This window comes from Sphaerotilus sp. (assembly GCF_013299175.1).
Classification (GTDB): Bacteria; Pseudomonadota; Gammaproteobacteria; order Burkholderiales; family Burkholderiaceae_C; genus Sphaerotilus.
Genome location: NZ_JAAFKF010000015.1, coordinates 1 through 46,865, shown reverse-complemented (window position 1 = coordinate 46,865; position 46,865 = coordinate 1). Strand labels below are relative to the sequence as shown.

Sequence of the window (46,865 nt, the reverse complement as noted above, 5' to 3'; positions counted from 1 at the left end):
GGCGTGGTCGAGCGTATCGAACCAGGTCGCGGCCGAGGTGCCGCGGGGCAGCGGCAGGTTGAGGTTGCAGCCGAAGCCGGCACCCTCCCCGCACTCGTCCGCGTGGCCGAGGAAGAAGGGGTATTCGTTGACATCCTCCCCGCCCTAAAGGACGGGGATTCCTCCTGCGAGACGCGCATGTCCGCGCGCGGCGATGTTCCTGGCGGCGTTCACGTCGCGGTGGTGTTCCGCGCCGCAATCGCAGCATGTCCATCGCCTCATTCGCAGACCTGTCCTGCCTTTCGGACTGCTGGCGGGTATGCCCCCGCAGCGCGAACAGGTCTGGGTTGTGTAGGCTTCGTTCACCTCTTCAAAGACGATGCCGGCCCCATGGCTCTTGTATTCCAGCATCGTTTTCAGCATTGCCCATCCGGCGTCCAGCGTGGACTTCGCCATCTTGGTCTTCACCATCGCTTTCGCCTGCACGTTCCCGACGAAGATCGCCGCGTTGCGCTCGACCAGCCCGGTGCTGAACTTGTGCATCGCGTCCTTGCGCGTGTTGGCGATCTTCGCGTGGATCGCGCGCACCCGGTTCTTCTTGCGCGCCCGCTGGGCGATCCCTAGCGCGCCCTCGTGCTTGCGGTACAGGCCGGACGCCAGCTCTTCGCCGTCCGAGCACGTCGCTGCAGTCTTCAGGCCGAGGTCGATACCGATCAGCCCAGTGCCAGCCGACTTCGGCACGTCCACCTTGACGCACACGTTCAGGTACCACCGGCCGCGCGCGTCCTGCGAGAACGAGCCAGCGCGCAGATCGAACCGGCTCAGCCCGTAGCTGTCCCACAGGCCGAACTTGTGCCCGAGAAAAGCGATCTGCCCGGCCTTGTACTTCGCGCCGCCCGCCTTGAACGGCACCCAGCCCAGCGAATGCTTCGCCGCCTTCGCGTTCGACACCCGCCAGTTCAGCCTCGACTTCTTGAACTGCTTGCGCCGGGTGGCGTATTCCTCGCACACCAGTTGCACCGTGGCGCTACCGATCCGCACGCCCTCGCACTTCGAGTACCCCGCCGTGAGCTTCTGCAGGTCGAACCCGCTCAGCCACTTTCCGCGCTCGCGGATCGCCCGCGAACTGGTCTCGTTACAGTAGTTCCACACCTGATTGACCTCGCGCGCCATCAAGGACAGCACGCCCGCGTGCTTGTCCTTGATCCGCAGCTTGAGGGTCTTCACGGCTTCCATCTGACAACTGTATTTCCATACATGTCGGTTGACAAGCCGGAACGGCTTGAACGCTCGACCCCGGGCTGAACCCCGGGGCTTGTCGCTTCGTCCGGGTCATCGGATCGCCGTGGAGCGAGACGGTCAGCACGTCGTCACGTCCGTAAAAAATCGTCTGCGTGCCGTTGCCGTGGTGGTAATCGACATCGAGCACCGCCACCCGCGCCGCGCCACCGTCACGCAGCGTCTGGGCGGCCAGCGCGGCGTTGTTGAGGAAGCAGTAGCCGCCGAAGAAATCCGGCCCGGCGTGGTGCCCCGGCGGGCGGGTCAGCGCCACGGCACAACGGTCCCCCATCAACACCGCCCGCGCCGCCGTCACCGCGCACGCCGCGCCGGCCCGCGCTGCCGCCCAGGTGCCGGCCACCATGGGACTGCCGGCGTCGAAGGTGTACAGCCCGAGTTGCGCCGCGAAGTTGCGCGGCACCACGTCGCGCCGCAGACCGTGTCCCGCCCACACCGAGGGCAGGATGTCGAGCGCGGCATTGGCCGGGTCGAGCGCCACCCAGGCACTCCAGGCGCCCGCGAGGAAATCCAGGTAACGCGGCGCGTGAACGCCCACCAGCGCCGCATCGGACACCGGCTCGGGCAGGCACAGCGCGCCCACCGCCCGCGCCTGCACCGCGGCGAGCACATGGTCCAGCCGGTCGGGCGTCTCGTGGCAGGGCACCAACCGTCCACGGTACATCTCGTGGTGCGCCGTGTGCAGGCGGTGGTCGGGGTTGTGGACGATGTGCATGGGCGCGCCTGCTGCGGCGATCCGCTCAGTAGGGGGTGGACACCGAGAAGCGCATGGTCCAGTTGTCCAGATACGCCTTGACCAGCGCCGCGTCGTCGCGGACCAGCAGACCGTTTTCGGTGTTGCGGGTCTCGGCGGCTTTGGTGAAGTTGTACGACCCCATGAACACCGCCCGGCCGTCGAAGATCATGACCTTGTTGTGCGCGATGGCCGGTCTGGTGTCGATGACCACGGGCACGCCGCCGTTCTTCAGGTAGGTGGCGCTGGTGTATTTCTCGCTGACCTGGCTTTTGTCGACGATGACCTGCACATCGACCCCGCGTTCCTTGGCCTGCTTGACGGCCTGGGCGATGGGGACGCTGGTGAAGGAATACGCCTGCACATGCAGCGAGCGGCGCGTGGCCTGGATCGCCTCGATGAGCAGCTTCTCGCAGGAGTCGCCGTCCGGGGTGAAGCACAGGCGGTAGGACGCCTGCGGGGAGAAGGTCTGGTAGGCCGAAGCCGCGGCATCGGTGCGCGCCACGGCGGACGTGAGCGGCATGGCGATGGCGACGGCCACAGCCGGGAGGACACGCACAAGGTGAACAAGACGGAGCATGGGGCGGGTATCGGATTTCATTTCGGGTGGGGATCATCCCATGCCCGCCCGGTCCACCGCCCTGGTGCCGCCTTATTCGCCCAGATACGCGGCGCGCACCTTCGGATCGCTGAGCAATTGCTGCCCCCGCCCGGTCATCGTGATCAGCCCGGACTCCATCACGTAGCCCCGATCCGCCACCGCCAGCGCGCGGCTGGCGTTCTGCTCGACCAGCAGCATGGTGACGCCCTGCTGGTGGATGTCGGCGACAACCTCGAAGATCTTGTCCACCATGATCGGCGACAGCCCCATCGACGGCTCGTCCAGCAGCAGCACCTTGGGTCGGGCCATCAGCGCGCGGCCCATTGCCAGCATCTGCTGCTCGCCGCCGGACATCGTGCCGGCGAGCTGGTCGCGGCGCTCCTTCAGGCGCGGGAAGATGGTGAAGACCTTGTCGATGTCGGCGTCGATCTCCTGGTCGTTGCGCGTGTAGGCGCCCATCTGCAGGTTCTCGGTGATCGTCATCCGGGTGAAGGTGCCGCGGCCTTCCGGGATCATCACCAGCCCTTGCTTGGCGAGATCCCAGGCGCCCTGCCCCTTGAGGCTCTTGCCGAGGTACTTCACGTCGCCATCAGCGATCGGCTGGATGCCCGTGACCGCCTTCAGCGAGGTGGTCTTGCCAGCGCCGTTGGCCCCGATCAGGCTGACGAGTTCGCCTTCGCGGACTTCGAGCGTCACGCCCTTGACCGCCTGGATGCCGCCGTAGGCGACCTTCAGGTTCTCGATGCTCAGCAGGACTTGGCCGCTGCCGCCGGCCTTGTGGTTCGTTGCGGTTGCCATGGGGTGGGGATGTCCTGCTGCGTTCAATGGGCCTTGTGACCGCTGCCCAGGTAGGCCTCGATCACCTTCTCGTTCTTCTGCACCTCGGCCGGCGTGCCCTCGGCGATCTGCTTGCCGTAGTCGAGCACGGTGAGCCGGTCGCACAGGCCCATCACCAGCTTCACGTCGTGCTCGATGATCAGGATGGTGCGGCCGTCCTTGCGGATCTGGTCGATCAGCTCGCGCAGCACGACTTTCTCGGTGGCGTTCATCCCGGCCGCCGGCTCATCGAGCGCGATCAGCTTCGGGTCGGTGGCCAGCGCACGGGCGATCTCCAGGCGGCGCTGGTCGCCGTAGGACAGCGTGCGGGCCTTGTACTCGGCGAACTTGCCGATGCCGACGTAGTCGAGCAGTTCCTGCGCACGCTGGGCGATCGCCTTTTCCTCTGCCTTGAACGCCGAGGTGCGGAAGATGGCGCCGATCAGCCCGGAGTGCGAGCGGACATGGCGCCCGACCATGACGTTCTCCAGCGCGGTCATCTCGGGGAAGAGCCGGATGTTCTGGAACGTGCGGGCGATGCCGGCTGCCGCGACTTCATGCACCGCGGTCGGCGTGTAGGGGGCACCGCCGAGGTTGAACGTGCCGCCGTCGGGGGTGTAGAGACCGGTGATGACGTTGAAGAAGGTCGTCTTGCCGGCGCCGTTCGGGCCGATCAGGCCATAGACCTGGCCCTTGTGGATGGTGATGCCCACGTCCGAGAGGGCTTGCAGGCCGCCGAAGCGTTTGGAGACGCCCTTGACTTCGAGGACGATGTCCGCGGTGTTCTTGCTGTTCTTGCTCATGGGGAGATGGCTCCTGTTCGCTTCAGCTTCACTTGGCCGCCGGAGCGGCCTTGCCGTGCTCGGGGGCGGGCCACAGGCCGCGCTGGCGCACCAGCATGATCGTGATCATCGCCAGCGCGATCAGCAACTGGCGCAGGATGGCCGCGTCGAGACGGCCGCCGGTCATGGCCTGCACGTCACCCGCGACGTAGCGCAGCACTTCCGGCAGCGCCGACAGCAGCAGCGCGCCCAGGATGACGCCGGGGATGTGCCCGATGCCGCCCAGCACCACCATCGCCACGATCATCACCGACTCGGCCAGCGTGAACGACTCGGGCGAGATGAACCCTTGGAAGGCGGCGAACATGGCGCCCGAGATGCCACCGAAGGTGGCGCCCATGCCGAACGCCAGCAGCTTGAGGTTGCGGGTGTTCAGCCCCATCGCCTTGGCGGCGATCTCGTCCTCGCGGATGGCCATCCAGGCGCGACCGATGCGTGAGACTTCGAGGCGGCGGCAGACGATCACCGTCAGCACCACCAGCACCAGGAACAGGTAGTAGTACAGCACCACCGGCGGGAAGGTGTGCCCGAACAGGTCCACCGGCTGGCCGAAGCTGAAGCCGAAGAAGTTCATCGGGTCGATCTGGCTGATGCCGCGCGGTCCGTTGGTGATGTTGAGCGGGTGCTCCAGGTTGTTCATGAACACCCGGATGATCTCGCCGAAGCCCAGCGTCACGATGGCCAGGTAGTCCCCGCGCAGCTTGAGCGTCGGCGCCCCCAGCACCATGCCGAAGAACGCCGCCACGGCTGCCGCGACGGGCACCACGGCCCAGATCGGCATGTGCAGCCCGTTCGGGAACATGGCCCGGATCCACTCGAAGTTCTCCGAGAGGTGGGGCGAAGCCAGCAGCGCGTAGAGGTAGGCGCCCACGGCGTAGAAGGCGACGTAGCCCAGGTCGAGCAGGCCGGCGAAGCCGACGACGATGTTCAGGCCAAGCGACAGCATCACGTACAGCAGCGCGAGCGCCATGATGCGCACCCAGCCCTGTCCGAACTGCGCGGCGAACAGCGGCAGCGCCAGCAGCGCAACCGCCGCCAGCCCGAAGACGACCCATTGCCGGGTCTTGTCCATGGAAGAAGTCATGTGTGTGGTCTCCTCAGGCGCGGTCGGCCACGCGTTCGCCCATCAGGCCGGACGGTCGCATGGTGAGCACCAGGATCAGGACGAGGAAGGCGAAGATCTCGACGTACTGGCTGCCGAAGATGCCGCCGGTGAGGTCGCCGAGGTAGCCCGCGCCGATGGCTTCGATCAGGCCGAGCAGCACGCCGCCGACCATCGCGCCGGTCAGGTTGCCGATGCCGCCGAAGACCGCCGCCGTGAACGCTTTCAGGCCGGGCATGAAGCCCATGCTGTGCTGCAGCGTGCCGTAATTGGCGGCCCACATGATGCCGGCGATGGCGGCCAGCGCCGCGCCGATCACGAACGTGGTGCTGATGATGTGGTCCGGACGCACGCCCATCAGGCCGGCGACGCGGGGGTTCTCGGCCGTGGCGCGCATGGCCCGACCCAGCTTGGTCTTGTTCACCAGCCACAGCAGCCCGGTGAGCACCACCGCCGTGATGACGAGGATCAGGATCTGCGTCAGCGTGATGACGGGGCCGTCTTCCCACAGGTTGTAGACCTCCACCGGCAGGAGCTGCGGATACGGCTTGGGGTTCGGCTTCCAGATGATCATGGCCAGCGTCTGCAGCAGCAGGCTCATGCCCATGGCGGTGATCAGCGGGGCCAGGCGCGGTGCGTTGCGCAGCGGGCGGTAGGCGATCTTCTCGACCGCGTAGTTGAGCAGCGAACAGACGATGATCGCCGCGATCGCCGAAATGAACATGATCAGCCAGCCCGGCAAGGTCGAGCCTGCTTCCTGGAACGCGATCGCCACGCTCCAACTGACCATGGCGCCGACCATGAGCACCTCGCCGTGGGCGAAGTTGATCAGGCTGATGATGCCGTAGACCATCGTGTAGCCGAGTGCGACGAGGGCATACATGCTCCCGAGCACCAGGCCGTTGATGATCTGCTGTACGAAGGTATCCATTCCAAGCTCTCCTGTGGCCGCTGCGGCGCCATGCTGCAAGACCCGTACCAGAATGGGATGTGACATCTTGCCGCCGCATTGCGCACGCCGATTCTAGGTGGGCGCCCAGCACCGACGGATGCGCGTTTGCGCTAGGAACAGCGTGGAACAGCCGGGAATGCGCGGCGATTCAGCGGTTTTTCCGGGCTTCGTCGTCGAGTTGGCGCAACTGGGCCAGCTTCTCGCCGATGCGGATTTCCAGCCCACGGGCCACTGGGGCATAGAAGCGCGGAGCCGGGTCGCGGTCGTGCGGAAAATCCGGGAAATACTGCTCGCCGGACGGATATCCGTCCGCCTCGTCGTGGGCGTAGCGGTAATCCCGACCGTAGTCGAGATCCTTCATCAGCTTGGTGGGGGCATTGCGCAGGTGCAGCGGGACCGGGCGCGAGCCGTCCTGCTGCACGAAGGCGCGCGCGGCCTTCCATGCCGTGTAGACCGCGTTCGACTTGGGCGCCACGGCAAGGTAGACGACGGCCTGCGCCAGCGCCAGCTCTCCCTCCGGCGAGCCGAGTCGCTCGTAGGTTTCGCTGGCATCGAGCGCCAGCCGCAGCGCCCGCGGGTCGGCCAGTCCGATGTCCTCGCTGGCCATGCGGACCAGCCGCCGGGCGATGTAGCGCGGATCGACGCCGCCATCGACCATGCGCGCGAACCAGTACAGGGCAGCATCCGGGCTGCTGCCACGCACCGACTTGTGCAGCGCGGAAATCGTGTCGTGGAACTGGTCGCCGCCCTTGTCGTAGCGCCGCAGTTGCGCCCCGAGGCTCTGCTCCAGCACGGCTTCGTCGATCACGGTGGCCGCGCCGACCATCCGCACCACGTTCTCGTAGGTGTTGAGCAGGCGCCGGGCATCCCCATCCGCGTAGGCGATCAGGCGCTGGGCGGCCTCGGGCGTCGGCTCGGCGGCCTGGAGTTCCGCGCGGGCAGTGGCCAGCAATGTGCGCAGGTCGTCCTCGGACAGCGGCTGCAGCACATGCACCGTCGCCCGCGACAGCAGCGCCGAGTTGACCTCGAAGGACGGGTTCTCGGTGGTCGCGCCGATGAAGGTGAACAGGCCCGACTCGACGTGCGGGAGGAAGGCGTCCTGCTGCGCCTTGTTGAAGCGGTGGACTTCATCGACGAACACGATGCAGCGCCGCCCCTGCGCCTGCGTCACCCGCGCTTGCTCGACGGCGTCGCGGATGTCCTTCACGCCGCCCAGCACGGCCGAGATCTGCACGAAGCGGCTGTCGAAGGCGTCGGCCATCAAGCGGGCCAGCGTCGTCTTGCCCACGCCCGGCGGTCCCCACAGGATCATCGAATGCGGCCGGCCTGACTCGAACGCCACCCGCACCGGCTTGCCCGGCCCGAGCAGGTCGCGCTGGCCGATCACGTCATCCAGGTGGCGTGGACGCAGGCGTTCGGCGAGCGGGGCATCCGCGCTTGGCGCAGCCACCGGGACAGCATCCGGCAGCGTGCCAGACGCTTCGCCAAACAGGTCTGGGCTCGTCGGGGTCACTGCTGCAGCACGTCGGCACCCGCAGGCGCAGTGAACTTGAAGCGCGTCGGTGCCAGCATCACGTTCGGCTCGAAGCGGCTGAAGTCGAGCCGCGAACGCTGGCCCAGCGCGTCCACCAGTTCGATCGCCGCGAGATCCTTGCCGCGGAAACCCACGCGCAACTGGCGGATCTGGCCTTCCTTGGCCTTGGGCTGGGCCTGCACCCATTGCAAGCCGCCCGCGTCCGCATCGGCCTGCAGCGTGAAATCCCGGTCGAGGTTGCCACCGGCCAGCAGCGCCGCCGGGGTCGCCCCCAGCACCTGGTCGAAGGCGCGCACCGTCACCTGGTTGAGGTCCACGTCGTAGAGCCAGACCTTCTGCCCATCGGCGACGATCTGCTGCTCGTAGGGCTTGGTGTAGTCGAAGCGGAAACGGTTGGGTCGCTGGAACTCGAACTCGCCGCTGGTGGTCTTCTTCTTCGCGCCGTCCGGCGCCGTGACCACCTGCGTGAACGGCGAGCGACCGGACTGCACCGTCTGCACGAAGCTGCGCAGCGCGTCCACCGCGTCGGCGCGGGCCAGCACGGGACTGAGCACCGCCAGCGCCAGCACTGCACCCCGCAGCACAGCCTTCGGGGACGTCGGGAAGTGGTTCAGCAGCATCATTCGTTGTTGCGGGCCGGGACGAGGAGGTCGCGGTTGCCGTTGGTGGACATGCTCGATACGAGTCCGGATTGCTCCATTTGTTCCAGCAAACGGGCCGCGCGGTTGTAGCCGATGCGCAAATGGCGCTGCACCAGCGAGATCGACGCCTTGCGGTTCTGCAGCACGACGGCCACGGCCTGGTCGTACATCGGGTCGGCTTCGGCGTCTCCACCACCGCCTTCGGCGTTGGTGTCGTTGCCGCCGTCGCCATCGAGCACGCCGCCTTCGAGGATGCCTTCGATGTAGTTCGGCTCGCCCTGCGACTTCAGGTATTCGACGACGCGATGCACCTCGTCATCGCTGACAAACGCACCATGCACGCGGATCGGCACGCCCGAACCCGGCGACAGGTACAGCATGTCGCCCTGCCCCAGCAAGGCTTCGGCGCCCATCTGGTCGAGGATGGTGCGGCTGTCGATCTTGCTGGAGACCTGGAAGCTGAGCCGGGTCGGGATGTTGGCCTTGATGAGACCGGTGATGACATCGACCGACGGGCGCTGCGTGGCCAGGATCAGATGGATACCAGCGGCGCGCGCCTTCTGGGCCAGCCGGGCGATGAGTTCCTCGATCTTCTTGCCGACCACCATCATCAGGTCGGCCAGCTCGTCGATCACCACCACGATGTGCGGCAGGCGGTCGAGCGGCTCGGGCTCCTCCGGCGTCAGGCTGAACGGGTTGGGGATCAGCTCCTCGCGGGCGGTGGCGTCGTCGATCTTCTTGTTGTAGCCGGCGAGGTTGCGCACGCCCATCTTGCTGAGCAGCTTGTAGCGCCGCTCCATCTCGGCCACGCACCAGTTGAGCGCGTTCGACGCCTGCTTCATGTCGGTGACGACCGGTGCGAGCAGGTGCGGGATGCCCTCGTAGACGCTCATTTCCAGCATCTTCGGGTCGATCAGGATCAGCCGCACATCCCGCGCATCGGCCTTGTAGAGCAGCGACAGGATCATGCTGTTGATGCCCACCGACTTGCCGGAGCCGGTCGTGCCGGCCACCAGACAGTGCGGCATCTTGGCCAGATCGGCGACGAAGGGCTGGCCGACGATGTCCTTGCCGAAGCCGAGGGTCAGCAACGAGGCGGCGTTGGTGTAGACCGGCGCGCCCAGCACCTCGGACAGCCGGATGATCTGGCGCTTGGCGTTGGGCAGCTCCAGCGCCATGCAGTTGCGGCCCGGAATCGTCTCGACCACGCGGATCGACACGAGGCTGAGCGAGCGGGCCAGGTCCTTGGCGAGGTTGACGATCTGCGAGCCTTTGACGCCGGTGGCTGGCTCGATCTCGAAGCGCGTGATCACCGGGCCGGGCATGGCGGCGATGACCTGCACCTCCACGCCGAAGTCCGCGAGCTTGCGCTCGATCTGGCGGCTGGTGGCCTCCAGGTGTTCGGGCGTGGCGGTCTCGGTGGCGACGGTGGCGCGGTCGAGCAGGCTGACCTGCGGCAGGTGGGCCGGGCCGTCGAGCGGGGGCAGTGGTGCAAGCACTGGTGGTGCTGACGGCGTCGCCAGCGGCAGTGGCGGCGGCGGTGCAGCACGCACGGGCGCTGGCATCGGTGCAGCAGCCGGTGCCGGGACCAGCGGTGTGGCGCGGACCACCGGCATCGGCAGTCCCTCGTCCCACGGCGCCACCACCAGCGGCGGCAGGCTGTCCGGCACCGTGTCCACGAAATCGGGTTCGTAGGTGGTTGCGCGCGTGCCGCCGGGGGCGACCTGCAGCACGCCGGGCAGGGTCTCGGCGTCGAACACCGGCTCGACACTGGGCGGGGGCGCCAGCTTTTCCTTCTTCTTGCGACCGGCCTGGGCCAGCGGCGTCGGGGTGTCCAGGGTGATCGGCGCGGTCGGGGTGTCCAGCGGTGCCGGGGCAGTCACCGCCACGGCGTCGCGCTCGCGGGACATCTGCCGCTGCATCTGCACCTGTGCCTCGGCACCGATGCGCTTGTCTTCCGCCTCCTTGCGGTAGAGCTGGTACCGCTCGCGCCAGCCGTCGAACCACCCGCCGATGCGCTCGGCCAAGCCCAGCCACGAGAAACGGAAGGCCCAGGCCAGCGCCAGCAGCAGCACGACAATCCACAGCACCCCGCTGCCGACAAACCCCAGCAGCCGCATGCTCGACGGCCCGAGCACAGCGCCCAGCACGCCGCCAGCATGGGCACCCGCCACCTGCCCCTCGAACTGGTACAGCCGCGTCCACTCCAGCGCGGCACTGGCCATCAGCAGCAGCGCCAGACCCACCCAGGTCAGCCACTGCGGGCGCCAATGCACCGGACCCACCGGATCGACCGGCGCCAGATCGGCCCGCAGCAGACGCGCCACCACCGACAGCCAGGCCCGCGCACCAAACAGCAGACCCCACCACGCAGACAACCCGAAGAGCACGAACGACAGGTCCGACGCCCAGGCACCGGCCACGCCGACGTGGTTGCGCAGGCGCTGGCCATCGCCGGAGGTGGAAAATGCCGCATCGCCGGGGTGGTGGCTGAGCATGGCGAGCACCCACAGCAGCAACAAGGTGCCGCCCAGCGTGATCCCCACCTGGAGGCGCCAGCGGGGGGTGGGAGGGGAGGAGGTGGCCGGGGCCTGCGGGGCAGGCGTCTGGGCGGATGCTGAACTGCGCAGCGAACCGAGCGGATAGGTCATGCCGGCATTGTCCGCGATCCGCAGAAACGGCAAAGCCGCCATGTGGCATGGCGGCTTTGCGTTAACCGAAGCACCCGGAGATGCCTGGCCGAAGGGCTTACTGGGTGGCCAGACGCTCGGTCAGCACGACCCAGCCGTTTTCCTGCGTCTCGATCAGGCCGCGCTCTTCCAGATCCTTCATCACGCGGCTGACCATCTCGCGGGACGCGCCCACGACCTTGGCCAGATCCTGGCGTGAGACCTTGCTGCGGATGACGCGGCGACCTTCGTCGTCTTCGGCCATGTCCAGCAGCGCACGGGCGACGCGGCCGTAAACGTCCAGCAGCGCGAGCGACTCGATCTGGCGGTCGGCGTTGCGCAGGCGCGCGACGAGGCCACGCAGGATCGCGTAGGACAGGCTGGAGTTGTCCGGCAGGCAGGTCGCGAACTCGCCGCGGCCCAGCACCAGCACGTCCGTCTGCACCTCGGCGCGCACGGTGGCCGAATGCGGCTCGTTGTCGATCAGGCTCATCTCGCCGAGGTAGTCACCGGCTTCGAGCACCGCCAGGATGACCTCGCGGCCTCGGGTGTCCGACGTGATGACGCGGGCGCGGCCGCTCAGCAGGATGAACAGGGCGTCCGACTTGCGGCCCTGCTCGACGATGATTTCGCCGCGGCGGTAGCGGCGCTTGACCACGCCGTCCGCGATGGTCTGCGCCTGCTCCACAGTCAGCATCGAGAAAAGAGGAACCCGTCGAATCAGATCCAGGTTTGAGAGCATGGCCATGGGGCTACTCCTGCTTGTTGGTGTCTATCGTTGTCATTGAAAGCGGGACATGGCGCGGGGCAGACAAGAAACGCTAAGCTTCGCACTGCACCATTTCACGACATGCCCATTGCGTCGCGACTCTAACCGAAGCGTCACCCCGTTGAACAGCGCGTTGACCCGGAAATGAAACTGCGCGCAGCCAAGCAAACCGACACCGCACCCCATGAGCAGCCCCTCCACGCACGCCCAAGTCCTCATCCTCGGCTCCGGCCCGGCCGGCTACACCGCCGCCATCTACGCCGCCCGCGCCAACCTCAAACCGACGCTGGTCACGGGCATGGCCCAGGGCGGTCAGCTCATGACCACCACCGAAGTGGACAACTGGCCCGCCGATGTCATGGGCGTACAAGGCCCGGAGCTGATGCAGCGCTTCCAGCAGCACGCCGAACGCTTCAACACCACGATGGTGTACGACCACATCCATGCGGTGGATTTCTCGCAGCGGCCCTTCTTGTTGACCGGCGACTCTGGCAGTTACACCTGTGACGCCCTGGTGATTGCCACCGGTGCCAGCGCCAAGTACATCGGCCTGCCCTCGGAAACCGCCTTCATGGGACGCGGCGTGAGCGGCTGCGCGACCTGCGACGGTTTCTTCTACCGCGGCCAGGAAGTCTGCGTGGTCGGTGGCGGCAACACGGCCGTCGAAGAGGCGCTGTACCTGTCGAACATCGCCAGCAAGGTCCACCTGATCCACCGCCGCGACAAGTTCCGCGCCGAGGCCATCCTGATCGACAAGCTCCACGAGAAGGTTGCCGTCGGAAAAATGGAGTTACATCTGTTTCAGACTTTGGATGAAGTTCTCGGCGACACCACGGGTGTCACGGGTGTTCGCCTGAAGAGCACGACCGGCGACAGCACCCGTGATCTGGCCGTGCAGGGCTGCTTCATCGCCATCGGCCACCAGCCGAACACGGACATCTTCAAGGGCCAACTGGAGATGAAGGACGGCTACATCGTCACCCGCTCCGGCCTGAACGGGCTGGCCACGATGACCAGCGTGCCCGGCGTGTTCGCCGCGGGCGACGTGCAGGACCACGTCTACCGGCAGGCCATCACCAGCGCCGGCACGGGCTGCATGGCCGCGCTGGACGCACAGCGTTACCTCGAACAGAACCCCCCTGCGGGCGCCTGACACCGGGCCATTGGCGGCGGCGCTCGGTTCCGTTCTATAATTGACGTTTTGCCGCCAATAGACCCGACAGGTCATTCAGATTTGTCGGAGGGGTGATCATCAGACCGGGCACCACAAGTGCCGACAATGTTCAGGCGGGTCTGCTCTGGTTGCTGTAACCATCGTATCGGAGAAGCGTCATGGCACGCGTCTGTCAAGTCACGGGTAAAGGCCCGATGACCGGGAACAATGTTTCCCACGCAAACAACAAAACCAAGCGCCGCTGGCTGCCCAACCTGCAGTACCGCCGCTTCTGGGTCGAGAGCGAAAACCGCTGGATTCGCCTGCGCATCTCCAACGCTGCGCTGCGACTGATCGACAAGAAGGGTATCGACGTGGTCCTCGCCGACCTGCGTGCCCGCGGCGAACTGTAATCGGAGACTGACACCATGGCATCCAAAGGCGGACGCGAAAAAATCAAGCTGGAATCCACTGCGGGTACCGGCCACTTCTACACCACGGACAAGAACAAGAAGACGACGCCCGGAAAGCTCGAATTCATGAAGTTCGATCCGAAGGTGCGCAAGCACGTGCTGTACAAGGAAATCAAGCTCCGCTGACCAGCCCTGCGCTGGACGGACTTGTCCTCGAAAACCCGCTCAGGCACTGCCCCAGCGGGTTTTTTCATGTCTTGAAGGGCACCACTGCCCGGATATCCCCCAAAAGGTGGCCCCCTCTGGTGTGATGGACTGCACGCCACAATCCGCCTAGATTGACCTCCCAGCACAACGCCGCGCGGGGAGCAGCATGAAGCAGCCGGAATGGCAACAAGGCATCAGCACAGGCACCGGCATCCGCATGGTCGTCGCCACCGCGCTGCTGGCCTGGACGGGCAACGCCTGCAGTCAGTCGGTGGACACCTCGATGGCACACGCCATGGTGGACCAACCGCTGTCGATGGCCGTACAGGTGCGCGGTTTCGATTGGCCAGCGAGCCGCATGACACCGGACTGCCTGGAGGTGCAGCTCCAGCAGGGTGAATCGGGAGCGTCCATCGCACCCGTGCGTGTGCGGACGACCCCCAGTGGGGACGATGGCCGCGTGCTGGTGCAGATCAGCAGCCCGCAGACTGTCACCGACACCGTGCTCACGGGCCGACTGCGCCTGCTGTGCGGTGCCGATTACACACGCGAATTCACCGTGCTCGTCGATCCACCCGATGCCCGCAGGCGCTCCGTGGCCATGGCAGTGGCAGACCCCAGGCAGCGCCCGGCCACGCGGGTCACCCCACTGCCGCAGCCCGTGGCAAAGTCTGCACCCGCTCTCTCGCCGCGCAGCACCACACGGTCGGACGATCCTCCGCCACCGGTCGCCGCATCCGCATCGGCCGTACCCGCTGCTGCACCCTCCCGCCCGCTGGAAGAGGCCGAAGTACAGCGGCTGGTGAACGCGGTGGTGAGCACATTGGCGCTGCCAACACCCGCCGAACGCCTGTCTGGCGAGTTCGCCTGGCAAGACCTGCGCGAGGAGCAGCGCCAGACACGCGCCCATCTGGCGGCCCTCCTGGCGCGGGTCGAACACGGCGAGCGGGAAATGTGGCGCAATGCCTTGCTGGTGGTGGGTGCCGCCATGGGGCTGGCGGTGGGCCTGTTCGGCCTGCGCTTGGTGCGGGAAGGGTTGATGCCACGCATGGAGATCCTCGGCACGTCCACGTTCGCCACATCCACCACGCAGACTCCAGCCACTGCGGACTTCGCACCGGCGCTGGCCATGCCCGCACCGCCATCGGCACCACAGGCGAGCGAGGAGGGGGACACCAGCACCGTCCGCTGGGCGCCTCCCGCCACACCGCCCAACACACCGCCCGCAGCACCACAGAGTGCAGCCATCACCCGGTGGCCGGATGCCGACTTCGGCCGCCCGAACCTGGACACGCCCCACGCCAGCGCAGAGTTGCTGCAGGAGCTTGAGCCGCACGTCGCGGAATCACCGATCGGGGTGGCGGTCGTTCTGGAGCGTCGGCTGCAGGAGTTGCCCGGCAAATGTCCCTGGATCCTGCTGCGCCTGCTGGCACTCTACCGGCACATGGAGCAACCCTGGAACCACGAGCGTGTGGCCGCGCAACTGGAGGCGCTCTACAACGTCCGCATCCCGAACATGGGGTCCGTCACACCGCCCCTTGCCGCCGACCTGGACGCCTATCCCGACACGCTGGCGCACATCCAGCAGGCCTGGTCACAGGAAGAGCCCGCTGCGGCCATCGCAGGCTTGCTGCTGCGGCCGACGCGCATCGAGGTGCTCGACCAGCCGGCGTTCGAGGATGCCTTGTTGCTGCACGGCATCGCCCGGCAATCTCCATCGGCGTGGCCCGCTGCGGCAGCCGTCAAGGCCACAGGCACCGCACTCTCCCGCATCGAACTACCGGCTCAGGCACCAGTGTCACGGTTGATGGAGCTGCTGGCAGCTTGATGCTGGATATCAGGCGTGGGCGGAGCGCAAGGTGCGCGCAAAGTCCTGCAGCGCGGCGATGCCGCTGCTCTCGGCGCGCTGGCACCAGCCCTGCAGATCCACCACCAGTTGCTCGCCCGACACGTTGGTGCGGGTCCACAACTGGCGCAGCTCTTCGCGCATGGTGACGAGCTTGGTCAGCGCCGGACTCTGGTCACACGCCTTGGCGACCTGTTCCTTCACGTCGGCCGGGATCTTCTGGTCATCGCGGTGCAGCCAGCGTTGCGCCAGCCGCATTTCGTTCCAGCGTTCGGTGTTCTGCGCGCCCTGCTGCTTCAGGCGGTCCAGTTCGTCCGCACACGCCTTGCGCAGGTTGGTGGCGTACTGGGCCATGACCTCGTAGCGGTTGGCGATCAGGGCCTCCAGCGTCTGGCTGTCGGCGACGGGACGCACGGCGCCGAGCTTGAGTTGCGGGGCGGTCTTGCGCACCTTGGCCAGCCCCAGCATCTCCAGCACACGGATGTAGCCCCAGCCGATGTCGAACTCGAAGGGCTTGACCGACAGCTTCGCCGAGGTCGGGAAGGTGTGGTGGTTGTTGTGCAGCTCCTCGCCACCAATCCAGATGCCCCAGGGCGAGATGTTGGTCGAAGCGTCGGCCGCTTCGAAGTTGCGGTAGCCCCACCAGTGACCCAGGCCGTTGATGATGCCGGCCGCGTGGACCGGACTCCACAGCATCTGCACCGCCCACACCGTCAAGCCGAGCGCACCGAACAGCAGCACGTTGATGATGAGCATCAGCGACACGCCCAGTTTGGAGCGGCCGGTGTAGACGTGGCGCTCCAGCCAGTCGTCCGGGGTGTTGTGGCCGAACTTCTTCAGCGTTTCCTCGACCTTGGCTTCGGCGCGGTACAGCTCGCTGCCCTGGAGCAGCACCGTCTTGATGCCGTGGGCGACCGGGCTGTGCGGGTCGTCCTTGGTCTCGCACTTGGCGTGGTGCTTGCGGTGGATCGCGACCCATTCCTTGGTCACCATGCCCGAGGACATCCACAGCCAGAAGCGGAAGAAGTGCGCCGGGATCGGGTGCAGGTCGAGCGAGCGGTGGGCCTGGCTGCGGTGCAGGAAGACGGTGATGGCGACGATCGTGACGTGCGTCATCACCAGTGTGGTGACGAGCACCTGCCAGGGACTGGCACGCAGCAGACCATGGGCCAGCCAGTCCACCAGGACCGACCAGATCGTCGAGAGTTCGGGCATTGAATACTTTCAGGGAGCAAGCGGAGGGGTGGAACATTCTAGACGTTCCACCAATCTCCCTGAAACAGGGAATTTGCCTGATATGGCGACCCAAACCAGACAATCGCCGACGATTGCGCCCGATCAAGGGCAGAAGACGTCAGCGGCGGCGCCAGACCGCGGCGAAAAACCCGTCCGTCCCATGCCGGTGCGGCCACAGACGCAGGTAGTTGTTGCGGCAGAGCGACTCGGCACCCTCGACCTTCTGGCGCGCCAGCACCTCGGCCGCGTTCAGCAGCTCGAACTCCGGATGCGCTTCGCTGAACGCCAGGGCGATGGCCTCGTTTTCAGCGTCCAGCAGGCTGCAGGTGGCGTAGACGAGCTGGCCGCCCGATTTCACCAGCCGCGCGGCGCTGTCCAGGATGGCGCGCTGCTTGACCGTCAGCTCGGCCACGCCCTCGGGCGTCTGGCGCCACTTGAGGTCGGGATTGCGGCGCAGCGTGCCCAGACCGGAGCACGGCGAATCGACCAGCACGCGGTCGATCTTGCCGGACAGCCGCTTGATGCGTTCATCCCGCTCGTGGGCGATACCGGCCGGGTAGACGTTGGACAGGCCGCTGCGCGCCAGACGCGGCTTGAGCGCGGCCAGGCGGTGGGCGGACACGTCGAAGGCATAGAGGCGCCCGGTGTTGCGCATCATCGCGCCGAGGGCCAGCGTCTTGCCACCCGCTCCGGCGCAGAAATCCACCACCATCTCGCCGCGCTTGGCCTCGGTGAGCAGCGCCAGCAACTGGCTGCCCTCGTCCTGCACCTCGACCTCGCCGCGCTTGAAGCACTCGGTCAGGTTGAGCGTCGGCTTGCCGCGCGCGCGCAGACCCGTCGGCGAGTACGGCGTCAGCTCGGTCAGGATGCCCTCTTCGGCAAGTGCAGCCTGGGCGGCTTCGCGCTTCGTCAGTTGGGTGTTGACGCGCAGGTCCAGCCCGGCCGAGGAGGACAGGCTCTCGATCAGCGGCCAGAAGTCGTTGCCCGTTTCCTTCTTCAGCGCCTCGGCCAACCAGTCGGGCAGGTTGTGGCGCAGGTTCTCGGACTGGCTCTTCAGGCTCAGCAGCTTGGCGGTGGCGGCCCACTTCTGCTCGGCTTCGGTGGTGGCGGCGCGCAGGTAGGCTTCGGTGCCGCGCCAGGCGAGGATGCTCAGGCGGCGTTCCAGCGCGCCCGTGCCGGACTTGGCCAGGTACTGCAGCCGCAGCCGCTCGCGCAGCACGGCGTACACCGTTTCGGCCAGTGCGTGGCGCTCGCGCACGCCCAGCATCCGGTTGCGGCGGAAAAAGGCCGACACCACGGCGTCGGTCGGGCTGGAGAAGCGCAGGACTTCATGCAACAGCTCGTCGCACAGCGTGAAGAGGGCTTTGGGGGTCATCGGGAAGTCCTCAGGTATCTCGGGAATCAGGGGTCGGAAACAGCCACTGTGGCGCGTTCCCGGTGTGGCGCATGACGCCGTCGCTGCCCAGCACCAGCCGGTCCTCGACGAACCAGCGCACGGCAAGTGGATAAATCTGGTGCTCGGACACCAGCACCCGCGCCGACAGCGTGTCGGCGGTGTCTCCGGCCAGCACCGGCACCACCGCCTGCAGCACGATCGGGCCGTAGTCGAGTTCGGCGGTCACGAAATGCACCGTCGCTCCGGCCACCTTGCAGCCGGTCTGCAGCGCGCGTTCGTGCGTGCGCAGTCCGCTGAACGCGGGCAGCAGCGACGGGTGGATGTTGAGCAAGCGACCGGCGTAGCGGGCCACGAAATCGGGCGTCAGGATTCGCATGAAGCCGGCCAGCACGACCAGGTCGGGCTGGTGGCGGTCGATTTCAGCGGCCAGCGCCGCATCGAAGGCGGCGCGGTCGGCGTGGGCGCGGTGGTCGATCGACGCGGTGGCGATGCCGCGTTCGGCCGCCCACGCGAGGCCGCTCGCCGTCGGCTGGTTGCTGAGGACGGCCACCACAGCGGCGGGCCAGCCTTCTTCGGCACAGGCACGGTGGATGGCTTCCATGTTGGAGCCACGGCCGGAAATCAGGATCACGATGCGTTTCATGGGTGCGGGAGTGTAGCGGCTGACCGCAGCGCATGACAGCGCGGCCAAAACCGGTCACAGTACGGCCGCCGGAGAAAGCGGACCGTGATGGAACGCACACGCACCGGCACCTCACAGACACTTTCAGGAGAACACGATGGGATTGCTCGATTCAATGCTGGGTTCGGTCGTCAGCCAGGCACTCGGTGGCGGGAGCCAGAACAGCGGTGGCGGCGGTGGCCAGGCGGCACTCATCCAGGCCGTCCTCGGCATGCTGATGGGCGGCGGCAACCAGGGCGGCGGGGCAGCCGCCGGTGGCCTGGGTGGCTTGCTGGAACAGTTCCAGCGCGGCGGGCTGGGTGACGTGGCCTCGTCCTGGGTCTCCACCGGCCAGAACCTGCCCATCTCTGCCGACCAGCTCAGCAACGTGCTCGGCTCGGACGTGATCGGCCAGCTCGCGCGCAGCGCCGGCATGGACCATGGCGCTGCCGCTGGCGCGCTGTCACAGCTCCTGCCGCAACTGATCGACGGACTCACGCCCCACGGCCAGATGCCCCAGCAAGGCACGGACCTGGGCAGCCTGTTGCCGCAAATCCTGGGCGGGATGCTCAACCGCTGAGCCACCACGCCGCAGTGGCACTCAAGCCCTGCGGCCAGCGGTCGATACACCGGTTAGCCAATCCTGGCTGGACCGCACCGGATGTGTTGACCGCATGGAACTCGCCACCCTCGTGGCCCAGCCAGACGCCGGCTGGGCCACACTGCCCGACCCGAGGCTGGACAGCCCCAATACCCTCGTGCTGGTGTTCGGTCCCGCCGAGCGGCTGGCGACAGCGGCCGACGACAGTCCGCTGGCCGATCTGGCCCGCGCCCTGCCACACAGCGTCTTCGCCAGCGCCGCCACCCACACCGTCGCCCATGCCCGCCAGACCCATGACGAGGCGCTGGTTGTCTGCATCGTGCGGCTGGCACACACGACCCTGCGGCGGGTCCACGCCGTGCTCGGACCGACCTTGAGCGCAGAGGCGGCCGGGCAGCAACTGGCACGCACCCTCCTGGACACGCCGGGGCTGAGTGGCGTGCTGGTGCTGGCTGACGGGCTGGAGGTCAACGGGCCGGATCTCGTGCGCGGCCTGACGGCGGTGCTGCCGGACAGTGTGCCGATCGCCGGCGGCATGGGTGCAGCGGGCACGCACCTGGCCCGGGCCGGCTCGCAACGTGCAGACGACCCGCCACAGGGCAGCGTCTGTGCCATCGGCCTGTATGGCCCGCGGCTGCGCATGGCACGCGCCTGCCGTGGTGGCAGTGTCGGCTTCGGCCAGCGCCGGCTCGTCACCCGCGCCCAGGGCCACACGGTCGAGGAAATCGACGGCCAGCCCGCCCTGCAGCTCTACCGCCAATACCTCGGCCGCTACGCCAGCGGCCTGCCCGAAGCGGCCTCGCATTTCCCGCTGACCGTGTTCCGGCAGGCCGGCGACACGCACGGCGTGATCCGCTACGTCCTGGCCATCGACGCACAGCGCCAGACCATCGACGTGGCCGGCGACATCCCCACCGGCAGCCTGGTCCAGCTCTCGCGGGCAGGCCGCAGCGAATTGCTGGAAGGTGCATTCCAGGCGGCCGATGACCTGCACCAGGCCCTGCCCGCCCACACCCCGGTGCTGGCCCTGGCGGTGAGCTGTGTCGGCCGGCGGCATGTGCTGGGCGAGCAGACGGAAGAGGAACTCGATCCCGTCGCCGACCACCTGCCGACCGGTTCGGTGCTGGCAGGTTTCTATTCCTTCGGCGAAATCTCGGCCAGCGCGGGCCAACGCTGCGACATGCACAACATGACGCTCACGCTGGCCGCACTCTGGGAGGATCTGGCACCTTGACCAAGGCACTCCACCCCATGCTGGCCCGCCAGCTCCGGCGGATCGGCATCGACCCCCACGCGGGGCCACCCAGCGCCGCGCAGTGGTCTGCCCTGCTCGCGCTGACCGGCGAGACCTACGCCGAATACGAACAACTCGTCTACCTCGTCACCCGCGCCGAGCGCATGTCCACCGACGAGCTGCAGCGCAGCCAGTCCGCGCTCGCCGAAGCCGAGCAGATCGCCGGGCTGGGGAGCTGGACCTGGCAGCCGGGCAATGACACGCTGCGCATCTCCTCGACGCTGGCCGGTCTGATGCAGTTGCCGGCCAACACCCGCGAGCTGTCCCTGGCGCACTGGCTGGACAGCGTGGAGAGCACCGACCGCGTGCTGCTGCACGACAGCCTGCGCCACGCCGCGCGCCAGGAGGTCAGCCTGTGCGGGGAGCTGCGGCTGCAGGGGTACGGTGGTCTGCCGCGCTGGTTGCAGTACCGCATCGTCTCGCGCCCCATGCCCGATGCGCCGGGTACGCTGGCCGTCAGCGGCACCCTGCTCGACATCACCGAGCGGATGCGGGCCGAGGAGCAGGTGCGGACCCTCGCCTTCCAGGATCCGCTGACGGGCCTGTACAACCGCGCCCGCTTCTTTGACCTGCTCGGCTCCGCCCGCAGCCGGGTGCATGAAGCACAGGAACAGCTCGCCCTGCTCTTCCTCGACCTCGACGGCTTCAAGGAGATCAATGACCGGCATGGCCACGACGCCGGCGACCAGTTGCTGCGCCAGGTGGCCGAGCGCCTGCGCGGTACCGTGTCACCGCACGATCCGCTGTGCCGCTTCGGGGGCGACGAGTTCCTGGTGCTGATCCGCTCGAAGGGCGGTGAACCCGCGCTCAACGCCGTGGCGCAACAGATTCTGGCGGCCATCGCCGTGCCCTTCGACGTGGACGGGCGGCGCCTGAGCGTGGGCGTGAGCATAGGCATTGCCGTCTACCCGCGTGACGCGATGAACACGCTGGACCTCGTGCGTGCGGCTGACACGGCGATGTACCAGGCCAAGCAACAGGGCAAGGGGCGCGTCGAGTTCCACCGTCCCGCAGCGGCGATCTGATGTCAGCCGGCCAGCGGCGCTATGCTGGCGCCCCCATGGCAGGCATCCACATCACCGACATCGAGGCGGCCATCAACTGGTGGCGCCACCGACAACCCTCGCCCGACGGCGTGACGCTGAGCGCGCCACTGCGGGCGCTCGCACAGGTCTACGCGCTGCTGGTCTACTACCACGAGACGCTGTGCGACGAGCACGGGATGCCCGCCGCGGCCCGGCAAGCCTGGCTCGACTGGTACGCCAGCACGCCGGATGCGCCCTGCATCGCCATCTGCTCGACCACCCAGGGCGACGCGGTCTGCAAGGGCTGCGGGCGCACCTTCGACGAAGTGCAGCACTGGCCGTCGATGACCCCGGCCGACAAGCGCCAGACCTGGCACCGCATCACCCGCGAGGGCACCGCCTGGCGCTTCAACCGCTATGCAGACCGGGTGCGCCCGGATGCGCCACCACCGCCCCTCGGGGCAAGGTGAGCACGAAGCAGCTCCCGCCGCCCTCGCGCGCCAGACACCGCACGCTGCCCCCATGGCGCTGGGCGATCTGGCGCACCAGCGACAGGCCCAGCCCGACCCCGCCCGCCCGCTCGGCATGACCCGGCAAGCGGAAGAAGGGTTCGAACACCTGCTCGCGGTAAGACTCCGGTACCCCAGGGCCGCGGTCGCAGATCTGCACCTCGACCTGCCCGGTGCCCACCCTGTGGACCGTCGCGTCCACCTCGTCGCCGCCGTAGCGGCGGGCGTTTTCCAGCAAGTTGCGCAAGGCCCGGCGCAGCAGCCGCTCCTCGGCCTCGACCACCACCGGCTCGCCCTCGGCAGACGCCCCGACACGGGCGGCCTCTTCCACCAGCAGCCCCAGCAGGTCCACGGACTCGGTGCGCCGCTCGCCTTGTCCCTGGGCGTCCAGCCGGCTCGCCAGCAGCACCTCCTCGACCAGCCCGTCGAGTTCGCGGATGTCGCACGCGATCTCCTGCCGCAGCGCGTCGCGCCGCTCGGCGGGGGTGTGCTCCATCATCTCCAGCGCCATCTTCAGCCGTGCCAGCGGCGAACGCAGCTCGTGGCTGGCATTGGCCAGCAGCGCACGGTTGGCACGCACAAGATCCTCGATGCGCTGCGCCGCCCGGTTGAAGCTGGTGGCCACGGCGGCCACCTCGTCCTGTCCGACCACCGCCACCCGGTGCCCGAGATCGCCCGCGCCGAACTGCTCGACGCCGCGCTCCAGCGCCTCCAGCCGCCGCGTGAGCCGGCGCACCACCGGGTAGCAGCCGATCGTCACCGCCGCGAACAGAACCCCCAGCAGCACGAGCAACCCCGACGCCTCGTCGATCCAGTGCCCCAGCAGTCCGTTCAGACCCTGGGACGGCGGGCCATGGCGATCGCGGTCACGGTCGTGGGGCAAGCGCCCCAAGGCCGGCAGCCGGTCATCGCCATGCGGGCCGCGGCTGCGCAACACCCACAGCGCCCGGCCATCGGCCAGCACCGTGCGCGCGGCGGCGTGTTCCTCGTCGCGCCGGTCCTCGCCGACCTTGCGGCTGTAGAAGGGCGACACGGCGAGGCGCTGCCCGTCTGCCGCGTCCAGTGCCATCGGGACGCGCAACCGGCGTGACCAGTCGAGCAGCGCCTCGCGCTGGACCTCGGGCGCCGCGCTGGCCGGGGGCAGGCTGTTCTGCAGCAAGGCCACCAGCGCCAGCGTGCGGTCGGACACGGCCACCTCGATGCGCCCGCTCTCGGCCTCGGTGTGCCGGTTCACCAGCAGCACCGCCACCAGCGCGAACACCAGCAGCGCCGCCACCACCGTCAGGTAGATGCTCAGGTAGAGGCTGTGCGCGCCTCCGCCCCGCCAGCGCGCCGTCACGCTGCGTCCGCGTCCTGCTTGCGGGCAAAGACATAGCCCGAGCCGCGCACCGTCAGGATGCGGCGGGGGCTTTTCGGGTCGTCCTCGATGGCGGCCCGGATGCGCGACATGTGGACATCGATGCTGCGGTCGAAGGCGTCGATCGGGTGGCCGCGCAGGGCGTCCATGATCTGGTCACGCGACAGCACGCGGCCAGGGCTTTGGGCCATGACGTGCAGGATGTCGAACTGGTAGCTCGTCAGGTCACAGGCGCGGCCATCGACCCGCACCTGCCGCGCATTCACATCGACTTCCAGCCGGCCGAACCGCAGCACGGCGTCATCGGCCTGTGGCGTGGCGCGGCGCAGCAGTGCCTTGATGCGCGCCAGCAACTCGCGTGGCTCGAAGGGCTTGGGCAGGTAGTCGTCGGCACCGAGTTCGAGTCCGATGACGCGGTCCATCGGCTCGCCGCGGGCGGTCAGCATCAGCAGCGGCAGACCGCGCAGACGCGGATCGGCGCGCAGCTCGCGGGTGAGGTCCAGGCCGTCCCCGTCGGGCAGCATCAGGTCGAGCACCAGCGCGTCGCAAGGCTCGCGCTGCAGCTTGAGCCGACCCTGCGCCAGATCGCCCGCCACGCTGACGGACAGGCCCGCCGCCTGCAGGTAATCCCGCACCATGCCGGTCAGGCGGGCGTCGTCGTCGATGAGCAGTATTCGGGCAGTCATGGCGAGCAGGCATCCGGTCAGAAGGGGTTCAGTATCTTCGACCCACCGCGTCAGGCCCGTGTGACGCGCCCGTAAAGAAGCTTCTCAGCCCTGCCCGTCGATGCCCAGGATGGACTCGACCCGCTCGATCAGCTCGAAGGGGCTGAAGGGCTTGACCAGATAGCCATCGGCGCCGGCTTGCTGCCCCGCCCCGATGTCACTGAGCTGCCCGCGGGCCGTCAGCATCACGACCAGCGTGCCGGCCAGGGCAGGGTTGGCCTTGATGCGCTCGCACACCTGGTAGCCGTTCAACTCACCGGGCATCATCACGTCCAGCAGCACCAGGTCCGGCCGCAACGCCGCCGCCTGTGCCAGCGCACCCACACCATCCACCGCCTCATGCACATCGAACTCGCCGAGCGCCAGCGTCATGCGGATCAGCTTGCGCAAATCGGGTTGGTCATCGACGAGGAGGATGCGGCGTGGTGGGGACATGCCGTCAGGCTACACCATCCACATGCAGACTGCGACCCAGGCGCGCCATCTCCGACTCGACCCAGGCGCGCACCGCAATGGCCGGCGCCGGCTGGTGGACCACACGCACGCGCTCCGGCAACCCACCACGTTCGGCGATCTGGTGCGGCGTCTGGGTGGTGATCGCCAGCACGCGGAGCTGGCTGTAGTCGCTCAGCGAGGACAGCGTCAGCAGCATGGCGTAGCCGTCGATGTCGGGCATCGCCAGGTCCGTGACCAGCAGCTCCGGCGCCTTGCGGCCGAGCTGCAGCAGGCCGGTGTAGCCGTTGTTGGCGCCGCGGATGGAGATCGCCGAGCCCAGCGGCTGCAGCACCTCTTGCCACAGGTGGAGCTGGTCCACGCTGGAGGCGATCAGCAGCAGGTCCAGCGGCGCATTGCCGGACGCGGCCATCGACAGCGAAGTCGGCGCCGCAGGACGCAGCCCGCTGCGGTGCGCGAGCGCCTCGACGGCGGACAGGCGGATGCGCCGATGGCCACCAGGTGTGCGCCCGGCGGGCAGGGTTCCCGCTTCGACCCAGAGCTGGACCGTGCGCAGCGACACGCCCAATCGCTGGGCGGCCTCGCGGGTGGTCAACAATGGATCCATCGGATCTTGAGCAAAATGGGGACGGGACATGGCAGGGGGTCCTCAAAAACACCTATCGGGCGAACCCGCCAACACGGAGTTGAGCAGATTCGCAGGTCTCCAGCACTTATTTCTTCTGTGACGTGCCAAGGTCATCGGCACGCCGCTTCCCCTGCTGTAGGACCGGACGTTGCAAAGTGTGACGTATTTCGCCACCCGATTACGAATTCCTCACATTCAGTGTGATGGTGATTCGCCACAGACCCCGCGAGCACGGGACCAGTCAGTACCGATGATCCCGCAATTTTGATCATGCGCAAAGTCCTTCCACCTGAAGCCTCCACCGACGACGACGATGAGACCACCGGGAACCTGCCCCCGTTGCCCGCCGGTACACGAAACTACATGACCCCGCAAGGCTGGCACACGCTGCGGGCAGAGCTGATGCATCTGCTGGACGAGGAGCGGCCGAAGGTGGTGGACACCGTGTCCTGGGCGGCCAAGAACGGCGACCGCTCGGAGAACGGCGACTACCTCTACGGCAAGAAGCGCCTGCGCGAGATCGACCGGCGCATCCGCTACCTGACGCGCCGGCTCGACATCGCCGAGGTGGCCGACCCGTCCGTCCACCACGGCAAGGACCAGATCTTCTTCGGCGCCACGGTCACGTATGCCGATGGCAACGGCGTGGAGCACACCATCACCATCAAGGGCATTGACGAGACCGACAACCTCAACGGCGAGGTGAGCTGGGTGGCGCCGGTCGCCCGTGCGCTGCTCAAGGCGCGCGAGGGCGATGAGGTGCAGTTGATGACGCCGGGCGGGCTGCAGCGGCTGGAGGTGATCGAGGTCTGCTACCCCGCACCTGCACGCACTTGATCAAGGCTTGACGCGCGCCACCCGCACCACCGACGGACAGCGCCGCACCACGCGCAGCACATCCGCCAGGTGCTGCCGGTCGCGCACGGCCAGCGTGAGCTTCAGCTCGGAGGTCTCGTCCGCGCGGGTCGGGTCCATGTCGATGTGGGCGATGTCGGCTTCGGCCTGGCTGACGGCCTGCGCCACCTCGGCCAGCACGCCCTTGCCGTTGTGGACCAGCACTCCTACCGCCGTGCGGAACGCCCGCGCCGGCTGCTCGGCCCACTCGACCCCCAGCCAACGCTCGGGGTCACGCTCGAAATGCCGTTTGCCCACCGAGCAGTCGCTGGTGTGGACCGTCAGCCCTTCGCCGCGACCGAGGTAGCCGACGATCTCGTCACCCGGGATCGGCTGGCAGCAGGTGGCGAGCTGGATCGTGGCGTTCTCGCTGCCGTCGATGACCACGGTGCCCTGCGTGGGGGCTTCCTGGTCAGTGGCGTAGCGGCCCATGCTGAGCGTGAGCGCATCCGGTCGGCGGCCCTGCTCGACCATCTTGCGCGCCATGCGCTTGGCCACGATGACGGCAATCTTGCGGCCCAGCCCGATGTCGGTGAGCAGCTCGCGCCGGTTGCGGTTGCCACTCCAGCGCACCAGCGATTGCCACAAGGCCGCGTCCAGCTCGTTCAGGCTGCTGTCATCGACACCAGGCAGTTGCAGCCCTTCGGTGCGCAGCGCCTGGGCCAGCAGCTTCAGGCCGAGGTCGTAGGACTCCTCGGCCTCCATGTTCTTCAGGTAGTGGCGGATCTTGGAGCGCGCCTTGCCGGTGCGGACGAAGTTGAGCCAGGCCGGATTGGGACGCGCGGACGGCGCGGTGATGATCTCGACCACGTCGCCCGAGTTCAGCTCGGTGCGCAGCGCCACGGGCTCACCGTTGACCCGCGCCGCCACGCAGTGGTCGCCCACACGCGAGTGGATCGCATAGGCGAAGTCCACCGGCGTGGCGCCGCGCGGCAGCGCCAGAATCTTGCTCTGCGGCGTGAAGACATAGATCGACTCCGGGAACAGGTCGATCTTGACGTGTTCGAGGAACTCGGCCGAATCGCGGGTCTCGCTCTGGATGTCCACGAGGGACTGCAGCCACAGCGTGCCGAGGTGCTTGGTGTCCGGGGGTTCGCTGCCACCGCCGGTCTTGTACATCCAGTGGGCCGCGATCCCCGCTTCGGCCACGGCGTGCATCGCCGCGGTGCGGATCTGGAACTCGACCGCCGTGCCGACCGGGCTGACCACCGTGGTGTGCAGCGACTGGTAGCCGTTGGCCTTGGGGATGGCGATGTAGTCCTTGAAGCGACCCGGCACCGGCTTGTACAACTGGTGCAGCACACCCAGCGCGAGATAACACTCCGGTAGCGTGCCCACGACCAGCCGGAAGCCGAACACGTCGCTCACCTGGGCAAAGCTCAGGTGCTTCTCGCGCATCTTGGTGTAGATCGAGTGGACGGTCTTCTCGCGGCCGTAGACCTGCGCCGGCACCTCGGCCTGCGTCAGCGAGATTTCGACCTCGTCGCGCACGCGATCGACCATGTCGCGGCGGTGGCCGCGTGCCTTGTCCACCGCACGCGACAGGGCCGCATGGCGCCAGGGCTGCAGATAGCTGAACGAGAGTTCCTGCAGCTCCCGGTAGCACTGGTTCAGGCCCAGCCGGTGCGCGATCGGGGCGTAGATCTCCAGCGTCTCGCGGGCGATGCGGCCACGCTTGTTCGCCGCCATCGCACCCATCGTCCGCATGTTGTGCATCCGGTCGGCGAGCTTGATCAGGATGACGCGCACGTCGCGCGCCATCGCCAGCAGCATCTTGCGGAAGGACTCGGCCTGCGACTCCTCGCGGGTCGAGAACTGCAGCTTGTCGAGCTTGGTCAGGCCATCGACGATCTCGGCGGTGGGCGTGCCGAACCGCTCGACGAGTTCGGCCTTGGTGACGCCGCAGTCCTCCATCGCGTCGTGCATCAACGCCGCCATGATGGCCTGGGCATCGAGCTTCCAGTCGGCGCAGAGTCCGGCGACCGCGATCGGGTGGGTGATGTACGGCTCGCCGCTGGCGCGGAACTGGCCGAGGTGGGCCTGGTCGGCGAAGCGGTAGGCCTCGCGCACGCGGCGGACATCGGCTTCGTCAAGGTAATCGAGCTTGGCGGTGAGTACCGCGAAGGATGCTGCGCTCGCGCCATGCGCCCCCGGCACCTGCTCGATCACTGGGCGGTGCGGCTTGCCGGGTTTGGCACGCGGCTTGCTCTTTACCGCTGTGTCCGCGGTGGTGGACGCCTCGGACAGGTCAGCGGGATCGCTGGGCTGCGTGTCCGGGAACGGCTCGGACTCGGTGGACTCGGGCTTGCCTTCGCGTCGCCAGGACGAGAAGAACATGCGGCGCAGGACATCGGCTGTGCGGGACACCATGGATTGACTCTAGCGCGTCTCGCAGCAGGCCGGGCACCGTGTGGTCGATGCCCGACAGCCTGCGGGTCAGAATCGACTCGACATCACCTCAGGTCGGCACCTTGCGCAGCATCTCGATGCCCACCACGCCGGCGGCGATTTCGCGCAGCGCGGTCACGCCGGGCTTGTTCTTCGTCTCGACCTTGGGGGCATGGCCCTGGCTCAGCATGCGGGCGCGGTAGGTGGCGGCGAGCACCAGTTGGAAGCGGTTGGGGATCTTCAGCAGACAGTCTTCGACAGTGATACGGGCCATGGTGGGAGCGTGCTTCCGCGGGTGAGGAGTCGGTCAAGACAGTTGAAGGGCGTCGAACACAGCCGGGCGGCTGAGGCGCTGGGTCGAATATTTTAACCGCTGCGCGTGGACGATGGTTTTCAAGTCGAACAGGGCGGTCTCGAACAGGGCATTGACGACGATGTAGTCGAAGTGTCGCGCCTGCGCAACCTCGTGCCGGGCGTTGACCATGCGTTGCGCGATGACTTCGGGCGTGTCCTCGCCGCGGCGGCACAGGCGGCGGTTCAGCTCTTCCCACGACGGCGGCAGGATGAAGATCAGCACGGCGCTCGGGAAGATGCGCTTGATCTGCAGCGCGCCCTGGAAGTCGATCTCCAGCACGACATCGTGCCCGTCGCGCAGGCGCTGCTCCATCGCGGCGCGCGAGGTGCCGTAGCGGTTGCCGTGGACCTCCGCCCACTCGAAGAAGTCGCCGTGGTCGATCATCTGGCCGAAGGCATCGGGCGTCACGAACCAGTACTCGCGGCCGTGTTCCTCCTGGCCCCGAGGCGCGCGGGTGGTGTGCGAGATCGACACCATCAGGCGGGTGTCGATCTCCAGCAGGGCCTTGACGAGGCTGGACTTGCCGGCGCCCGACGGAGCGGCGACGACGTAGAGATTGCCGGGATAATCGGCAGGCAAAGATGTGACAGATTGGGGCACGGCGGACTCGCAGGGCTGGCGCTCGGGAAGCGGCGGGCGTGCAATTGTCCCCGATGTCGGCAGACACAACGACAATACAGCCCGTGCGGCCCTGCCGCCGCAGACACACCGTTTCAGCAGAACCTCCGGAGATTCGTGAATGACGACCCAGCAGCCGACCATCATCTACACCCTCACCGATGAAGCCCCCGCGCTAGCCACCTGCGCCTTCCTGCCGATCATCCGCACCTTCACCAGCCCGGCGGGCATCCAGATCCAGACCGCGGACATCTCCGTGGCCGCCCGCGTGCTGGCCGAGTTTCCGGAATACCTGACCGACCGCCAGAAGGTGCCCAACACGCTGGCCGAGCTGGGCAAGAAGACGCTGGAGGCTGACGCCAACATCATCAAGCTGCCCAACATCAGCGCCTCGGTGGCGCAACTGGCGGCCTGCGTGCAGGAGCTGCAGGCCAAAGGCTACGGCATCCCCGACTACCCCGAGAACCCGACCACCGACGAGCAGAAGGCCATCAAGGCCCGCTACGGCAAGTGCCTCGGCTCGGCTGTGAACCCGGTGCTGCGCGAAGGCAACTCCGACCGCCGCGCCCCCAAGGCGGTCAAGGAATACGCCCGCAAGAACCCGCATTCGATGGGCGAGTGGAAGCAGTGGTCGCAGACCCATGTGTCGCACATGGAGCACGGCGATTTCTACCACGGTGAAAAGTCGCTGACGCTCGACAAGGCGCGCAACGTCAAGATGGAGCTGCTCACCGCGAGCGGCAAGACCGTCGTGCTGAAGCCGAAGCTGGCCCTGCTCGACGGCGAGATCATCGACTCGATGTTCATGAGCAAGCAGGCCCTGTGCGAGTTCTACGAGGCCCAGCTCGAAGATTGCCGCAAGTCCGGCATCCTGTTCTCGCTGCACGTCAAGGCGACGATGATGAAGGTCTCGCACCCCATCGTCTTCGGCCACTGCGTCCGGATCTACTACAAGGAAGCCTTCGAGAAGCACGGCGCGCTGTTCGACCAACTGGGCATCAATGTCAACAACGGCATGGTGAACCTGTACGACAAGATCAAGACGCTGCCGGAGTCCAAGCGCGACGAGATCATCCGTGACCTGCACGCCTGCCAGGAGCACCGCCCACGTCTGGCGATGGTCGATTCGGCCAAGGGCATCACCAACTTCCACTCGCCCAACGACATCATCGTGGACGCCTCGATGCCGGCGATGATGCGCCAGGGCGGCAAGATGTGGGGCGCCGACGGCAAGCAGTACGACAGCAAGTGCGTGATGCCGGAATCGACCTTTGCCCGCATCTACCAGGAGATGATCAACTTCTCCAAGTGGCACGGCAACTTCGACCCGCGCACGATGGGCACGGTGCCGAACGTCGGCCTGATGGCGCAGCAGGCCGAGGAATACGGCTCGCACGACAAGACCTTCGAGATCACGGAAGCCGGCGTGGCCAACATCACCGACCTGGACACCGGCGAAGTGCTGCTGAGCCAGAACGTCGAGGCCGGTGACATCTGGCGCATGTGCCAGGTCAAGGACGCGCCGATCCGCGACTGGGTCAAGCTGGCCGTCACCCGCGCCCGCAACTCGGGCATGCCGGCCGTGTTCTGGCTGGATCCGTACCGCCCGCACGAGAACGCGCTGATCCAGAAGGTCAACGCCTATCTCAAGGACCACGACACCACGGGTCTGGAAATCCGCATCATGAGCCAGGTGCGCGCGATGCGTTTCACGCTGGAACGCGTGGCCCGCGGTCTGGACACCATCAGCGTCACCGGCAACATCCTGCGCGACTACCTGACCGACCTGTTCCCGATCATGGAGCTGGGCACCTCGGCCAAGATGCTGTCGATCGTGCCGCTGATGAACGGCGGCGGCATGTACGAGACCGGTGCGGGAGGTTCGGCGCCGAAGCACGTGCAGCAACTGGTGCAGGAAAACCACCTGCGCTGGGACTCGCTGGGCGAGTTCCTGGCGCTGGCGGTGTCGCTGGAAGACCTGGGGCTGAAGGAAGGCAACGTGCAAGCGGCGCTGCTGTCGAAGACGCTGGACGCGGCCACCGGCAAGCTGCTGGACAACAACAAGTCGCCCAGCCCCAAGACCGGCCAGCTCGACAACCGCGGCAGCCAGTTCTACCTGGCGATGTACTGGGCGCAGGAACTGGCCGCCCAGACCGAGGACGCCGCCCTGGCCGCCCACTTCGGCACGCTCGCCCAGGCACTGAGCGACAACGAAGCCAAGATCGTGGCCGAGTTCAGCGCCGTGCAGGGGCAGCCGGCTGATATCGGCGGCTACTACCTCGCCGACGCGGAGAAGACCAAGGCCATCATGCGTCCGAGCGCCACGTTCAACGCCACGCTGACCGCTGCGCGGGCTTGACGCCCAGCCCGCAGGGGCAACAAAAAGGCCACCCTCGGGTGGCCTTTTTCATTCAACGGTGCGACGCTTCAACGTTTATTCGATGTTCTGCACCTGCTCGCGCATCTGCTCGATCGCGACCTTCATCTCCACCGAAATCTGCGTCAGCTCCAGCGCAGCGGACTTCGAGCCGAGCGTGTTCGCCTCGCGGTGCAGTTCCTGGATCAGGAAGTCGAGCCGCTTGCCCAGCTCGCCGCCCTTGCGCAGCAGCCGGGTGATCTCGTCGAGGTGGGCGCCCAGACGGCCCAGCTCTTCCGCCACGTCGATGCGGATCGCGAACGCCGCCGCTTCCGACATCGCCCGCTCGGCCAGCGATTGTGCGGACACGCTCTGGTTGGCGCCGGCCGTGGCGAGGGCTTCGTGCCAGCGTTCCAGAAAACGCTGCTGCTGGCGCGCCACGACCTGCGGCAGCAACGGCGCCGCCTGGGCCGCCAAGCCGCGCAGGTGCTCGACCCGCTCCATCAGGATCGCCACCAGCCGCTCGCCTTCGCGGGCGCGGGCCTCCCCCAGCCGCTCGATGCACACCCGCGCCGCGGCCAGTGCAGGTTCGTCGAGCACCACCACCGGCGCCGTGCTGCGGCACCACTGCAGCACCTCATGCACCGACATCAACTGCGCGTCCCGCAGTTGCGACCGCACGGCCACCTGCAGCGCCGCCAGCCGGGCGAGCTGCTCGGGGTGCGGCAGCTCCGCCGCCGCGTCGGGCGCGCGGTCCGGGTTCAGGCGCAGCTCGATCTTGCCGCGCTTGAAGGCCCGGGTGAGCAGCTCGCGCAGCGCCGGCTCCAGCGACCGGAATTCGTCGGGCAGGCGCAGCGCCAGATCCAGGAAGCGGCTGTTCACGGAGCGCAGTTCCACCGTGACCGATCCTGCGGATCCCGCTGGTGCGGCAGTGTTCTCGGTGTGTTCCCCGGCCTCGGGCAGCGCGCTGGAGGAGGCGCTGGCATAACCGGTCATGCTGTAAACTGACATCGCGGATTTCGCCCAATCAAAATACGATTATGTCAAAGCAAAAACCCGCCCCGCTGCCGCCCGGCACTGTGGTGGGGGGCTACCAGATCATCCGCAAGCTGGCAGCGGGCGGATTCGGGGTCGTCTACCTCGCCGAGGACGCCGAGCGCCGGCTGGTGGCACTCAAGGAATACCTCCCCTCTTCGCTGGCCGAACGCTCCGCGGGCGAGCTGATTCCGCGCGTCAAGCCCGAGAAGCAGCCGCTCTACCGCCTCGGCCTGAAGAGCTTCTTCGAGGAAGGCCGCTCGCTCGCGCAGATCAGCCACCAGAGCGTCGTCTCGGTGCTGAACTTCTTCCGCGAGAACGAGACGGTCTACATGGTGATGAACTACCTGCAGGGCGACACGCTGCAGGACTTCATCGTCACCGCCCGCGACCTCAAGCGCGACAAGGTGTTCCGCGAATCCACCATCCGCAGCCTGTTCGACGAGATCCTGCGCGGCCTGCGCATCGTCCACCAGCACAAGATGCTGCACCTGGACATCAAGCCGGCCAACATCTTCATCACCAACGAGAACAAGGCGGTGATGCTCGACTTCGGCGCCGCCCGTGAAGTGCTGTCGAAGGAAGGCAACTTCATCCGGCCGATGTACACCCCCGGTTTCGCCGCGCCCGAGATGTACCGCCGCGACGGCTCGCTGGGGCCGTGGACCGACATCTACGCCATCGGCGCGTGCATCTACGCCTGCATGCAAGGCTACCCGCCCAACGACGCCCCCCAGCGCATCGAGAAAGACCGCCTGAGTCTGTCGCTGTCGCGTCTGCGCAATGTCTACTCGGACAACCTCATCGAGGTGACGGAGTGGTGCATGTCGCTGGATCCGCTCGCACGCCCGCAAAGCGTGTTCGCGCTGCAAAAAGAACTTTCCAGGGAAACCGAACGCCGCTACACCAAGCTCAGTTTCAGTGAACGCCTGAAGCTGCAGCTTGAAAACATCAAGTCCGGCGCCAAGGCGTGAGCCTGGCCGCCGCACCCGCTTCTTCCCTGGAACCCTTGTCCATGCGCTTTTCCGTCTACCAGATCAGCCGCCGCGGCGGGCGCGAGAAGAACGAAGACCGCATGGGGTACTGCTACACCCGTGACTCCGGTCTGTTCGCGCTCGCCGACGGCATGGGCGGCCACCCGGAAGGGGAAGTGGCGTCGCAGATGTCGCTCCAGACCATGGCCGGCATGTTCCAGCGCGACGCCAAGCCGGTCATCCGCGAGCCGCGCCGCTTCCTGACCGAATCCATCCTCGCCGGTCACCACGCGCTCATCCGCTACGCCACCGAGCGCGCCCTGCTCGACACCCCGCGCACGACCGTCGTCGCCTGCATCCTGCAGGGCCGCGACGCCTACTGGGCGCACTGCGGCGACTCGCGGCTCTACCTCGTGCGCGGCGGCCGGCTGCAGGCCCGCACCCGCGACCACTCGTATTCCGAGCTGCAGGAGTCGCTCAACGGCGTCGTGCCGCTGGGCGACAAGGTCAACCGCAACGTGCTGTTCACCTGCCTGGGCAGTCCGGGCAAGCCCGTGATCGACCTGGTCGGTCCCGTGACGCTGCAGCCGGGCGACAAGCTGCTGCTGTGCTCGGACGGGCTGTGGGGCGCGGTGGACGACGACACCATCACCCGCACCCTCGCCACCGGGGCGATCACCGAAGCTGCGCCCGATCTGGTGGAACGCGCCCTGCGCATCGCCGGCGAGAAGAGCGACAACGTGACCGTGATCGCCGTCGAGTGGGAGTCCGCCGAGGACGACGAGACCCTCACCGGCATCGAGACCGACGCGCTCGGCGACGACGTGTTCGCGTCCACCATCCAGGCGGGAGCCGGTGTCGGCAACCCGGACGACCTGCTCGACGAAGCCGAGATCGAACGCTCGATCCGCGAGATCAACGAAGCCATCAAGCGCAGCGCCCAGAAGCGCAGCTAACAAAACACAGAACGCAGAACACGGAACCCCATGACCACCTCCCGCCCGAACGACCGTGCCTCCGACGCCCTGCGCCCCGTCCAGATCACCCGCGGCTACACCAAGCACGCCGAAGGCTCGGTGCTGATCGCCTTCGGGGACACCAAGGTGCTGTGTACCGCGTCGGTCGAAGCGCGCGTGCCGCCGCACAAGAAAGGCTCGGGCGAAGGCTGGGTCACGGCCGAATACGGCATGCTCCCCCGCGCCACCCACACCCGCAGCGCCCGCGAAGCCGCCAAGGGCAAGCAGACCGGCCGCACGCAGGAGATCCAGCGCCTCATCGGCCGCTCGCTGCGCAGCGTGTTCGACCTGAAGAAGCTGGGCGAGCGCACGATCACGATCGACTGCGACGTGCTGCAGGCCGATGGTGGCACCCGCACCGCCGCCATCACCGGCGCGTTCGTCGCCGCCCAGGACGCCGTGGCGATGCTGCTGGCACAAGGACTGATCACCGAGACGCCGATCCGCGACCACGTCGCCGCCATCTCGGTGGGGCTGCTGGATGGCGCGGCGCTGCTGGACCTGGAGTACGTCGAGGACTCGGCCTGCGACACCGACATGAACGTCGTGATGACCGGCTCCGGCGGCTTTGTCGAAGTGCAGGGCACAGCCGAGGGCACGCCGTTCAGCCGCGCCGAGATGGACACGCTGATCGGCCTGGCGGACAAGGGCATCCGCGAACTGGTCGCCCTGCAGCGGCAGGCGCTGGCCGCACCGATCGGTGGTTGAGGCCATGGCCGAGCTGCGTCACCGTCTGGTGCTGGCGTCCAACAACGCCAAGAAGCTGAAGGAGCTGGGCGCGCTGCTGGCGCCGGTGTCGGTCGAGCTGGTCACGCAAGGTGCGCTCGGCATCCCGGAGGCCGAAGAGCCGCACCACACCTTCATCGAGAACGCGCTCGCCAAGGCCCGCCACGCGGCAGCGGCCAGCGGCTTGCCGGCGATCTCGGACGACTCCGGCCTGTGCGTGGACGCGCTGGGCGGGGCGCCGGGCGTGCAGTCGGCCGTGTATGCCGAGGTCGCATTCCCTGACGGGATCGACCGCGAAGCCCGGCGCGCGCTGCAGGACGAGGCCAACAACCGCAAGCTGCTCGCCGCACTGGCCACCGCCGCAGGGAACGGCGTCGCCACCCGCCGCGCCCGCTTCGTCTGCGCGCTGGTGGCCGTGCGGTCGGCGGAGGATCCCGAGCCGCTGATCGCCTTCGGGCGCTGGGAGGGCGAGATCCTGGCCGAGCGCCGCGGCACGGGTGGCTTCGGCTACGACCCGCTGATGTTCGTCCCGGCCCAGGGACTGACTGCCGCCGAGATGCCCAGCGCGGTCAAGAACGCCCGGAGCCACCGCGCCCTGGCCTGTGCGCAGATGTTGACCCTGATGCGCGAGGTCTGGCAGCTTGGCTGAGTTCATCCCGATCCAGCCGGCCCAGGCCACCGCGGACACCTCGGCGGCCGCGAACGGCGCTGACGTGGTGTCGCGCTACCTGCGGTCCGGCACGCTGCAACTCGGCGCACCGCCGCCGCTGGGGCTGTACATCCACCTGCCCTGGTGCCTGCGCAAGTGCCCGTACTGCGACTTCAACTCGCACGAGGCGGCCAGCGGTGGGCACCCGGAAGCCGCTTACCTTGATGCGCTGCGGGCGGACCTCGAAGCCGCGCTGCCGCTGGTCTGGGGCCGCAGCGTGCAGTCCATCTTCATCGGTGGTGGCACGCCCAGCCTGTTCTCGCCCGAAGGCATCGAGCGGCTGCTGAGCGACGTGCGGGCGCTGATGCCACTGGCGCCGGGCTGCGAGGTGACGCTGGAGGCCAATCCCGGCACCTTCGAGCGCGAACGTTTCCGCGCCTTCCGCCATGTCGGGGTGACGCGGCTGTCGATCGGCGTGCAGAGCTTCGATGACGAGAAGCTCCGGGCGCTGGGCCGTGTCCACAACCGCGGGCAGGCGCTCGCCGCGGCCGAGGAAGCGGCGCAGGCGTTCGACACCTTCAACCTCGACCTGATGTACGCCCTGCCCGGCCAGACGCTCGCCGAGGCCGCCGAGGATCTGCGCACCGCCCTGGCGCTGCAGCCGCCGCACCTGTCGGTCTACCACCTGACGATCGAGCCGAACACGCTGTTCGCCGTGCATCCGCCCGTCGTGCCGGACGACGATCTGGCCAGCGACATGCTGGACCAGATCGTGGCGATGACCGGCGCGCAGGGCCTGTCGCGCTACGAGGTCTCGGCCTTCGCGCGCCCCGGCCACCGCTGCACGCACAACCTGAACTACTGGCAGTTCGGCGATTACCTGGGCATCGGTGCAGGCGCGCACACCAAGCTGAGCTTCCCGCACCGGGTCGTGCGGCAGGTGCGCTGGCGCGAGCCGGCGATGTACATGGCCAAGGCGCTGGCAGGACAGGCGGTGTCCAACGACGAGGAGGTGGGCCGCAAGGCGCTGCCTTTCGAGTTCATGCTGAACGCGCTGCGGCTGAAGGACGGGTTCGACCTGGGCCTGTTCCGCGACCGCACCGGGCTGCCGCTGTCGAGCATCGAGGCCGCCTTGCAGCAGGCGGAGCAGCGCGGCTTGCTGCAGCGCGACTGGGAACGCGCCGCCCCGACCGCCCGCGGCTTCGATTTCCTCAGCGATCTGCAAGGGCTGTTTCTGGCCTGACGTGGCGTGCCATGCCCAGGCGGGGGCCGAGCAGGGCCATCACCCGTGGCCCGATGGCGTCGAGCGGCAGCACCTCCTGACACGCCCCGGCCCGGATCGCCTCGCGCGGCATGCCGAACACCGCGCTGCTCGCCTCGTCCTGCGCCAGGTTGTAGGCGCCGGCCTCGCGCAGTGCCCGCATGGCCTGCGCACCGTCGTGGCCCATGCCCGTCAGCATCACGCCGATGGCCCGTCCGCCCGCGACCCGGGCCACGGAGCGGAACAAGCCATCGACGCTGGGGCAGTGTTGCTGGACAGACTCGCCCGACGACACCCGCGCCACGAACCCGCCGCCGGGGGCGGGTGCGATCGAGAGATGCTGCGCGGCCGGTGCGACGTAGGCATGGCCCCGCTGCAGCAACTCGCCCTCGCGGGCCTCGCTGACCACCAGCGGACCCAATGCGTTCAGGCGCGCGGCATAGCGGGCCGAGAACCCGGTGGGCAGGTGCTGCACGATCAGCACAGGCGGCACCTCGGGCGACAACCGGGCCAGCACACGCGGTGTCGCCTCGGTGCCGCCGGTCGAGGCACCGATGGCGATGAGGCCGACCTCCAGCCCCGGCTGGCCGCGCCGCAGCCGGGCCACTTCGCGCAAGCGCGCCACCAGCGCCCGCTCGAACACCGCAACCGCACCGTGGACACCCGCCCGCGGCTTGTCGATGAAGGCCGTGGCCCCCAGCGCCGCCGCCCGCAGCACCACCGCCTGGTGTTGCTCGGTCGGCGAGGCCACCATGACCACCGGTGTCGGCCGTAGCCGCATGAGCTGTGCCAGAAACTGCAATCCGTCCATGCCTGGCATGGCCATGTCCAGCGTGACCACGTCCGGCACCAGTCCGCAGACCAGTTCGCGCGCCTGCAGCGCATCGGCCGCCGTGCCGACGCAGACCATGTCCGGCTGGCGGGCCACGATGGCGCAGAGCAGGCTGCGCGCCACCGCCGAATCATCGACCACCAGCACCCGCAGCGGCATCCCCGCCATCACGCCACCCCCGCCGTCGGCGGCAGCCGGCGCACCATCACGCGGCCCGTCTGCGGAAAGAAACACACCTTGCGCGGGCTGTGGCCGAGCACGTCCTGGGAGACAAGCGGGATGGCGTGTGTGCGCAGGTAGTCGAGCACGAACTGCGTGTTGCGCTCCCCGACATGGAGCGAACCCGGACCCTGGATCAGGGCAGCACCACCGAACACCTTGGCCTCCAGCGTCTTGCGGCTGGCGCCTTTCTGCACCAGCGTGCGGACCAGCCGCTCCATGGCCTCGACACCGTAGCGGCCAGCCTCCGCAAGCGCACCCGCCTCCCCCGGCAGCATGAAGTGGTTCATCCCGCCCAACCGGGCCTGCCGGTCCCACAGGCAGGCGGCGATGCACGAACCCAGCGTGGTGGTGATGACGATGTCCTCGCCATGCACGAAGAATTCGCCCGGCATGACGCGCACCGCGTCGGCGTCGAACAGCACCTCACGGTAAAAGAATTTCGCCTGCCCCTCGACCCGTGGCAACGCCCGCAGCCGCTCCAGGCGGCCAGGCACCACTTGCGCCGACACAGCAGCATCAGCGACGCCGGGAGCGCAAGGGGAGTCGGGGCGAACCACAGCGGGACGGAGCATCAAGAGGTCAAGGACAAGGCGCAGTGCAAAGCCCGACCACTGTGCGGGTCACACCGCCCGGCCGCCGCAGGAGAAGCCCGCCAAACACCCGCCATCTTCCCTTCAAGTCAGGGGGGTCATGCCGTAGACTGCAAATAGTGCCCTTTGTGGGGTCTTTTTCCGTTTTCAGAACTCCACGCCACGGCGTGTCCACACCGTCCATGGCCCAGACGCCCATGCCCTTCTCTCCAGCACCGGTCGCCACGGTGGTCACGGTCGGCGGCCACCCGCTGCAGGTCGGGCAGGCGCTGCAGCTCCTGGAGCGGGCCGGCCAGGGGGGTGCCATGGCGCAGCTCGATCCCGGCTCGCCTGCGTGGCTGCAAGCCCTCCTCGACGGCCTGTGTACCCTGTCCAGCCGCGACCCGCTGACGGGGTTGTTCAACCGCCGGCAGTTCGAGGCCAGCCTGGACAGCGAGATCGACCGCGTCGCCCGCACGGGAGAGTCCGCGCTGCTGCTGCTGCTCGACATCGACCACTTCAAGCGCGTCAACGACACCTATGGCCACGCCGCGGGCGATCTCGTCATCCGCCGCATCGGGCAGGCGCTGCAGGACTGCGTGCGCCCGATGGACACGGTGGCGCGGCTGGGAGGAGAGGAGTTCGGCGCCGTGTTGCCCAACTGCCCGGCCAGCTTCGGCCAGAACGTGGCCGACCGGGTGCGCCATGCAATCGAGTCCACCGTCGTGGTGGCCGCACCGGGCCAGCACATCACCGTCACCGTCAGCGTCGGCGGGGCCTTCGCGCCGCAGTGGGTGCGCTCGTCGTCGCACCTGTGGATGGAGCGGGCCGACCAGCAGCTCTACCGGGCCAAGGCCGCCGGCCGCAACCGCACCCGGCTCGAATCCCCGCCGCGCTCGAACGTGGGACATGCCGAGCGCGACATGCTGTTCACCGCCGTGTCGGCCTTCATGCCCGATCCCCTGGATTCGACCTCATGAATCCCAGTCCCAGTCTCAGTCCAGTGCCCGCCGAACGCCCGGCCGGCGCCCGCCTGCTGGCCATCACCAGCGGCAAGGGCGGGGTCGGCAAGACGCTGCTGAGCGCGAACCTCGCCGCCGCCCTGGCGCGCCAGGGCGAGCGCGTGCTCGTCATCGACGCCGACCTCGGGCTGGCCAACCTCGACGTGGTGCTCAACCTGCAGCCACGCACCACGCTGCACGAGGTCTTCACCGGCGAGGCCACGCTGGAGGAGGCGGTGGTGGACGCGCCCGGCGGGTTCCAGGTGCTGCTGGCCGGCTCGGGGCTGATCGAATACTCGCGGCTGACTCCACCCGTGCGCGAACAGCTTGCGCAGTTGATCGACACGGTGCGCCCGCGCTATGACCGGGTGCTGATCGACACGGGCGCCGGGCTGTCGGACATCGTGCTCTACGCCGTCTCGCTGGCCGACGAGGTGCTGGTCATCGCCACGCCCGAGCCAACCGCCCTGGCCGATGCCTACGCCACGGTCAAGGTGCTGGCGCTGCAGCAGGGGCGCACCCGGCCGATGCTGGTGGTCAACCAGACCCAGCGCCGCGGCGAGGGCCAGCATGTCGCCGTGCAGTTCCAGTTGGTGCTGGACCGCTTCGTGCGGCGCCCCGATGGCGAGACCGTCACCCTGCAGCCGCTCGGGGACATTCCGCTCGATCCCACCGTGCGCCAGGCAGTGCAGAAGCGGCAGTTGCTGGTGTTGACCTATCCGGGTTCGGACGCGGCCCGCGCCATCGACGACATCGCCACCCGGCTGCGGAACATGGCTGGGCTACAGTCCGGGCGATGAATCCCGAGACCCCTGCCCCACCCGCGACCCCTGCCACGCCCTACGAATGGGTGGGCGGTGACGCCCGTGTCCGCGCCCTCGTCGATCGTTTCTACGACCTGATGGACCTGGAACCCGGCTACCGGGAACTCCGCGCCGCCCACGGCACCACCCTCGACGAGGCCCGCGACAAGCTCTACTGGTTCCTCAGCGGCTGGCTGGGCGGGCCGCAGCACTACACCGAGCGGTTCGGCCACCCGCGGCTGCGGATGCGGCACATGCCGTTCTCGATCGGGGTGCAGGAGCGGGACCAGTGGGTCGCCTGCATGCACCAGGCGATGACCGAGGTGCAGCTCGACCCGGTGCTGATCGAGCGGCTGACCACCAGCTTCTTCGGGACGGCGGACTGGATGCGCAACCGCTGACCTGCGGCGCCCGCCGCGTCAGCGCAGCCGACCGTCCGGCCGCCGCGCCGACGCCAGCAGCACGATCAGCGCCCCGGCACCGCCATCCGGCCCCCGCGCCTGCGTGAAGGCGAGCACCTCCTGGCGCTGCACCAGCCAGGTGCGTACCTTGCCCTTGAGCACCGGCTGCCGGCCGGGCGAACCCAAGCCCTTGCCATGCACCACGCGCACGCAGCGCCAGCCGCGCTTGCCCGCATCGCTCAGGAACAGCGCCAATGCCTCGCGCGCCGCATCGCGGTTCAGGCCGTGCAGGTCGATCTGGCCCTGCAGCGACCAGCGGCCCAGGCGCAGGTGTTTCAGCACATCGTCCCCGATGCCGGACTGGCGATACGAAAGCTGGTCGTCGGTCTCCATCAGCGAAGCGGCGTCGAAGTCGTCCGACAGCGACACGCGCAGCACCTCGGCCTCGTCGAGCACCCGCTGGAACGGCTCGGGCAAGGGGCGCGGGCGGGCGATGTCGGCGAGGTTGGTCGGGCGCAGCGGCGTCACGTCGCCGACGGTCCAGGCGAACAGCTCGCGCTCGCGCCGCCGCGCCGCCTCGATCGCCGCACGGCGCGCCGCATCTTCCTCCGCGCGCTGGCGCTGGTCCCGCAAGGCGCGGTGGATGGCGGCCAGCTCCGACAGCGAATGCGCCTTCACAGCAAGCCCCGCTCCGCGAACGACACCACCGGCCCGCGCCCGATGACCATGTGGTCGAGCACGCGCACATCGACCATCGCCAGCGCCGACTTCAGGCTCTGCGTCAGGAACTCGTCGGCGCGCGACGGCTCGGCCACGCCGGACGGGTGGTTGTGCGCCAGGATCACGGCCGCCGCGTTCAGCGCCAGCGCCCGCTTGAGGACTTCCCGCGGGTAGACGCTGGTCTGCGTCAGCGTGCCGCGGAACATCGGCTCGTAGCAGATCAGCCGGTGCTGGGCGTCGAGGAAGAGCACGGCGAAGACCTCGTGCCCCAGCTCGCCGAGTTGCAGCTTCAGGTAGTCGCGCACCGACTGCGGCGAGTCGAACACCGGCCGCTGCGTCAGCTCCATCGACAGCGCCCGGCGCGCCAGCTCCAGCACCGCCTGCAACTCGGCCCGTTTGGCGGGGCCGATGCCCTTCACCGCCTTGAGTGCGTCCCCCTCGGCACGCAGCAACCCCCCGAGGCCACCGAACTTCGCCAGCACCTGCGCAGCCATCTGCAGCACGCCCGTGCCCTGGATGCCCGTGCGCAGCAGCAGCGCCAGCAGCTCGGCATCCGCCAGCGCGGCCGGGCCTTGGGCCAGCAGCTTTTCGCGGGGACGCATCGCAACAGGGAGGTCTTTCATCGGGGGCACCTAAAATCGGGGTTCAGTCTACCCAGAACTGGCCGCGGCCCGACCCCGCATCCCCCATTTCTGCCGGCCTCTCCCCCATCGCCGCCGTCCACGCCTTCCGCGCCTTTTGTCCAATTTTTTTCACTTTCTACCAGGATCACCGCCGTGCCACAGGTCCAACCGGGTTCATTCCTGACGCTGCATTACCGCCTCGCCGGCCCAGATGGCGGCGACATCGTCAACACGTTCAACGACAAGCCGGCCACGCTCTCGCTCGGTGCGGGCGAACTCGCGCCGGCCATCGAATCGCGCCTGCTGGGTCTGGAAGAAGGCACGCGCACGACCATCACGCTCGAACCCGGCGAAGCCTTCGGCCCGCGCAGCCCGGACATGGTGCAGAAACTCAAGCTCGCCATCCTGCGCGAGATGGGTGACCCGCACGAGCAGTACAGCGTCGGCGACGTGGTGCAGTTCCCGACGCCGGACGGGCGCGGCTCGTTCGCCGGCGTGCTGCGCGAACTCGGCCCGGCCGACGCGGACTGGGCCGTGTTCGACTTCAACCACCCGTTGGCGGGACAGCCGCTGACGTTCGAAGTACATCTGATCGGAGTGCTGTGATGACCCCCAACACCGACACCGCGATTCGCCAGGAATCCCTGCAAGGCCACGTCGAAGAGGTCGTGCTGGCCCAGCCGCGCGGCTTCTGCGCCGGGGTGGACCGTGCCATCGAGATCGTCGAGCGGGCGCTGGCCCGGTTCGGCGCGCCGATCTACGTGCGCCACGAGATCGTCCACAACACCTACGTCGTCAACGACCTGAAGGCCAAGGGCGCGATCTTCATCGAGGAACTCGCCGACGTGCCGCCCGGCGCGACGCTGGTGTTCAGCGCCCACGGGGTGAGCCAGGCGGTGCGGGCCGAGGCGCGGGCGCGGGGGTTCGAGGTGTTCGACGCGACCTGCCCGCTCGTCACCAAGGTGCATGTGGAAGTCGCCAAGCTGCGCCGCGAGGGCTTTGATTTCATCATGATCGGCCACAAGGGCCACCCGGAAGTCGAAGGCACGATGGGCCAGCTCACCGAGGGCATCCACCTCGTCGAGGACGTGGCCGATGTCGCAGGCGTGCAGGTGCCCGATGAAAGCCGCATCGCCGTCGTCACGCAGACCACGCTGAGCGTGGACGACGCCGCCGAGATCCTGCGGGCCGTGAAACAGCGTTTTCCACAGGTGCGCGAGCCGAAGAAACAGGACATCTGCTACGCGACGCAGAACCGCCAGGACGCCGTCAAGGTGCTCTCCGGCGAAGTGGACATCGTCATCGTCGTCGGCAGCCCGACCAGCTCGAACAGCAACCGCCTGCGCGAAGTGGCGCAGCGGCTGGGCACGGCGTCGTACATGGTGGACAGCGCCGACGAGATCGAGGCCGCGTGGTTCGAAGGCCGTCCGCGCGTGGGCCTGACCGCCGGTGCCTCTGCGCCCGAGCTGCTGGTCGATGCGGTCATCGCCCGGCTGAAGGCGCTGGGGGCGGTGAGCGTGCGCAAGATGCCGGGCGTCGAGGAGCACATCGAATTCCCGCTGCCCAAAGGACTGGGCGACAAGGCGATGGCCGAAGCCGGTGTCACTGCCGCGCCGCGCCCCCACTGAACACTGCAACACGAGACTTCCCATGCTGGACATCACCCTGCTGCGCCGAGACCTCGATGGCGTCCTCGCCCGCCTGGCCACGCGCAAGAACCCGCAAGCCTTTCTTGATGCCGACGCCTTCCGGGCGCTGGAGACCGAGCGCAAGACCCTGCAGATCCGCACCGAAGAGCTGCAGTCGCGCCGCAATCAGCTCAGCAAGCAGATCGGCGGCCTGAAAGCCAAGGGCCAGGACACCACCGCCGTGATGGCCGAGGTGGGTGGCATCGGCGACGAGATGAAGGCCGGCGGCGAGCGGCTCGCGCAGATCCAGGCGGCGCTGGACACGATGCTGCTGCACGTTCCCAACCTGCCTGCCGCCGACGTGCCGGTCGGCACGGACGAACACGCCAACGTCGAGGTCCGCCGCTGGGGCACGCCGCGCACGTTCGACTTCCCGGTGAAGGACCATGTGGATCTGGGCGCACCGCTGGGGCTGGATTTCGAGACGGGCGCCAAGCTCTCGGGTTCGCGCTTCACGTTCATGAAAGGGGCCGCCGCCCGGCTGCACCGCGCCTTGGCGCAGTTCATGCTCGATGTCCAGACCACCGAACACGGCTACACCGAGTGCTACACGCCCTACCTCGTGCAGGCCAAGGCGCTGCAGGGCACCGGCCAGTTGCCCAAGTTCGAGCAGGACTTGTTCCACGTCACCTCGGGCGATGGCGACGCGGCGGGCAGCAAGTGGTACCTGATCCCGACCTCGGAGGTCACGCTGACCAACTCGGTGGCCGACACGGTGCTGCCGATCGACCAGCTCCCGATCAAGCTCACGGCACACAGCCCGTGTTTCCGCTCGGAAGCCGGCTCGGCCGGACGCGACACCCGCGGCCTGATCCGCCAGCACCAGTTCGACAAGGTCGAGATGGTGCAGATCGTGCATCCCGAGCACAGCGAAGGCGCGCTCGGCGAGATGGTCGGCCATGCGGAGGCGATCCTGCAGAAGCTGGGGCTGCCGTACCGCGTGCTGCTGCTGTCCACGGGCGACATGGGGTTCGGCGCGGCCAAGACCTATGACCTCGAAGTCTGGGTGCCAGCGCAGGCCGCATTCCGCGAGATCAGCTCGTGCTCGAACTGCGAAGCGTTCCAGGCGCGGCGGATGCAGACGCGCTTCAAGAACGCGCAGGGCAAGAACGAGTTCGTCCACACGCTGAACGGCTCGGGGCTGGCGGTGGGGCGCACGCTGGTGGCGGTGCTGGAGAACGGCCAGAACGCCGATGGCAGCATCACGGTGCCGGAAGTGCTGCGGCCGTACATGGGTGGCATCGAAGTGTTGCGACCCACTTGCTGACCTTGTGAAAAGACCGCTATAATCGCGGTCTTGCATCCAGGAAGGGTGGCAGAGTGGTCGATTGTACCTGACTCGAAATCAGGCGTACGGAAACGTACCGAGGGTTCGAATCCCTCCTCTTCCGCCAGATCTAACCCCAAGCGATTGATTCGCTTGGGGTTTTTTCTTGGGTGTTATCCCATGAAGTCCGTACCGTCTTGCCGCTGCGCGCCACGTAGCAGATCACGTACACTGACTGTGCGCCCCGTGGTTGGCTGGTCTGTCTGAAGTGCTTCGGCACTGGAGTAGGACGGGAAGATCCCCAGCGGGGCGTTTTCTATTTCTGCGGAGGACAGTGCGTGCAGGCGCTTCGGTTCACCGGGCACTCTGTACGCCTTCACGGTCAGCTTGACGCGGTACAAGACGCCTGCGACAGAAACCGGTGCATACAGTCTCAGCACTGCCTCGACATCTGGATTTCTGTGGGCTTCGTCCGCGTGAATCTCGGCAACGACCGCATGGCAGACCAATGCTTCCAGCCCGGCAATGGCTTGGGAATCGACTGTCGTCAGATCAGCGTTGTCGCCCATCTTCCGGCGGCTTTTCTTGTTGATGGACAGCGTCCAGCCGGTATCCGGATGGAACAGGCCTGGCCCCTGTTGCAACGCTCTCAGCGCAGCATCTGCCGCCATCGCCAGCGCCTTGCGCGGCAGACAGACACCGAACTCCTCCCCTGACAACACCACGACCGGAACGGGTTTCAACGCAAAAAGCCCAGGGCGTTGCCCGAAGTGGTCTGGGTTCTGGGGTAAATGCATCTGAGCATTCGATCACGTTCACCAAAAGTGAACAATTCACGCCATCCCCTAAGATCCCTGCGCTTTTCGATCGCGTCCAGCCAGACCAGAACACCCAGGGATTCCATTTGACATCCTCCCCGCCCTAAAGGACGGGGATTCCTCCTGCGAGACGCGCATGTCCGCGCGCGGCGATGTTCCTGGCTGCATTCACGTCGCGGTGGTGTTCCGCGCCGCAATCGCAGCATGTCCA

General features: G+C 67.8%; 49 protein-coding genes, 1 tRNA gene and 1 pseudogene. 22 read left to right on the top strand and 29 right to left on the bottom strand.

The features are described 5' to 3' along the window. The 12 genes and pseudogenes from QZW52_RS04620 to QZW52_RS04565 form a co-directional block, all read right to left on the bottom strand. A pseudogene (locus QZW52_RS04620) lies at positions 1 to 141 on the bottom strand (histone deacetylase family protein); the annotation flags it as partial. A gap of 3 nt (positions 142 to 144) precedes the next feature. Then, on the bottom strand, positions 145 to 1,215 hold the full coding sequence (locus QZW52_RS04615; protein WP_293995800.1) for an RNA-guided endonuclease InsQ/TnpB family protein: 1,071 nt from the start codon (positions 1,213 to 1,215) through the stop codon (positions 145 to 147). Further along, a complete protein-coding gene (locus QZW52_RS04610) occupies positions 1,115 to 1,990 on the bottom strand; it encodes an arginase family protein (RefSeq protein WP_293995798.1) in 876 nt (291 codons plus the stop codon). Before QZW52_RS04610 ends, QZW52_RS04615 begins: the two co-directional genes overlap by 101 nt. A 25-nt stretch (positions 1,991 to 2,015) precedes the next feature. After that, positions 2,016 to 2,588 (bottom strand): phospholipase D family nuclease, encoded by a 573-nt coding sequence (locus tag QZW52_RS04605; RefSeq protein ID WP_293995796.1) that lies wholly within the window; start codon positions 2,586 to 2,588, stop codon positions 2,016 to 2,018. 72 nt (positions 2,589 to 2,660) lie between these two features. After that, a complete protein-coding gene (locus QZW52_RS04600; protein ID WP_293995794.1) occupies positions 2,661 to 3,407 on the bottom strand; it encodes an ABC transporter ATP-binding protein in 747 nt (248 codons plus the stop codon). 23 nt (positions 3,408 to 3,430) lie between these two features. Beyond that, positions 3,431 to 4,228 carry an ABC transporter ATP-binding protein gene (locus tag QZW52_RS04595; RefSeq protein WP_293995792.1) on the bottom strand — a complete coding sequence of 266 codons (798 nt, stop codon included), beginning with the start codon at positions 4,226 to 4,228 and terminating at the stop codon, positions 3,431 to 3,433. A gap of 28 nt (positions 4,229 to 4,256) precedes the next feature. Continuing rightward, positions 4,257 to 5,351: an ABC transporter permease subunit gene (locus QZW52_RS04590; RefSeq protein WP_434738272.1), complete on the bottom strand. Its 1,095-nt coding sequence runs from the start codon at positions 5,349 to 5,351 to the stop codon at positions 4,257 to 4,259. 13 nt (positions 5,352 to 5,364) lie between these two features. Then, entirely contained in the window at positions 5,365 to 6,300 is a 936-nt protein-coding gene (locus QZW52_RS04585) for a branched-chain amino acid ABC transporter permease (protein ID WP_293995790.1), read from the bottom strand. A gap of 169 nt (positions 6,301 to 6,469) precedes the next feature. Then, positions 6,470 to 7,771, bottom strand: coding sequence for a replication-associated recombination protein A (locus QZW52_RS04580; protein ID WP_293995789.1), 1,302 nt, complete (start codon positions 7,769 to 7,771; stop codon positions 6,470 to 6,472). Positions 7,772 to 7,830: 59 nt separating this feature from the next. After that, the gene (gene lolA / locus QZW52_RS04575) at positions 7,831 to 8,475 is read right to left on the bottom strand and encodes an outer membrane lipoprotein periplasmic chaperone LolA (RefSeq protein ID WP_293995787.1); all 645 of its coding nucleotides are present in this window, start codon (positions 8,473 to 8,475) and stop codon (positions 7,831 to 7,833) included. Continuing rightward, positions 8,475 to 11,147 (bottom strand): DNA translocase FtsK, encoded by a 2,673-nt coding sequence (locus QZW52_RS04570; RefSeq protein WP_293995785.1) that lies wholly within the window; start codon positions 11,145 to 11,147, stop codon positions 8,475 to 8,477. Before QZW52_RS04570 ends, lolA begins: the two co-directional genes overlap by 1 nt. A 97-nt stretch (positions 11,148 to 11,244) precedes the next feature. Continuing rightward, a complete protein-coding gene (locus QZW52_RS04565) occupies positions 11,245 to 11,913 on the bottom strand; it encodes a Crp/Fnr family transcriptional regulator (protein WP_293995783.1) in 669 nt (222 codons plus the stop codon). A 205-nt stretch (positions 11,914 to 12,118) separates the two neighbouring features. Between QZW52_RS04565 and trxB the strand changes: the two genes are divergently transcribed. The 4 genes from trxB (at position 12,119) to QZW52_RS04545 (ending at position 15,535) form a co-directional block, all read left to right on the top strand. After that, positions 12,119 to 13,087 (top strand): thioredoxin-disulfide reductase, encoded by a 969-nt coding sequence (trxB, locus tag QZW52_RS04560; RefSeq protein WP_293995781.1) that lies wholly within the window; start codon positions 12,119 to 12,121, stop codon positions 13,085 to 13,087. Positions 13,088 to 13,266: 179 nt separating this feature from the next. Further along, positions 13,267 to 13,500, top strand: a complete 234-nt coding sequence (rpmB, locus tag QZW52_RS04555; protein WP_179634305.1) for a 50S ribosomal protein L28 — start codon at positions 13,267 to 13,269, stop codon at positions 13,498 to 13,500. A gap of 15 nt (positions 13,501 to 13,515) precedes the next feature. Further along, positions 13,516 to 13,686: a 50S ribosomal protein L33 gene (rpmG, locus tag QZW52_RS04550; RefSeq protein WP_293995778.1), complete on the top strand. Its 171-nt coding sequence runs from the start codon at positions 13,516 to 13,518 to the stop codon at positions 13,684 to 13,686. Between the two features lie 187 nt (positions 13,687 to 13,873). Next, positions 13,874 to 15,535, top strand: a complete 1,662-nt coding sequence (locus QZW52_RS04545; RefSeq protein ID WP_293995776.1) for a type IV pilus assembly protein FimV — start codon at positions 13,874 to 13,876, stop codon at positions 15,533 to 15,535. A 9-nt stretch (positions 15,536 to 15,544) separates the two neighbouring features. Here QZW52_RS04545 and QZW52_RS04540 read toward each other — a convergent pair whose 3' ends face one another. The 3 genes from QZW52_RS04540 to purN form a co-directional block, all read right to left on the bottom strand. Further along, on the bottom strand, positions 15,545 to 16,768 hold the full coding sequence (locus QZW52_RS04540) for a DesA family fatty acid desaturase (protein ID WP_293995774.1): 1,224 nt from the start codon (positions 16,766 to 16,768) through the stop codon (positions 15,545 to 15,547). A 139-nt stretch (positions 16,769 to 16,907) separates the two neighbouring features. Further along, complete coding sequence (locus tag QZW52_RS04535; protein ID WP_293995772.1) at positions 16,908 to 18,164, bottom strand: RsmB/NOP family class I SAM-dependent RNA methyltransferase; 1,257 nt, start codon at positions 18,162 to 18,164, stop codon at positions 16,908 to 16,910. 10 nt (positions 18,165 to 18,174) lie between these two features. After that, the gene (purN, locus tag QZW52_RS04530; RefSeq protein ID WP_293995770.1) at positions 18,175 to 18,828 is read right to left on the bottom strand and encodes a phosphoribosylglycinamide formyltransferase; all 654 of its coding nucleotides are present in this window, start codon (positions 18,826 to 18,828) and stop codon (positions 18,175 to 18,177) included. 136 nt (positions 18,829 to 18,964) lie between these two features. Between purN and QZW52_RS04525 the strand changes: the two genes are divergently transcribed. The 4 genes from QZW52_RS04525 (at position 18,965) to QZW52_RS04510 (ending at position 22,236) form a co-directional block, all read left to right on the top strand. Then, a complete protein-coding gene (locus tag QZW52_RS04525) occupies positions 18,965 to 19,426 on the top strand; it encodes a YidB family protein (protein WP_293995768.1) in 462 nt (153 codons plus the stop codon). A 94-nt stretch (positions 19,427 to 19,520) separates the two neighbouring features. Then, positions 19,521 to 20,681 carry an FIST signal transduction protein gene (locus QZW52_RS04520; protein WP_293995766.1) on the top strand — a complete coding sequence of 387 codons (1,161 nt, stop codon included), beginning with the start codon at positions 19,521 to 19,523 and terminating at the stop codon, positions 20,679 to 20,681. After that, complete coding sequence (locus QZW52_RS04515; RefSeq protein ID WP_293995764.1) at positions 20,678 to 21,766, top strand: GGDEF domain-containing protein; 1,089 nt, start codon at positions 20,678 to 20,680, stop codon at positions 21,764 to 21,766. Before QZW52_RS04520 ends, QZW52_RS04515 begins: the two co-directional genes overlap by 4 nt. 35 nt (positions 21,767 to 21,801) lie before the next feature. Further along, positions 21,802 to 22,236: a DUF3717 domain-containing protein gene (locus QZW52_RS04510; RefSeq protein WP_293995762.1), complete on the top strand. Its 435-nt coding sequence runs from the start codon at positions 21,802 to 21,804 to the stop codon at positions 22,234 to 22,236. Here the strand turns inward: QZW52_RS04510 and QZW52_RS04505 are convergent. The 4 genes from QZW52_RS04505 to QZW52_RS04490 all read right to left on the bottom strand — a co-directional run bounded on the left by QZW52_RS04505 (position 22,175) and on the right by QZW52_RS04490 (position 25,405). After that, positions 22,175 to 23,614: a sensor histidine kinase gene (locus QZW52_RS04505; RefSeq protein WP_293995760.1), complete on the bottom strand. Its 1,440-nt coding sequence runs from the start codon at positions 23,612 to 23,614 to the stop codon at positions 22,175 to 22,177. The two genes, QZW52_RS04510 and QZW52_RS04505, sit on opposite strands and share 62 nt — an antisense overlap. Beyond that, a complete protein-coding gene (locus QZW52_RS04500) occupies positions 23,611 to 24,318 on the bottom strand; it encodes a response regulator (RefSeq protein ID WP_293995758.1) in 708 nt (235 codons plus the stop codon). Before QZW52_RS04500 ends, QZW52_RS04505 begins: the two co-directional genes overlap by 4 nt. A gap of 84 nt (positions 24,319 to 24,402) precedes the next feature. After that, positions 24,403 to 24,792 (bottom strand): response regulator transcription factor, encoded by a 390-nt coding sequence (locus tag QZW52_RS04495; RefSeq protein WP_293995756.1) that lies wholly within the window; start codon positions 24,790 to 24,792, stop codon positions 24,403 to 24,405. Between the two features lie 4 nt (positions 24,793 to 24,796). Continuing rightward, a complete protein-coding gene (locus tag QZW52_RS04490) occupies positions 24,797 to 25,405 on the bottom strand; it encodes an excisionase family DNA-binding protein (RefSeq protein ID WP_293995754.1) in 609 nt (202 codons plus the stop codon). A gap of 303 nt (positions 25,406 to 25,708) precedes the next feature. Between QZW52_RS04490 and greB the strand changes: the two genes are divergently transcribed. Further along, positions 25,709 to 26,275: a transcription elongation factor GreB gene (gene greB, locus QZW52_RS04485; protein ID WP_293995752.1), complete on the top strand. Its 567-nt coding sequence runs from the start codon at positions 25,709 to 25,711 to the stop codon at positions 26,273 to 26,275. Here greB and QZW52_RS04480 read toward each other — a convergent pair whose 3' ends face one another. The 3 genes from QZW52_RS04480 to gmk form a co-directional block, all read right to left on the bottom strand. Further along, entirely contained in the window at positions 26,276 to 28,702 is a 2,427-nt protein-coding gene (locus QZW52_RS04480; protein WP_293995750.1) for a RelA/SpoT family protein, read from the bottom strand. A gap of 88 nt (positions 28,703 to 28,790) precedes the next feature. Then, positions 28,791 to 28,994 carry a DNA-directed RNA polymerase subunit omega gene (gene rpoZ / locus QZW52_RS04475; protein WP_293995748.1) on the bottom strand — a complete coding sequence of 68 codons (204 nt, stop codon included), beginning with the start codon at positions 28,992 to 28,994 and terminating at the stop codon, positions 28,791 to 28,793. Between the two features lie 33 nt (positions 28,995 to 29,027). Further along, positions 29,028 to 29,654 carry a guanylate kinase gene (gene gmk / locus QZW52_RS04470; protein ID WP_293995746.1) on the bottom strand — a complete coding sequence of 209 codons (627 nt, stop codon included), beginning with the start codon at positions 29,652 to 29,654 and terminating at the stop codon, positions 29,028 to 29,030. Positions 29,655 to 29,814: 160 nt separating this feature from the next. On the opposite strand from gmk, the gene QZW52_RS04465 reads away from it, so the two are divergent. Next, positions 29,815 to 32,052 carry an NADP-dependent isocitrate dehydrogenase gene (locus QZW52_RS04465; protein ID WP_293995744.1) on the top strand — a complete coding sequence of 746 codons (2,238 nt, stop codon included), beginning with the start codon at positions 29,815 to 29,817 and terminating at the stop codon, positions 32,050 to 32,052. 75 nt (positions 32,053 to 32,127) lie between these two features. Here the strand turns inward: QZW52_RS04465 and QZW52_RS04460 are convergent, their stop codons facing one another. Beyond that, a complete protein-coding gene (locus QZW52_RS04460; protein ID WP_293995742.1) occupies positions 32,128 to 33,045 on the bottom strand; it encodes a YicC/YloC family endoribonuclease in 918 nt (305 codons plus the stop codon). Positions 33,046 to 33,089: 44 nt separating this feature from the next. On the opposite strand from QZW52_RS04460, the gene QZW52_RS04455 reads away from it, so the two are divergent. The 5 genes from QZW52_RS04455 to hemW are packed head-to-tail and all read left to right on the top strand — an operon-like array spanning position 33,090 to position 37,692. Beyond that, positions 33,090 to 34,058: a serine/threonine protein kinase gene (locus tag QZW52_RS04455; RefSeq protein WP_293995740.1), complete on the top strand. Its 969-nt coding sequence runs from the start codon at positions 33,090 to 33,092 to the stop codon at positions 34,056 to 34,058. Between the two features lie 41 nt (positions 34,059 to 34,099). After that, positions 34,100 to 35,014, top strand: coding sequence for a PP2C family protein-serine/threonine phosphatase (locus tag QZW52_RS04450; protein ID WP_293995738.1), 915 nt, complete (start codon positions 34,100 to 34,102; stop codon positions 35,012 to 35,014). Positions 35,015 to 35,044: 30 nt separating this feature from the next. Further along, the gene (rph, locus tag QZW52_RS04445; protein WP_293995736.1) at positions 35,045 to 35,782 is read left to right on the top strand and encodes a ribonuclease PH; all 738 of its coding nucleotides are present in this window, start codon (positions 35,045 to 35,047) and stop codon (positions 35,780 to 35,782) included. A gap of 4 nt (positions 35,783 to 35,786) precedes the next feature. Further along, complete coding sequence (gene rdgB, locus QZW52_RS04440; protein WP_293995734.1) at positions 35,787 to 36,449, top strand: RdgB/HAM1 family non-canonical purine NTP pyrophosphatase; 663 nt, start codon at positions 35,787 to 35,789, stop codon at positions 36,447 to 36,449. Further along, complete coding sequence (hemW, locus tag QZW52_RS04435) at positions 36,442 to 37,692, top strand: radical SAM family heme chaperone HemW (protein WP_434738270.1); 1,251 nt, start codon at positions 36,442 to 36,444, stop codon at positions 37,690 to 37,692. The genes rdgB and hemW overlap by 8 nt, the downstream gene beginning before the upstream one ends. Here hemW and QZW52_RS04430 read toward each other — a convergent pair. After that, complete coding sequence (locus QZW52_RS04430; protein ID WP_293995732.1) at positions 37,661 to 38,776, bottom strand: chemotaxis protein CheB; 1,116 nt, start codon at positions 38,774 to 38,776, stop codon at positions 37,661 to 37,663. The genes hemW and QZW52_RS04430 overlap by 32 nt on opposite strands. Then, entirely contained in the window at positions 38,710 to 39,258 is a 549-nt protein-coding gene (cheD, locus tag QZW52_RS04425) for a chemoreceptor glutamine deamidase CheD (protein ID WP_293995730.1), read from the bottom strand. The genes QZW52_RS04430 and cheD overlap by 67 nt, the downstream gene beginning before the upstream one ends. Before the next feature lie 278 nt (positions 39,259 to 39,536). On the opposite strand from cheD, the gene QZW52_RS04420 reads away from it, so the two are divergent. Genes QZW52_RS04420 through QZW52_RS04410 form a run of 3 tightly spaced genes read left to right on the top strand, consistent with a single transcriptional unit; the run spans position 39,537 to position 41,538 of the window. Next, a complete protein-coding gene (locus QZW52_RS04420; RefSeq protein WP_293995728.1) occupies positions 39,537 to 40,313 on the top strand; it encodes a GGDEF domain-containing protein in 777 nt (258 codons plus the stop codon). Beyond that, positions 40,310 to 41,134, top strand: coding sequence for a MinD/ParA family protein (locus QZW52_RS04415; RefSeq protein ID WP_293995726.1), 825 nt, complete (start codon positions 40,310 to 40,312; stop codon positions 41,132 to 41,134). The genes QZW52_RS04420 and QZW52_RS04415 overlap by 4 nt, the downstream gene beginning before the upstream one ends. Continuing rightward, a complete protein-coding gene (locus QZW52_RS04410) occupies positions 41,131 to 41,538 on the top strand; it encodes a group II truncated hemoglobin (protein ID WP_293995724.1) in 408 nt (135 codons plus the stop codon). The genes QZW52_RS04415 and QZW52_RS04410 overlap by 4 nt, the downstream gene beginning before the upstream one ends. Positions 41,539 to 41,556: 18 nt before the next feature. Here the strand turns inward: QZW52_RS04410 and QZW52_RS04405 are convergent, their stop codons facing one another. Beyond that, positions 41,557 to 42,216, bottom strand: coding sequence for a Smr/MutS family protein (locus QZW52_RS04405; protein WP_293995722.1), 660 nt, complete (start codon positions 42,214 to 42,216; stop codon positions 41,557 to 41,559). Further along, on the bottom strand, positions 42,213 to 42,881 hold the full coding sequence (gene radC / locus QZW52_RS04400) for a RadC family protein (protein WP_293995720.1): 669 nt from the start codon (positions 42,879 to 42,881) through the stop codon (positions 42,213 to 42,215). Before radC ends, QZW52_RS04405 begins: the two co-directional genes overlap by 4 nt. A gap of 153 nt (positions 42,882 to 43,034) precedes the next feature. Here radC and QZW52_RS04395 point away from each other — a divergent pair, with 153 nt between their 5' ends. The 4 genes from QZW52_RS04395 (at position 43,035) to QZW52_RS04380 (ending at position 45,963) form a co-directional block, all read left to right on the top strand. After that, complete coding sequence (locus tag QZW52_RS04395) at positions 43,035 to 43,487, top strand: FKBP-type peptidyl-prolyl cis-trans isomerase (protein ID WP_293995719.1); 453 nt, start codon at positions 43,035 to 43,037, stop codon at positions 43,485 to 43,487. After that, positions 43,487 to 44,509, top strand: a complete 1,023-nt coding sequence (gene ispH, locus QZW52_RS04390; RefSeq protein WP_293995717.1) for a 4-hydroxy-3-methylbut-2-enyl diphosphate reductase — start codon at positions 43,487 to 43,489, stop codon at positions 44,507 to 44,509. The genes QZW52_RS04395 and ispH overlap by 1 nt, the downstream gene beginning before the upstream one ends. Positions 44,510 to 44,531: 22 nt before the next feature. Further along, a complete protein-coding gene (gene serS / locus QZW52_RS04385) occupies positions 44,532 to 45,836 on the top strand; it encodes a serine--tRNA ligase (protein WP_293995715.1) in 1,305 nt (434 codons plus the stop codon). A 39-nt stretch (positions 45,837 to 45,875) separates the two neighbouring features. Continuing rightward, positions 45,876 to 45,963, top strand: a tRNA-Ser gene (locus QZW52_RS04380). A gap of 46 nt (positions 45,964 to 46,009) precedes the next feature. Here the strand turns inward: QZW52_RS04380 and QZW52_RS04375 are convergent. Both QZW52_RS04375 and QZW52_RS04370 read right to left on the bottom strand, forming a co-directional pair. After that, positions 46,010 to 46,633 (bottom strand): LPD3 domain-containing protein, encoded by a 624-nt coding sequence (locus QZW52_RS04375; RefSeq protein WP_293995713.1) that lies wholly within the window; start codon positions 46,631 to 46,633, stop codon positions 46,010 to 46,012. 124 nt (positions 46,634 to 46,757) lie between these two features. Further along, the coding region (locus QZW52_RS04370) for a zinc ribbon domain-containing protein (protein WP_293995802.1) at positions 46,758 to 46,865 on the bottom strand (108 nt) is incomplete at its 5' end.

Excerpts from the sequence above, each read along its gene's own strand:
- rpmB (WP_179634305.1), top strand. The coding sequence starts at position 13,267 with ATGGCACGCGTCTGTCAAGTCACGGGTAAAGGCCCGATGACCGGGAAC.
- radC (WP_293995720.1), bottom strand. The coding sequence starts at position 42,881 with ATGAAAGACCTCCCTGTTGCGATGCGTCCCCGCGAAAAGCTGCTGGCC.
- QZW52_RS04495 (WP_293995756.1), bottom strand. The coding sequence starts at position 24,792 with ATGTCCCCACCACGCCGCATCCTCCTCGTCGATGACCAACCCGATTTG.
- QZW52_RS04460 (WP_293995742.1), bottom strand. The coding sequence starts at position 33,045 with ATGACCGGTTATGCCAGCGCCTCCTCCAGCGCGCTGCCCGAGGCCGGG.
- purN (WP_293995770.1), bottom strand. The coding sequence starts at position 18,828 with ATGAAACGCATCGTGATCCTGATTTCCGGCCGTGGCTCCAACATGGAA.
- rpoZ (WP_293995748.1), bottom strand. The coding sequence starts at position 28,994 with ATGGCCCGTATCACTGTCGAAGACTGTCTGCTGAAGATCCCCAACCGC.
- QZW52_RS04480 (WP_293995750.1), bottom strand. The coding sequence starts at position 28,702 with ATGGTGTCCCGCACAGCCGATGTCCTGCGCCGCATGTTCTTCTCGTCC.
- QZW52_RS04375 (WP_293995713.1), bottom strand. The coding sequence starts at position 46,633 with ATGCATTTACCCCAGAACCCAGACCACTTCGGGCAACGCCCTGGGCTT.
- QZW52_RS04465 (WP_293995744.1), top strand. The coding sequence starts at position 29,815 with ATGACGACCCAGCAGCCGACCATCATCTACACCCTCACCGATGAAGCC.
- lolA (WP_293995787.1), bottom strand. The coding sequence starts at position 8,475 with ATGCTGCTGAACCACTTCCCGACGTCCCCGAAGGCTGTGCTGCGGGGT.
- rdgB (WP_293995734.1), top strand. The coding sequence starts at position 35,787 with ATGGCCGAGCTGCGTCACCGTCTGGTGCTGGCGTCCAACAACGCCAAG.
- QZW52_RS04570 (WP_293995785.1), bottom strand. The coding sequence starts at position 11,147 with ATGACCTATCCGCTCGGTTCGCTGCGCAGTTCAGCATCCGCCCAGACG.
- QZW52_RS04535 (WP_293995772.1), bottom strand. The coding sequence starts at position 18,164 with ATGACCCCCAAAGCCCTCTTCACGCTGTGCGACGAGCTGTTGCATGAA.
- serS (WP_293995715.1), top strand. The coding sequence starts at position 44,532 with ATGCTGGACATCACCCTGCTGCGCCGAGACCTCGATGGCGTCCTCGCC.
- QZW52_RS04450 (WP_293995738.1), top strand. The coding sequence starts at position 34,100 with ATGCGCTTTTCCGTCTACCAGATCAGCCGCCGCGGCGGGCGCGAGAAG.
- QZW52_RS04545 (WP_293995776.1), top strand. The coding sequence starts at position 13,874 with ATGAAGCAGCCGGAATGGCAACAAGGCATCAGCACAGGCACCGGCATC.
- QZW52_RS04585 (WP_293995790.1), bottom strand. The coding sequence starts at position 6,300 with ATGGATACCTTCGTACAGCAGATCATCAACGGCCTGGTGCTCGGGAGC.
- QZW52_RS04595 (WP_293995792.1), bottom strand. The coding sequence starts at position 4,228 with ATGAGCAAGAACAGCAAGAACACCGCGGACATCGTCCTCGAAGTCAAG.
- QZW52_RS04615 (WP_293995800.1), bottom strand. The coding sequence starts at position 1,215 with ATGGAAGCCGTGAAGACCCTCAAGCTGCGGATCAAGGACAAGCACGCG.
- QZW52_RS04565 (WP_293995783.1), bottom strand. The coding sequence starts at position 11,913 with ATGGCCATGCTCTCAAACCTGGATCTGATTCGACGGGTTCCTCTTTTC.
- rpmG (WP_293995778.1), top strand. The coding sequence starts at position 13,516 with ATGGCATCCAAAGGCGGACGCGAAAAAATCAAGCTGGAATCCACTGCG.
- QZW52_RS04525 (WP_293995768.1), top strand. The coding sequence starts at position 18,965 with ATGGGATTGCTCGATTCAATGCTGGGTTCGGTCGTCAGCCAGGCACTC.
- rph (WP_293995736.1), top strand. The coding sequence starts at position 35,045 with ATGACCACCTCCCGCCCGAACGACCGTGCCTCCGACGCCCTGCGCCCC.
- QZW52_RS04605 (WP_293995796.1), bottom strand. The coding sequence starts at position 2,588 with ATGCTCCGTCTTGTTCACCTTGTGCGTGTCCTCCCGGCTGTGGCCGTC.
- QZW52_RS04510 (WP_293995762.1), top strand. The coding sequence starts at position 21,802 with ATGGCAGGCATCCACATCACCGACATCGAGGCGGCCATCAACTGGTGG.
- QZW52_RS04415 (WP_293995726.1), top strand. The coding sequence starts at position 40,310 with ATGAATCCCAGTCCCAGTCTCAGTCCAGTGCCCGCCGAACGCCCGGCC.
- greB (WP_293995752.1), top strand. The coding sequence starts at position 25,709 with ATGCGCAAAGTCCTTCCACCTGAAGCCTCCACCGACGACGACGATGAG.
- QZW52_RS04540 (WP_293995774.1), bottom strand. The coding sequence starts at position 16,768 with ATGCCCGAACTCTCGACGATCTGGTCGGTCCTGGTGGACTGGCTGGCC.
- QZW52_RS04600 (WP_293995794.1), bottom strand. The coding sequence starts at position 3,407 with ATGGCAACCGCAACGAACCACAAGGCCGGCGGCAGCGGCCAAGTCCTG.
- trxB (WP_293995781.1), top strand. The coding sequence starts at position 12,119 with ATGAGCAGCCCCTCCACGCACGCCCAAGTCCTCATCCTCGGCTCCGGC.
- QZW52_RS04420 (WP_293995728.1), top strand. The coding sequence starts at position 39,537 with ATGGCCCAGACGCCCATGCCCTTCTCTCCAGCACCGGTCGCCACGGTG.
- QZW52_RS04455 (WP_293995740.1), top strand. The coding sequence starts at position 33,090 with ATGTCAAAGCAAAAACCCGCCCCGCTGCCGCCCGGCACTGTGGTGGGG.
- QZW52_RS04610 (WP_293995798.1), bottom strand. The coding sequence starts at position 1,990 with ATGCACATCGTCCACAACCCCGACCACCGCCTGCACACGGCGCACCAC.
- QZW52_RS04500 (WP_293995758.1), bottom strand. The coding sequence starts at position 24,318 with ATGACTGCCCGAATACTGCTCATCGACGACGACGCCCGCCTGACCGGC.
- ispH (WP_293995717.1), top strand. The coding sequence starts at position 43,487 with ATGACCCCCAACACCGACACCGCGATTCGCCAGGAATCCCTGCAAGGC.
- QZW52_RS04590 (WP_434738272.1), bottom strand. The coding sequence starts at position 5,351 with ATGACTTCTTCCATGGACAAGACCCGGCAATGGGTCGTCTTCGGGCTG.
- QZW52_RS04520 (WP_293995766.1), top strand. The coding sequence starts at position 19,521 with ATGGAACTCGCCACCCTCGTGGCCCAGCCAGACGCCGGCTGGGCCACA.
- QZW52_RS04410 (WP_293995724.1), top strand. The coding sequence starts at position 41,131 with ATGAATCCCGAGACCCCTGCCCCACCCGCGACCCCTGCCACGCCCTAC.